At 41.4% G+C, this 57671-nt stretch carries 50 protein-coding genes and 2 tRNA genes (1 of these 52 running past the window's edge); 9 read left to right on the top strand and 43 right to left on the bottom strand.

The features are described 5' to 3' along the window. The 3 genes from BN3456_RS12605 to BN3456_RS12595 form a co-directional block, all read right to left on the bottom strand. Nucleotides 1-1613: the 5' portion of a S8 family peptidase gene (locus BN3456_RS12605; RefSeq protein WP_089984588.1), read on the bottom strand. 172 nt of this gene lie to the left of the window's left edge; only the first 1613 of its 1785 coding nucleotides appear in the window; its start codon is at nt 1611-1613; its stop codon lies off the left edge, out of view. A gap of 8 nt (nt 1614-1621) precedes the next feature. Then, the gene (locus BN3456_RS12600) at nt 1622-2584 is read right to left on the bottom strand and encodes an AAA family ATPase (protein ID WP_089984586.1); all 963 of its coding nucleotides are present in this window, start codon (nt 2582-2584) and stop codon (nt 1622-1624) included. A gap of 393 nt (nt 2585-2977) precedes the next feature. Then, on the bottom strand, nt 2978-4393 hold the full coding sequence (locus tag BN3456_RS12595; protein ID WP_089984894.1) for an aspartate ammonia-lyase: 1416 nt from the start codon (nt 4391-4393) through the stop codon (nt 2978-2980). Between the two features lie 153 nt (nt 4394-4546). Between BN3456_RS12595 and BN3456_RS12590 the strand changes: the two genes are divergently transcribed. Further along, complete coding sequence (locus BN3456_RS12590; RefSeq protein ID WP_089984585.1) at nt 4547-5488, top strand: LysR family transcriptional regulator; 942 nt, start codon at nt 4547-4549, stop codon at nt 5486-5488. Here the strand turns inward: BN3456_RS12590 and BN3456_RS12585 are convergent. After that, complete coding sequence (locus tag BN3456_RS12585; RefSeq protein ID WP_347458059.1) at nt 5462-7486, bottom strand: thioredoxin domain-containing protein; 2025 nt, start codon at nt 7484-7486, stop codon at nt 5462-5464. The genes BN3456_RS12590 and BN3456_RS12585 overlap by 27 nt on opposite strands. Nucleotides 7487-7662: 176 nt before the next feature. Between BN3456_RS12585 and BN3456_RS12580 the strand changes: the two genes are divergently transcribed. After that, a complete protein-coding gene (locus tag BN3456_RS12580) occupies nt 7663-9033 on the top strand; it encodes an aldehyde dehydrogenase (protein WP_089984582.1) in 1371 nt (456 codons plus the stop codon). 60 nt (nt 9034-9093) lie between these two features. Here BN3456_RS12580 and BN3456_RS12575 read toward each other — a convergent pair whose 3' ends face one another. The 16 genes from BN3456_RS12575 to BN3456_RS12500 all read right to left on the bottom strand — a co-directional run bounded on the left by BN3456_RS12575 (nt 9094) and on the right by BN3456_RS12500 (nt 27060). Then, nucleotides 9094-10266 carry a MalY/PatB family protein gene (locus BN3456_RS12575; RefSeq protein ID WP_089984580.1) on the bottom strand — a complete coding sequence of 391 codons (1173 nt, stop codon included), beginning with the start codon at nt 10264-10266 and terminating at the stop codon, nt 9094-9096. Between the two features lie 12 nt (nt 10267-10278). Then, a complete protein-coding gene (locus BN3456_RS12570; protein WP_089984579.1) occupies nt 10279-11424 on the bottom strand; it encodes a trans-sulfuration enzyme family protein in 1146 nt (381 codons plus the stop codon). 188 nt (nt 11425-11612) lie between these two features. After that, entirely contained in the window at nt 11613-12059 is a 447-nt protein-coding gene (locus tag BN3456_RS12565; protein WP_089984577.1) for an RrF2 family transcriptional regulator, read from the bottom strand. Between the two features lie 24 nt (nt 12060-12083). Then, nucleotides 12084-13391: an O-acetylhomoserine aminocarboxypropyltransferase/cysteine synthase family protein gene (locus BN3456_RS12560; RefSeq protein WP_089984575.1), complete on the bottom strand. Its 1308-nt coding sequence runs from the start codon at nt 13389-13391 to the stop codon at nt 12084-12086. Between the two features lie 23 nt (nt 13392-13414). Further along, a complete protein-coding gene (gene cysK, locus BN3456_RS12555; RefSeq protein WP_089984573.1) occupies nt 13415-14347 on the bottom strand; it encodes a cysteine synthase A in 933 nt (310 codons plus the stop codon). A gap of 185 nt (nt 14348-14532) precedes the next feature. Further along, nucleotides 14533-15414: a nitroreductase family protein gene (locus BN3456_RS12550; RefSeq protein WP_089984571.1), complete on the bottom strand. Its 882-nt coding sequence runs from the start codon at nt 15412-15414 to the stop codon at nt 14533-14535. Between the two features lie 14 nt (nt 15415-15428). Beyond that, a complete protein-coding gene (locus tag BN3456_RS12545; protein WP_089984569.1) occupies nt 15429-16211 on the bottom strand; it encodes an ABC transporter ATP-binding protein in 783 nt (260 codons plus the stop codon). A gap of 19 nt (nt 16212-16230) precedes the next feature. Then, nucleotides 16231-17298, bottom strand: coding sequence for an ABC transporter substrate-binding protein (locus BN3456_RS12540; protein ID WP_176699194.1), 1068 nt, complete (start codon nt 17296-17298; stop codon nt 16231-16233). Further along, nucleotides 17295-18077 carry an ABC transporter permease gene (locus BN3456_RS12535; protein ID WP_089984565.1) on the bottom strand — a complete coding sequence of 261 codons (783 nt, stop codon included), beginning with the start codon at nt 18075-18077 and terminating at the stop codon, nt 17295-17297. The genes BN3456_RS12540 and BN3456_RS12535 overlap by 4 nt, the downstream gene beginning before the upstream one ends. Then, nucleotides 18058-18600 carry an L-2-amino-thiazoline-4-carboxylic acid hydrolase gene (locus BN3456_RS12530; RefSeq protein WP_089984564.1) on the bottom strand — a complete coding sequence of 181 codons (543 nt, stop codon included), beginning with the start codon at nt 18598-18600 and terminating at the stop codon, nt 18058-18060. Before BN3456_RS12530 ends, BN3456_RS12535 begins: the two co-directional genes overlap by 20 nt. Beyond that, entirely contained in the window at nt 18576-19919 is a 1344-nt protein-coding gene (locus tag BN3456_RS12525; RefSeq protein WP_089984562.1) for an amidohydrolase, read from the bottom strand. The genes BN3456_RS12530 and BN3456_RS12525 overlap by 25 nt, the downstream gene beginning before the upstream one ends. 314 nt (nt 19920-20233) lie before the next feature. Further along, entirely contained in the window at nt 20234-20860 is a 627-nt protein-coding gene (locus BN3456_RS12520) for a flavin reductase (RefSeq protein WP_089984561.1), read from the bottom strand. A 61-nt stretch (nt 20861-20921) separates the two neighbouring features. Next, nucleotides 20922-23984 (bottom strand): glycoside hydrolase family 2 TIM barrel-domain containing protein, encoded by a 3063-nt coding sequence (locus BN3456_RS12515; protein ID WP_089984559.1) that lies wholly within the window; start codon nt 23982-23984, stop codon nt 20922-20924. A 33-nt stretch (nt 23985-24017) separates the two neighbouring features. Beyond that, nucleotides 24018-24845, bottom strand: coding sequence for a carbohydrate ABC transporter permease (locus BN3456_RS12510; RefSeq protein WP_089984558.1), 828 nt, complete (start codon nt 24843-24845; stop codon nt 24018-24020). Beyond that, entirely contained in the window at nt 24838-25728 is an 891-nt protein-coding gene (locus BN3456_RS12505) for a carbohydrate ABC transporter permease (RefSeq protein ID WP_089984556.1), read from the bottom strand. Before BN3456_RS12505 ends, BN3456_RS12510 begins: the two co-directional genes overlap by 8 nt. Nucleotides 25729-25758: 30 nt before the next feature. Next, nucleotides 25759-27060 carry an ABC transporter substrate-binding protein gene (locus tag BN3456_RS12500; RefSeq protein WP_089984554.1) on the bottom strand — a complete coding sequence of 434 codons (1302 nt, stop codon included), beginning with the start codon at nt 27058-27060 and terminating at the stop codon, nt 25759-25761. A 314-nt stretch (nt 27061-27374) separates the two neighbouring features. On the opposite strand from BN3456_RS12500, the gene BN3456_RS12495 reads away from it, so the two are divergent. From BN3456_RS12495 to BN3456_RS12480, 3 genes are all read left to right on the top strand, one after another. After that, nucleotides 27375-28898 carry a response regulator gene (locus tag BN3456_RS12495; protein WP_089984553.1) on the top strand — a complete coding sequence of 508 codons (1524 nt, stop codon included), beginning with the start codon at nt 27375-27377 and terminating at the stop codon, nt 28896-28898. Beyond that, entirely contained in the window at nt 28898-30655 is a 1758-nt protein-coding gene (locus BN3456_RS12490; RefSeq protein ID WP_089984551.1) for a sensor histidine kinase, read from the top strand. The genes BN3456_RS12495 and BN3456_RS12490 overlap by 1 nt, the downstream gene beginning before the upstream one ends. A 179-nt stretch (nt 30656-30834) precedes the next feature. Next, on the top strand, nt 30835-31395 hold the full coding sequence (locus tag BN3456_RS12480; RefSeq protein WP_089984548.1) for a biotin transporter BioY: 561 nt from the start codon (nt 30835-30837) through the stop codon (nt 31393-31395). 4 nt (nt 31396-31399) lie between these two features. Here BN3456_RS12480 and BN3456_RS12475 read toward each other — a convergent pair whose 3' ends face one another. From BN3456_RS12475 to BN3456_RS12450, 6 genes are all read right to left on the bottom strand, one after another. Next, on the bottom strand, nt 31400-33550 hold the full coding sequence (locus BN3456_RS12475) for a Tex family protein (protein ID WP_089984546.1): 2151 nt from the start codon (nt 33548-33550) through the stop codon (nt 31400-31402). A gap of 168 nt (nt 33551-33718) precedes the next feature. Beyond that, nucleotides 33719-34228 carry a ferritin gene (locus BN3456_RS12470; RefSeq protein WP_089984545.1) on the bottom strand — a complete coding sequence of 170 codons (510 nt, stop codon included), beginning with the start codon at nt 34226-34228 and terminating at the stop codon, nt 33719-33721. Between the two features lie 67 nt (nt 34229-34295). Continuing rightward, the gene (locus BN3456_RS12465; RefSeq protein ID WP_089984543.1) at nt 34296-34853 is read right to left on the bottom strand and encodes an NADPH-dependent FMN reductase; all 558 of its coding nucleotides are present in this window, start codon (nt 34851-34853) and stop codon (nt 34296-34298) included. A gap of 360 nt (nt 34854-35213) precedes the next feature. Then, nucleotides 35214-35969 (bottom strand): amino acid ABC transporter ATP-binding protein, encoded by a 756-nt coding sequence (locus tag BN3456_RS12460; RefSeq protein WP_089984541.1) that lies wholly within the window; start codon nt 35967-35969, stop codon nt 35214-35216. Nucleotides 35970-36011: 42 nt separating this feature from the next. Beyond that, nucleotides 36012-36830 carry a transporter substrate-binding domain-containing protein gene (locus tag BN3456_RS12455; RefSeq protein ID WP_089984539.1) on the bottom strand — a complete coding sequence of 273 codons (819 nt, stop codon included), beginning with the start codon at nt 36828-36830 and terminating at the stop codon, nt 36012-36014. Between the two features lie 62 nt (nt 36831-36892). Further along, on the bottom strand, nt 36893-37555 hold the full coding sequence (locus BN3456_RS12450; protein ID WP_089984538.1) for an amino acid ABC transporter permease: 663 nt from the start codon (nt 37553-37555) through the stop codon (nt 36893-36895). 333 nt (nt 37556-37888) lie between these two features. Here BN3456_RS12450 and BN3456_RS12445 point away from each other — a divergent pair, with 333 nt between their 5' ends. Next, nucleotides 37889-39232: a serine hydrolase domain-containing protein gene (locus BN3456_RS12445; protein WP_242862878.1), complete on the top strand. Its 1344-nt coding sequence runs from the start codon at nt 37889-37891 to the stop codon at nt 39230-39232. On the opposite strand, the gene BN3456_RS12440 is transcribed toward BN3456_RS12445, so the two are convergent. The 12 genes from BN3456_RS12440 to BN3456_RS12395 form a co-directional block, all read right to left on the bottom strand. Next, the gene (locus tag BN3456_RS12440; RefSeq protein ID WP_089984536.1) at nt 39227-40108 is read right to left on the bottom strand and encodes a YitT family protein; all 882 of its coding nucleotides are present in this window, start codon (nt 40106-40108) and stop codon (nt 39227-39229) included. The genes BN3456_RS12445 and BN3456_RS12440 overlap by 6 nt on opposite strands. Before the next feature lie 177 nt (nt 40109-40285). Next, on the bottom strand, nt 40286-41023 hold the full coding sequence (locus BN3456_RS12435) for a hypothetical protein (protein ID WP_242862877.1): 738 nt from the start codon (nt 41021-41023) through the stop codon (nt 40286-40288). 265 nt (nt 41024-41288) lie between these two features. Further along, complete coding sequence (locus BN3456_RS12430; protein ID WP_089984534.1) at nt 41289-41507, bottom strand: YccF domain-containing protein; 219 nt, start codon at nt 41505-41507, stop codon at nt 41289-41291. Nucleotides 41508-41530: 23 nt separating this feature from the next. Then, entirely contained in the window at nt 41531-42205 is a 675-nt protein-coding gene (locus BN3456_RS12425; RefSeq protein ID WP_089984533.1) for a DUF554 domain-containing protein, read from the bottom strand. A 161-nt stretch (nt 42206-42366) separates the two neighbouring features. Beyond that, nucleotides 42367-42870, bottom strand: coding sequence for a C40 family peptidase (locus BN3456_RS12420; RefSeq protein WP_089984531.1), 504 nt, complete (start codon nt 42868-42870; stop codon nt 42367-42369). A gap of 170 nt (nt 42871-43040) precedes the next feature. Further along, nucleotides 43041-43640 carry a hypothetical protein gene (locus BN3456_RS12415; RefSeq protein WP_089984529.1) on the bottom strand — a complete coding sequence of 200 codons (600 nt, stop codon included), beginning with the start codon at nt 43638-43640 and terminating at the stop codon, nt 43041-43043. An 18-nt stretch (nt 43641-43658) separates the two neighbouring features. Next, nucleotides 43659-46058 carry a glycoside hydrolase family 3 C-terminal domain-containing protein gene (locus tag BN3456_RS12410; protein WP_176699193.1) on the bottom strand — a complete coding sequence of 800 codons (2400 nt, stop codon included), beginning with the start codon at nt 46056-46058 and terminating at the stop codon, nt 43659-43661. Nucleotides 46059-46142: 84 nt separating this feature from the next. Then, nucleotides 46143-46352: a hypothetical protein gene (locus tag BN3456_RS16630; RefSeq protein ID WP_347458058.1), complete on the bottom strand. Its 210-nt coding sequence runs from the start codon at nt 46350-46352 to the stop codon at nt 46143-46145. Beyond that, nucleotides 46349-47779 (bottom strand): glycoside hydrolase family 3 N-terminal domain-containing protein, encoded by a 1431-nt coding sequence (locus tag BN3456_RS16625; protein ID WP_347458057.1) that lies wholly within the window; start codon nt 47777-47779, stop codon nt 46349-46351. The genes BN3456_RS16630 and BN3456_RS16625 overlap by 4 nt, the downstream gene beginning before the upstream one ends. Beyond that, the gene (locus tag BN3456_RS16620) at nt 47695-48951 is read right to left on the bottom strand and encodes a glycoside hydrolase family 3 protein (protein ID WP_347458056.1); all 1257 of its coding nucleotides are present in this window, start codon (nt 48949-48951) and stop codon (nt 47695-47697) included. The genes BN3456_RS16625 and BN3456_RS16620 overlap by 85 nt, the downstream gene beginning before the upstream one ends. Nucleotides 48952-49124: 173 nt before the next feature. Continuing rightward, nucleotides 49125-50438, bottom strand: coding sequence for an ATP-binding protein (locus BN3456_RS12400; RefSeq protein ID WP_089984528.1), 1314 nt, complete (start codon nt 50436-50438; stop codon nt 49125-49127). Next, on the bottom strand, nt 50439-51146 hold the full coding sequence (locus BN3456_RS12395) for a LytR/AlgR family response regulator transcription factor (protein ID WP_089984526.1): 708 nt from the start codon (nt 51144-51146) through the stop codon (nt 50439-50441). A gap of 387 nt (nt 51147-51533) precedes the next feature. Between BN3456_RS12395 and BN3456_RS12390 the strand changes: the two genes are divergently transcribed. After that, nucleotides 51534-51604: transfer RNA gene (locus BN3456_RS12390), tRNA-Trp, on the top strand. Between the two features lie 47 nt (nt 51605-51651). Here the strand turns inward: BN3456_RS12390 and BN3456_RS12385 are convergent. Both BN3456_RS12385 and BN3456_RS12380 read right to left on the bottom strand, forming a co-directional pair. Continuing rightward, nucleotides 51652-52704, bottom strand: a complete 1053-nt coding sequence (locus tag BN3456_RS12385; protein WP_089984525.1) for a hypothetical protein — start codon at nt 52702-52704, stop codon at nt 51652-51654. Nucleotides 52705-52834: 130 nt separating this feature from the next. Then, nucleotides 52835-53614 (bottom strand): hypothetical protein, encoded by a 780-nt coding sequence (locus tag BN3456_RS12380; RefSeq protein WP_242862876.1) that lies wholly within the window; start codon nt 53612-53614, stop codon nt 52835-52837. 367 nt (nt 53615-53981) lie between these two features. Between BN3456_RS12380 and BN3456_RS12375 the strand changes: the two genes are divergently transcribed. Beyond that, on the top strand, nt 53982-54779 hold the full coding sequence (locus tag BN3456_RS12375; RefSeq protein WP_089984522.1) for an SseB family protein: 798 nt from the start codon (nt 53982-53984) through the stop codon (nt 54777-54779). Nucleotides 54780-54908: 129 nt separating this feature from the next. Here the strand turns inward: BN3456_RS12375 and BN3456_RS12370 are convergent, their stop codons facing one another. Continuing rightward, nucleotides 54909-55445, bottom strand: a complete 537-nt coding sequence (locus tag BN3456_RS12370; protein WP_089984520.1) for a flavin reductase family protein — start codon at nt 55443-55445, stop codon at nt 54909-54911. Nucleotides 55446-55719: 274 nt separating this feature from the next. Between BN3456_RS12370 and BN3456_RS12365 the strand changes: the two genes are divergently transcribed. After that, entirely contained in the window at nt 55720-56190 is a 471-nt protein-coding gene (locus BN3456_RS12365; RefSeq protein ID WP_089984518.1) for a helix-turn-helix transcriptional regulator, read from the top strand. Between the two features lie 160 nt (nt 56191-56350). Here BN3456_RS12365 and BN3456_RS12360 read toward each other — a convergent pair. Together BN3456_RS12360 and BN3456_RS12355 are read right to left on the bottom strand one after the other, a co-directional pair. Next, nucleotides 56351-56439, bottom strand: a tRNA-Ser gene (locus tag BN3456_RS12360). Nucleotides 56440-56637: 198 nt separating this feature from the next. Beyond that, nucleotides 56638-57300, bottom strand: a complete 663-nt coding sequence (locus tag BN3456_RS12355) for a hypothetical protein (protein WP_089984517.1) — start codon at nt 57298-57300, stop codon at nt 56638-56640. Nucleotides 57301-57671: the final 371 nt, after the last annotated feature.

Raw genomic sequence — 57671 nt, 5'->3', positions numbered from 1 at the left:
CTTGTCGTAAGCAGGGAAAGATCCTCGGCCTCAGTATAAAAATCATCGCTTTTATTATATGCAACATTGCCACCTTCAAAAAGGATTTCCGGCTTAATCGGCCATTTATTATGGTTCCAGGTTAAAGAAGACGAAGTATACGGGGAAAAATCACCGCATTCCGCTAACGGTTCGAATCCCTTATATAATGGATTATCTATCTGGTCTAATTCCGTATAAGCCCCTACTGTAATAGCATTCCAAGCTTGTCCAGGATCTTCAACAGAATGATTTACTACAGCATCCTTATAATTCCCCGTATCTTTTAGCTCCTCTAGAGTTGTATTTCCAGCCGAAACAAGCATCAACTTCTTAGCCTTTTTCACCGCTTCCTCTTCCGCTTCTGAAATAATAGCATCTAATGCTCCTGACCAAGAGGAAGGTCTGCCATCCTTATCAATATTTGTATTTGCTGTTATCGCCATGCATATTACACGATTTGTATCGGGGTTTTCTATTTCTGCTAAGCTAATTGCCTCTGCTGTCAATTCACCATATAATTCTTCTGGATTATCGTCTGGTCTATCCATCATTTTAACGGATTCTAAAAAATGATAAGCCTCAAATACATTCATTGATTCCAGTTTGTCTTCTAACGTAAAAAATGCGGCTATACCAGCCATATTCGTGCCATGTCCATCTTTATCTTCAGGACCTTTTGACAAATCTATTGTCTGTCTATCAGTATCTTTTAATAATTTTTCTAATAAAGGATGCCCATTGTTAACGCCTGTATCTAACAGACATACAGAGGTATCCGTCATATTTTTTGTGCTAATTCTTTTTGCTAAATCATCACTCCACGCTCTTTGATCTGCGCCCTTCATCTCAATAAAAAAGGATGTAAGTACAGACATTTTTCTATATTCTGCAATTCTTGAACTATATCCCAATAACTCGGTCAATTGTATTCCATTCGCATTAACTCCTACTACGATTCTTTCTGGAAACAATATATGCTGTGTTTTCGTCTTTATATCCAGACTTTTACAAAGGCTAAAAAACTCGTTCTTAACTATAGATACATCCTCTTTTAATTCATAACGCAGCCAGACCTCACACCATATATTTTTATCCTCTTCCGGAATGGCTTCTTTATTACCAATCCAGAACGCTTCTAACATAGCTGCTTGTATGCTCTCCACTGTACCTATAACATCTGTGCCTGACTCATTTCCAACATATTTTTCAATTTTCTTTATAAAAAAATCGTGCCTTTTATTAGGAATAAAGATAGTTGCCGATATAACATTATCACTATCAGTTTGTATGTTTGCCAACCTAATTCCTTGACTTGTATTTTCTAAACTTTTAGTCAATAAATCATAGCCAGCTTTACCCGTAACCTGCATGTAAACGCCTTCTCTTGCAGATGCAGAAACAGCCAATTTGTCCTTGCATGACTTCTCTGCTTCTTTCCATGCAAGTTCAAATTGGCCTTCTATCCATTTTCCATGCTGGATTCTACTGCTTCTTGGAGGATAATTCGTTTTTCCACTACCTCCTGTGACAGGTTTATATTTTAAACCTTCCCCCGCCTCATTAATATAAATATTCTTTAAATTTCTACCCATTTAGTATACTATGCCTCCTTGAATCTATAAAGGCCTTTCCTATCCTGTGTATATGATAAAATCATTGCCCTGCTTATATTTTCATCATTGATTAGTGAATATTTAATTGCCTCTTCACAGACCTTTACGATATCTGCATGGTTCAATCCTTTTGCACTTTCATAAACCTGATCATCAAAAACCTCATTTAGTGCCAAGCCATCCAGATGGTTTTCCAATATACATTGTATTTGGCCTAAATCCGGCAGCTTGTATTCCAGTACATCATCAAACCTTCTAAACAATGCTTTATCTAATAATTTGGGATTGTTGGTTGCAGCAAGAATAATACTATATGAATCATCATTTTCCAGATACTGCAAAAATGAGTTTAAAATTCTTCGCATCTCCCCAACATCATTATCCAAGGAACGGTCAGAACCTATAGCATCAAATTCATCAAAAAGGTATATCCCTTGTATTTCCTGTATGCAATCAAATACCTGCCTTAGTTTAACGCTGGTTTCACCCATATATTTTGTTACCAGCTTATCAATTCGGATAACATATAGCGGCAAACCTAATTCGTCAGCTAATACTGAGGCCGTCATGGTTTTCCCGGTTCCCGGTTCACCTACTATTAAAATCTTACTACGATTCTTCAAGCCATTCTTCCTTAGAAGATCTCTTTTACGATATTCTGTAATGATTCGCTGCACCTTGCTCTCTAATTCCTCTGACAAAACCAAATCATGAAAGCTATATTCAGCGATTTTCTGTTCTAACATGTCGTATTTTGTATTGAATTTAACAAGTTTTTTCTGAGCTTTATATTTGGGATTCTGAACGATTTCTTTAATTTCACGCGCACTTGCAGTATGGCCTATTTTCGCCTCATGAGCCGCTATCTGAAGCGCTATAGACTTAAACTTTTCATGGTTATCTTCAAAATGCATTCTCATTAATGCTTTTACTTGCTCAATGGTAGCCATACTTTCACCTTCTTTCTACTAGCTTTATATTATCATAGTTTATTCAATCCTGCACGAAATATTGTAATAATTAACACTTAATCAACCATTATGTTTGTGTCATAACCCTTCTTAAATTATTGCTATGTATTCATAACACCACCTTGCGTGCGTGCATTAAAAACTAAAATGCAGATACCAAAAAAGCTACGGCGTAACCGTAGCTTCTCATAACAAAGCTTTTAAATAATATTTGTCGTAAATCTGTCGGAAATCCCCTTTTCAAATCGCGGAACCCCTTGTGTTTACTGGCTTCCCAGACTTTGGATTTCCTTTTAACCCCGAAAAATTTCTTCTGTTTACAATATATAGTATAATTTGTTAAAAGAATAATTTCAAGTATTTTCTGAACTGTTACAAGGTATCGCTGCAAGCAATCCCCGGTTCTGTCATGTTCATTGTATCCAGAACCTTATCCAGCTCTTTTTCGTTTAATAGTTTTTCCCGCAGAATCAAGGCCCTTACAGATTGGCCTGTTCTCACTGCCTCCTTAGCAATGTCTGCTGCCTTTTGGTAGCCCACATGGGGGGAGATTGCCGTGATTATGCCTACGCTGTTCTCCACCAGATAGCGGCACCTTTTTTCATTTGCAGTAATCCCTGTTATGCAATTATCCACAAAAGTCTGTACTGCATAGGCCAGGGTATCTATAGACTGGAACATACAGTAGAAAATGATCGGTTCAAATGCATTTAACTCCAACTGTCCGGCCTCCGCCGCCATGGTAATAGTGACATCATTTCCTATGATATTAAATGCCACCTGATTCACTACTTCGGGGATGACTGGGTTTACTTTCCCCGGCATGATGGAAGAGCCATTTTGCTTGGCCGGGAGATTGATTTCACCAAAACCGGTTCTCGGACCGGAGGACATCAGACGCAGATCATTGGCAATTTTGGATAAAGTAACTGCACAGGCTTTAATAGCACCTGAGACGGCGACAAAAGGATCTAAATTCTGGGTAGCATCAATTAAATCAGAGGCCTGCTCAAAGTCCATATCAGAAACTCTGGCTAAATTTGGAACAATCCGGTGCAGATAATTTTGATCGGCATTGATGCCGGTGCCTATGGCTGTACCGCCCATATTCAGAACGCGCATCTCCCCCATGGCCTTGTCCATACGGCGGATGTCCCGCATAATTGCAGATGCATATGCTTTAAATTCCTGCCCCAGCCGAATGGGAACTGCATCCTGCATCTGCGTACGTCCCATTTTTATCACATGGTCAAACTCCTGCGATTTATCAGAAAATGCTTTATGAAGGCGCAGAAGCTCTGCTTTCAACCTTTTTAACAGTCTGAGAGAAGTCATTTTGCCGGCTGTCGGAATGACATCGTTGGTAGATTGCCCACAGTTTACATGGTCATTGGGATTTACCAGAGCATAATTTCCCTTCTGACCTCCCAATATTTCAATGGCGCGATTGGCAATCACCTCATTGGCATTCATGTTCAGTGAAGTGCCTGCACCTCCCTGAATAGGATCCACAATGAAATCATCACGAAATTTTCCTTTTAATAATTCATCGCAGGCCACAACAATTGCATCTGCCCGCTTTTTATCAAGAGTACCGATTTCACAGTTTGTTATGGCCGCTGCCTTTTTTATATATGCAAGACTGTTAATAATTTCGGGATGCATATTCAGGCCTGTAATGTGAAAATTCTCGGCCGCCCGCAGTGACTGTACACCATAATACACCCCCTCCGGCACATCCTTAACTCCAATAGAATCTTTCTCTACACGGAAATCCCCGGCTTTCATTTTATCCATGAGATAGGCCCCTCCTTTATCTACAGCATTATCTGCTTTGTATCACCTTTTGTTGAATTTATTATACAAGAGTTCTATAATATAAACAAATATATATATTATTATACTTAATATAAATCATAATCTATACTTAGGAGGATATTTATGTTTCAGGGAATGGAATATGTCTATATGGTTTACAAAGAAAAGAGTTTCTCTAAAGCAGCTCAAAAACTTTTTATCTCCCAGCCCTCTTTAAGTGCCACAATTAAAAGGGTAGAAAGTAAGATCGGCTACCCGATTTTTGACAGGAGTACAAAACCTATAACCCTTACCGAATGTGGTAAAGAATACATAAAAGCAGTGGAGCGGGTATTGTCATCAGAAAAAGAATTTATAAATTATATAAATGACTGGGGCGAGCTTAAAGTCGGAAGCCTGGTTTTAGGCGGAAGCAGTCTCTTTTCTTCCTGGGTGCTGCCGCCTTTAATGGGTGAATTCAATAAACATTTTCCCCATGTGAAGGTTGAATTAGTTGAAGAAAGTACCGCCGAGCTTGCAGCACTTTTGCAAAAGGGGAAAATTGATTTTATGATTGACAATTGTGTCATGAGTAACTCTGTTTTCGACAGTCGTATCTATCAGGATGAACATCTTCTCCTGGCTGTGCCGAAACATTTTCCGTCCACGCAGGCTGCCGTCAATTATCAAATTTCCCCGAAAATGATTTCTGACAGAACATTTTTGGAAAAACATATATCAGCAGTGCCCTTACATTTATTCAAGGATGAACCCTTTATTATGCTAAAACCCGAAAACGACACAGGCAAGCGTGCAGCAGAATTGCTGCAAAAATATAATATGACCCCGACCATGTTGTTTCAATTAGATCAGCAGCTTACTGCTTACAATATTACTTGTTCAGGCATGGGAATCTCCTTTGTCAGCGATACCCTTATCACCCGCGTGCCTCCACACCCAGATGTACTTTACTATAAACTGGAGGAGGATATCAGCTGCAGAAAAATCTTTTTCTACTGGAAAGACGGACGGTACTTTACCAGAGCAATGGAAGAATTTCTAAAATGCGCGCAATGCAGTAAATAATGTATCGAGATTATCCGCGGGCGCAGAGCAAGCCCCGTTATGGCATAAATAATACACAGTCCCGTTTTGTGGAATCGGATAGTCTGCCGTAAAGGGCGCCGCTTCTCTGAGTTCTGGCTCATTTTCCCGGGTTTTGATAAGCACGCTCAGATTAGGAACAGGATTCTTTGCCAGGTAAGCATTGATCTCCTCTGCAATATCTTTTTGTGCGGTTACACAAATAAGCTCGAAGGAAGAATACACTGCCTGAGAGACAGCGAGCAGAGCCATGCTGTACCCTGCAGGATAATTTTGTATTTCACCGGCAAGAAAACAAAGCTGACGGTAACTTATTTTCTGCCACTGTAATTCACCTGTGAGCCTGGAAAGGTTTTCGAACACCACCCCCGCCACAGAGTTGCCGGAGGGAAGGGCTCCGTCATAAGTCTCTTTCGGACGGCTGATAAGTTGTTCGCCGGTTTTAGAATAAAGAAACAGACCGCCCCGTTCCTGATCGCCAAAATAATCCAGTATACGCTTTGAAGTTTTGACAGCCTGCTGCAAATATTTGACTTCATACGTCGCCTTATACAATTCCAGCAGAGCAAAGGCATAGAATGCATAATCGTCAAGCTGTCCGGTATGTGCACTCTCTCCTTCACGCCAGCGGATTTTCATTTCACCGTTTTCGCCGATCAGGAACCCTTGTATAAAGCACTGGGCCTTCTTTGCAGTTTCTACATATACACGCTTGTCCAGCAGCCGCCCCGCTCTTGCCAGGGCTGCAATCATAAGGGCATTCCATGAAGTGAGCACTTTATCGTCTTTATGCAGACGGGTACGCTTCAAACGGTATTCGTACAGTTTATGGCAAAGCTCTTTTATGTGGAGATCCGTCTTGGCATACTGAGAATTACCCAGCAAATTTAAAATGCTTTTTCCATCAAAATTTCCTTGCTCAGTTACCCCAAACCACTGACAGAAAATAGTTCCGTTTTTTTGACCCAATACATCATAAATCTCTTTTTGGGTAAACACATAATACTTTCCTTCAATTCCTTCACTGTCCGCATCTTGTCCACAGTAAAATCCGCCATTCTTATCACGCAGCTCTTGTATGGCATAATCCAGAGTATGCTCTGCAACCCTCCGGTAAAATCCATCCTTTGTAATACAGTATGTCTCCAGGTATGCAAGAGTGAGCAGTGCATTATCATAAAGCATTTTTTCAAAATGGGGAATCAGCCATTTCTCATCCGTAGAATAGCGGGAAAAACCACCTCCCAGATGGTCAAATATGCCGCCGCGAAACATTTGGGTAAGCGTATGAGTCACCATTTGCAGTGCGTCAGTATCCTTTTCCAGCATGAAATATTGTAACAGAAATAACAGATTGTGTGGTGTCGGAAACTTAGGCGCAGTTCCAAATCCGCCCCATCGGGGATCATATGTTGTCTTAAATTGTTCGACAGCCTTACCCAACAGACTTTTGTCTGGTTCATCCGTTTTACTATAAGATTCCTGCTGTTTCTTTAATAATGCTGCTGTCTCCTCTCCCTGAGAAAGGAGCATGTTCCGGTCTGTTTCCCACAACTGTTGGATTGTTGTAAGAAGCTCCATTAGCCCCATTCTGCCATAGACAGCTGTTTTTGGCAGATAGGTTCCCGCCCAGAACGGCTTTTGCTCCGGAGTCATAATGATGGTTAAAGGCCAGCCTCCGGAGCCGGTGAACATCTGACATACAGCCATATACACAGCATCAATATCAGGGCGCTCCTCCCTGTCCACCTTGATACAGATGTAATTTTGATTCAGTATAGCTGCCACATCCTTATCCTCGAAGGACTCATGGGCCATAACATGACACCAGTGACAGGTGCTGTATCCAATGCTCAAAAAAATTGGCTTGTCTTCTTCCCCTGCCTGCTCAAAAGCATCCTCTCCCCAGGGAAACCAATTCACGGGATTCGTGGCGTGCTGAAGCAGATAAGGTGACTTTTCAGTACTAAGCTTATTCAAAATACTTCCTCCGTTATTATATTTCATTTATATTTTATATCTTGTACCAAAATATGTTTTTAATGCAACAGTGGTTTTAAAATTAATTTATCAATTTTCCCTTTTTCTTGTTACTATTTATAAAACAGGTTAAAATGTAAATAAATAACCGATTTGTATTTTCAGGAGGGATGTTCATGAATGACATAAAAAAGACACTCCAGTCGCAGCGCAGTTTTTTTGCGACTGGAAAGACCAAAGACCTTGCTTTTCGAATCAGGCAGCTTCACCGTTTGAGAGATTCTGTTTTAAAGCATGAGGATGAAATTCTCCATGCTCTGAAGTCTGATCTCAACAAGTCTGCCTTTGAGGCCTACCAAACTGAAGTCGGAATTGTCCTTGAGGAAATTAAATGTGCATTGAAACACCTTGCCGGATGGACCCGTCCGAAACGAAAGCCGACTCCAATCATGCATTTTCCTTCCACCAGTTATCTTTACAGTGAACCTTATGGCTGTGTTCTCATTATGGCTCCCTGGAATTATCCCCTCCAGCTTACCATGACACCTTTAATTGGTGCTATTGCAGCAGGAAACTGTGTCATGATTAAACCTTCAGAATACTCTCGTCACACTTCTGAAATCATGGAAAAAATAGTGAAAGAAATCTTTCCCTTCTCTTTTGTTTCCGTGATTAAAGGCGACCGTGATGTGAATCAGACCTTGTTGGAGGAACATTTTGATTATATCTTTTTTACCGGAAGCGTCACTGTGGGAAAGGTTGTTATGGAAGCTGCCGCAAAGCACCTGACCCCGGTAACCTTAGAACTTGGCGGGAAAAGTCCGTGTATCGTGGATGAGACTGCTGACATTAACCTTGCCGCCAAAAGAATTGTATGGGGAAAACTTTTAAATTCCGGTCAGACCTGCGTAGCCCCGGACTATTTGCTTGTACACAGCAGCATAAAAGAGCGCCTTGTCTGTGCTATAAAAAAATGTATCAAAGTCTTTTACGGCGACGCCCCGGAAATGAATCCTGACTATCCCAAAATCATTAATCAAAAGCATTTTGACAGACTCTTAAATTTACTTCACAGCGGGCATCTCACCACAGGCGGACAGTATAATGAAGACACCTTGCAGATTGCCCCTGCTTTGCTGGAGCATGTAAGTTGGAACAGTGCCATTATGCAGGAGGAAATATTTGGTCCCCTGCTCCCAATAATGGAATTCGATCGGCTGGAGGATGCTTATTCTATGATAAATGCCCATGCAAAACCGCTGGCCCTTTACATGTTCACCACAAAAAGAGAAAATGCAGACACCGCCTTGAAAACCGTCTCATTCGGGGGCGGCTGTATCAACGACACTATCATTCACCTGTCGAACCCCAATCTCCCTTTCGGGGGTGTAGGTGACAGTGGTATGGGACAATATCACGGAATCAATAGCTTCCTTACCTTTTCCCATCAAAAAAGTATCATCAGAAAATCAAATATAGTGGATATTCCATTTCGGTATCCACCATATAAAGACCATATACAATTGCTTAAAAAGCTTCTGGGATAATATCGGACCGGATTACTTTTCTGCAGCCAGTTTAAACATCGTTCCAAAGGAAGCTTTGCCTTATGCCGGCAGTGCCTGCTCCAGCTGGATAAGTGCCCTCTCCAAAGTCTTCCTTGGGCAGGCAATATTGATGCGCTCGAACCCTTCTCCTGCAGCCCCAAATATAGCGCCGCTGTCCAGCCATAGATTTGCCTTGTTCACAATCAAATCTTCCAGCTCTTCCTCCGACAGATTTAATCTGCAGAAATCCAGCCATACAAGATATGTGCCTTCCGGTTCTATCAGAGTAATTTCCGGAACGCGTTCATTCAAAAATTCTTTTACGAAGGCAAGGTTTCCGTATAAATATTCCTTCAGCTGTTTTAACCATTCCCCGCCGTTCTCGTAAGCTGCCTGGCATGCTGCAAGTCCGATCAAGTTCACCTGGCTGTATCCCTGTGCTGTAATCTCCTTTTTGAACTTTCTGCGCAAGTCTGTATTAGAGATGAAGATATTCGAAATCTGAAATCCAGCAAGATTAAAAGTTTTGCTGGGGGCTGTACAGGTAATCGTTATATCCGCATATGCAGGAGACAGGGATGCAAATACCCGATGCTGATGCCCGGGATAGGTAAAGTCACTGTGAATTTCATCGCTGACCACAATTGTACCATATTTTGTACAAATGTCACCAAGTTTTCTAAGTTCCTGTTCCGTCCATACTCGGCCTACAGGGTTGTGAGGACTGCAGAGCAAAAATAGTTTTACGTTGTTTTCTTTCATTTGCTTTTCGAAATCTTCGAAATCAATCTCATAATGGCTATTCTTCAGCTTCAAAGGGTTATTCACCAGTACTCTGCCATTGTCACGGATAACCTCGCTAAAAGGGTAATATACCGGCTGTTGGATCAGAACTCCCTCGCCTTCTTTTGTAAAAGCGCGGATGGCTGCTGCAATTGCAAAGACCACCCCGGGTGTTTTTACAAGCCAGTTTGCCTTTACATTCCAGTCAAACCCATCTTTATACCACTTGGATACAGCCCGGAAATAATCTTCTTTTCCCTCACTATATCCGAATATCCCGTGTTTTACCACCTGCTCCAGCTTTTCAAGAATGGCCGGTGCTGTCTGAAAGTCCATATCTGCCACCCACAGGGGCAGAATATCCTCACGCTTTCCTCTTTCCCGTGCAAAGTCATATTTCAGACAATTTGTCCCACGGCGGTCGACTACTGTATCAAAATTAAATGTCATAGCTACCCCCCTTCACGCCAGTGCCTGTGCCAGATCGGCGATCAGGTCATCCACATTTTCAATCCCTGCAGAAAACCTCAGGAAATCGCTGGTGATTCCGAGTCTCTCACGGACTTCGACGGGTACATCTCCATGAGTCTGCAGCATAGGATAAGTGATCAGAGACTCGGCCCCGCCAAGGCTCTCTGCATAGGTAATCAGTTTCACTCTCTCCAGAATGGTCCTCGCAGTTTCTTCACTGTCTGTTCTAAAAGAAATCATGCTGCCGGCTCCTCTTGCCTGTCTGCGGTTTATTTCATATCCCGGATGCTCGGGAAGCCCTACATAATATACTTGTGTCACTTTTTTCTGCTGCTTCAGCCACCTGGCAATCTTTTCGGCATTACTTTGCTGCTTCTCCATACGCACAGACAATGTTTTAATTCCTCTTATTAAAAGGAAACTGTCAAAGGGCGCCAGACAACACCCGATTGTTTTAAATAAATACCGGATTCTTTCTGCCAGTGCAGTATTGTTTGTACTTAAAAAACCGGCCAGGGTATCATTGTGGCCTTCCAAAAACTTAGTACCGCTGTGGAGAACCAAATCAGCCCCCAGCTCAAGAGGGTTCTGAAAGTACGGTGATAAAAATGTATTGTCCACAATAAGCAGAAGATGAAATTCATCTGCCAGCCGCCTCATCTGGGTCAAATCTGTAATCTGCATTGTAGGGTTGCTGGGGGTTTCAATATACAGGGCTTTCGTATTTTCCTGCATATGATTTTCCACAAGTTTCACATTTGCTGTATCAACATAAGAGAATTCAATTCCTCTCTGGGCGCCTATGGTGTCAAACATTCGGACAGAGCCTCCATACAAATCCTCGGAGCAAAGGATATGATCCTCTGCTCCAAACAACTCCAGACACAGCTCAATCGCTGCCATTCCTGTGGTACACGCTACCGTATCCATCGCACCCTCCAGGGAAGACATAATCTCCTCAAGTTCTGCCCTTGTGGGATTGCTCTCCCTAGTATAATCATATCCGGAAGAATACCCGATTCCCGGATGCGAAAAAGTCGCTGTCTGGAAAATCGGCACAGAAACCGCACCAAAAGGATGCTTCTCCTGATTTCCCCCTCTTCCATGAATACATCGTGTCTCTATATCATAACCCATATTTCTCCTCCTAAGGGGGTCAGACCCTTTTGCTGTCCGTTTTCAGAATTTTCAGACTATTTAGTAAAAACGGGAAGGCATCGTCTTCCCGTTCTAAAACGTTAGTCTGCATAACAATTGTACCGAGGGCAAGCTTGATTCCTTATACGGAAGGGCAAGCCCGATTCTGCTACGCTCCTAAATAGTTACTAAATGTAGTACATGTTCTGTTCATACCCGCTGAATGTCAAATATTCTTTTTCCAAGTCTGCCAACGTTATGTTTTTTAATATTTCATCCAGTTGTTCATTAACATTGTCAATGACTACTGTCTGAATTGTCTTTATGATTGCCTGCTGTTTGTCATCCTCAGAACTTTCTTCTGCTTCAATCTGATAGCTTCCATCCAGTGCTTCTAATATAGAAGCTACCGTGATATTTTCTGCATTGTCGTTCAACAAATATCCGCCCTGGGGCCCCTTTATGCTTTTTACAATTTCTGCTCTTCTGAGACTGGCAAACACTTGTTCCAGATATTGCAGAGAAATGCTGTTCCTCTCGGCAATACTGCTCAGCGCTACATGGTCTGTTTTAGAATTTACGGACAAATCTATCAGTGCCCTGAGACCATATCTGCTTTTTTTTGAAAATTTCATGGTAACCTCCAAAATATTTGTATTCTATATGGCATTAAATGCTTCCCGCAGATCTTCTATGATGTCATCGATATGTTCTGTTCCGATGGAAAGGCGAATGGTATTTGGCTTGATGCCCTGATCGAGCAGTTCCTCCTCTGTGCACTGGCTGTGTGTTGTTGTTGCCGGATGGATAACCAGTGATTTCACATCGGCCACATTGGCCAAAAGTGAAAAGAGTTCCAGATGATCGATAAATTCCTGCGCCTTCTTTGCATCTCCCTTGATTTCAAAAGTAAAGATAGATCCGCCCCCATTTGGGAAATACTTTGCATACAGCGCTTTTTGTTCAGCATCTTCCGTCACGGACGGATGATGCACCTCCTCAACCTGAGGATGATTTTTCAGATACTCCACTACTTTCAGAGCATTTTCCACATGGCGTTCTACCCTGAGAGACAAGGTTTCAAGTCCCTGTAAGAACAAGAATGCATGGAATGGAGATATGGTCGCTCCCGTATCTCTTAGCAGGATTGCACGGATTTTTGTCACGAAAGCTGCTGGTCCTGCTGCCTGTGTAAAGCTGATACCGTGATAGCTTGGATTAGGTTCTGTCAGTGAAGCAAACTTTCCTGAAGCTTCCCAGTCAAACTTTCCACCGTCTACAATCACTCCGCCGATAGTCGTTCCGTGACCGCCAATAAACTTTGTCGCGGAATGTACCACAATATCTGCGCCGTACTCTATAGGACGTACCAGGTATGGTGTCGCAAATGTATTGTCAACAACCAGAGGAATCTTATGGGCGTGTGCAATCTTTGCAATCTTTTCGATGTCCACTACATCCGAATTCGGATTGCCCAATGTTTCTATAAGAATTGCCTTTGTATTTTCTTTTATGGCAGCTTTCACTGCGCTCTCATCAAAAATATCTACAAAAGTTGTTGTAATGCCATATGCCGGCAGTGTGTGAGCCAGCAAATTAAAAGTACCGCCATAAATATTTTTTGCAGATACAATATGGTCACCGTTCTGTGCAAGGTTTTCAATGGTGTATGTGATGGCCGCAGCACCGGAGGCAACAGCTAATGCCGCTGAGCCTCCTTCGAGTGCTGCAATACGCTGTTCAAATACATCTTCTGTCGGATTTGTCAAACGTCCGTAAATGTTCCCTGCATCGGAAAGTCCGAAACGTGCAGCCGCATGTTCACAGTTGCGGAACACATAGGACGATGTCTGATAAATAGGAACTGCTCTTGCATCTGTTACCGGATCGGGCTGTTCCTGCCCAACGTGCAGCTGCAGTGTCTCAAATTTCAGTTTTCTATTTTCTCTTGTGATTTTTTCGCTCAATTTGTTTTTACCTCGTTTTTCTTTTATTCACTAAACAGTGGCGTAGAATAGTATCTGTCCCCTGTATCCGGCAGTAAAGCCACAATTGTCTTTCCTTTGTTCTCCGGGCGCTTTGCAAGTTCAATTGCCGCATACAGCGCAGCCCCGGAAGAAATTCCCACCAGAACACCTTCCTGCTTTGCAAATGATTTTGCTGTTGCAAATGCATCATCATTCTCTATTTTCACAATCTCGTCGTAAATCTTTGTGTTCAGCACCTCCGGAACGAAACCTGCCCCGATTCCCTGAATCTTGTGAGGGCCGCCCTTACCTTCTGAAAGTACTGGTGAAGACGCGGGTTCTACTGCTACGATTTGAATTTCAGGATTCTGGGATTTCAAGTATTCGCCTACCCCTGTGAGAGTACCGCCTGTACCGACTCCTGCGATGAAAATGTCCACATTTCCGTCTGTGTCGTTCCAGATTTCAGGCCCTGTCGTTGCCTTATGAACAGCCGGATTTGCAGGGTTTACAAACTGACCTGGAATAAAGCTGCCTGGAATTTCCTTTGCCAGTTCATCTGCCTTGGCAATGGCACCCTTCATACCTTTGGCACCCTCTGTCAGCACTAGTTCAGCGCCATAAGCTTTTAATATATTCCTTCTTTCAACACTCATTGTCTCCGGCATAGTTAAAATAATACGGTATCCCTTCGCTGCTGCTATAGAAGCAAGACCGATTCCTGTATTTCCTGATGTAGGTTCAATGATGACAGAACCCTCTTTTAAAATACCCTTTGCTTCTGCATCCTCGATCATTGATTTCGCAATCCTGTCCTTAACACTTCCTGCAGGATTAAAGTATTCCAGCTTTGCCAATATTGTAGCTTCCAGTTCCAAACTCTTTTCTACATTTACCACTTCCATCAAGGGGGTATTCCCTATCAGTCCCAATGTTCCTTTAAAAATATTTGCCACTTTCTTTCCCCTACCTTTCATATATGTTTAGTATGTTTTATGCTATTATTATATCTATGTTATTCAGATATGTCAACTATATTTTCTGATTTCAGTATACAAATTTTTAATAGCACATGCAAGGGAAAAATTCTCTTCCCTGCATGTATCATTTATGAATAGCATTTGCCGTTCCAAAAACCATTTTAATACCTTGCCAGTACTGCCGCTTCCACACCGGAACGCAGCGGCGGATGAGGTGTCTGGTCTCCATATCCTACATCAACATAGGTTACCATTCTAATGTAATCAGGCAGCTCAAACTTTTTTCTCAGTCTGTCAGAGAACTCATGATTTGGGAATGTAAGCCATACACCTTCCAAACCAACAGCATGTGCGGCAAGTACGATATTCTGCCCTGCGGCACCGGCATCCAGAAGCTGATTTCTTACAGGTGTAAAGGAATTTGCCTTATAGCATCTCATATCTTGAAGTATCACCAGATGAATCGGACCTCCCGGAACATCACTTCCCCTGAATAATCCAGGCTCGTTTTTCTCTCTTACTACAATATATTTAATGGACTGAACATTACAGCCATGTGCGGCCCACAGTCCGGCCTCCAGTATTTTGTCAATGATTTCATCCGGCACTTCCTGATCTGTAAACTCTCTGACTGAGCGTCTCTCCTTCAGTATTGTAAAGAAATCCTCTTCCATTTCTTTTGTAACCTTCTTAGGCTCATATGGCGATAAATCCACCGGCTCCCCATTAGAAAGTTTATCCGCAGACTGCACTAAAAAGCTGGCGTACTTATATTCCGGAAGTTCTTTGCTTAATCCCCGCTTCACCCATAAGCTCAGAAGATGTTTTGTGTAATCCGCCTGTGTTTCCTTAAGCCTAAGATTACGGTATGCCGCATGATACATTTGGATTTCCAGTGTATGATGGCACCGTTCCCTTACCCTGGCCCTAAATTCAGTTTCATCCATATGTAGGAATTCCTCATCGGTAATCTGCATATTCTTGTTCCATATTGCCCTGGACTCTTCCTTAGTGATGTAATCCATACTTGTGTCTCTAAACATATTTTTTGGCCTCCTTAGATAAAGAACTCTATGCTTTCTTGTTTTTCTGCTCCTCTGCTGATTGCCGCCACAATTTCTGCGGCCTTTTGCACCAGATAGTCATCGCTTCTTGTTCGCGGGTGAGGGATTGAAATTTTATATTCCTCCTGCACCGTACTTGGCCGCGGGCTTAACAGAATCACCCGGTCAGCGAGATATACTGCTTCGTTAATATCGTGTGTTACAAATAAAACGGTCTTTTTTTCTTCCTGTCTGATTCGGATTAATTCCTCCTGCAGCGCGCATCTGGTCAGGTGATCTACGGCACTGAAGGGTTCATCCATAAGAATTACTTTCGGATTCATCACCAGCGCTCTAGCAATCCCCGCCCTTTGTTTCATTCCGCCGGAAAGCTGGGAAGGATATTTGTTTTCAAACCCGCTCAGATTCATCAACTTTACATATTTTGCTGCCCGCTCTTCCCGCTCATCTTTGGGAACTTTTGCAATATCCATCCCGAAGCCGATATTCTTTTTAATTGTTCTCCACGGGTAAAGAGAGGCATCCTGAAATACAACGCCGATATCCCGGCTGGTTCCGTTCACAGGAACATCATCCAGCAGAACCTCACCTGAAGTATGTTCAAGAAGACCTGCGACAATTTCGAGCAGTGTACTTTTCCCACATCCTGAGGGACCTACAATGCAGACAAATTCCCCGTCCCGGATTTCTATATTGATATTTGTCAGAGCATGGGTCTCCTCACCGTTCTCGCCGGAATAATATTTCTCCAGATTTTTAATTTTAATGGTCGGCATCCTTTTATTCCCTTCCTTACTATTTGCTTTCCGGGTCTGTAAGGCCCAGCTCATCGGCAGCTTTCTGTGCAAATTCATTTGTATAGGTTCCGTCTGCCTCTACTTTTTTGTCAAGCCATCCGTAATCTTTCAGATATTCGACAGTCCTGTTGATCCTGTCTTCCGGTATTACAGGATAGTCAAACCATACATCCTTTTCTGATTCTACAGCCTTTTTCATCACATCCTCGGGAGTGTTCATCTGTTTAGACGCCCAGGAAATAAACTCATCGAAATATTCATTTTTTACTTCTTCATGTACTTTATAGTAAGCAGTCAGAAAGCGCTGTAATTTCCCAGGTTCCTTCTCAATCATCTTATCTGACGCTATAATAGTTCCTGTATAGTAATCCGGAATATAATCCCACGCCCGGCCCAGGATATGCCCTGTTCCTTCAGCTTCTGCCAGTGCGGCATAGGGGTTGTGAATGATGGTTGCATCCACCTCTTCCGATGTCAGTGTGGCATAGGCTGACTGGTAGGTACCGTTCGCCACCAGCGTCACATCGTTTTCACTCAGTCCGTTCTCCTCCAGCATCTTCAGTACGGAAAGCCTCATACCGCCTGCTGCGGCCGCAGTTCCGATTGTTTTTCCCTTCAGATCGCTGATTTTCTTAATATTGTCGTCCTTGGCTACCAGCCAATAGCTGCCGGAATATCTCCACATATTTCCTACCAGTTTTGCCGGCACACCATTATAGATGCCTGGGATATAAGCGCTTGGGTCACCGTCAGCAAGATCAATCTCTCCCCGGGTTATCAGAGAAAGTACCTCGTCATTGCTGCTCCACTGGACATTATCAAATTCAATACCAAGCTCTTTATACAGCCCTTTTTCAATAGCAAAGTTGTTGACAGCTCCGGTCATACCTGTGGCAAAGCAAGTGCGCAGGGTAATTATGTCCTCCTCTTCCAAGCCGGAACCGGAGGTTTTTGTTGTTTCGGTCTTTTTTGACGCCTCAGAGTCTTCCGCAGATGTGCATCCGGTCACAACCGAAACTACCAGTGCCGCTGCTGCCAATACGGATATAATTCTTTTTTTCATCATACAATTCCTTTCCATCTGTGACACACTAAATATTCAATTACTGCAATCAGTTTAACAAAACATACTGAAATCACGGTTACCAGTATGATGATAAAAAACATCCTGGGTGTGTTCAGCAAGGTCTGGGATTCTGAAAGCAAATATCCAAGTCCTGCTTTTGCAGACTGCATCTCCGAGAATACAACTCCTGTCAGTGCTGTAGCTGCAGCCAGCCTCAGACCATTGAACATGGAGGGGAGGGCAGCGGGAAGCATAACTTTGAACACAGTCTGCATCTTTGTTGCATTGAATACCCTCGCCACTTTCAAATACTCTATCTTGCATTCTTTCGCCCCTGTAACGGTATTGTATAAAATCTGAAATACGGAAAACAGGAATATCAGTACTACTTTAGATTTAAAACCAATGCCAAACCAAAGGATTAGCAGGGGCAGTATCGCTGTCTTGGGAATTGCCATAACGGAGGAAAAAAACACATTGCTGTAAGCTTCCACTTTCGGAAACATAGTCCAAATCAAACCTACCGCAATACCGAACGCTGCAGCCAGTGCATATCCCACTGCCACCTCCTGAAGAGTAAGAAACAAATGTGGCCATAAAGTTCCGTCTGTTATAATACGAGCTGCCTCCTTCAAAATACTGTATGGAGATGCCATAAATACCTTGTTGACCGCTCCGGAATCCACCGCATATTCCATATATCCAAGCAGTGCCGCCAGGGTCAGAATCTGCAGCACATTGATAAAGGTGATTTTCTGCTTACTGCTCTTTGCTGCCATAAGTGTAATTTCCTCTCTTCACTTCTTCACTTTCAAAATATTCTCTCTCACAGCTTTCTCCTTCAAGAAGCACATTCTGTGTAAGCCTATGGGAAAGATGTTTTGTAAAGTTTTCAATTGTTGTGGTATCTATCACGTCGCAGTAGTAAGGTGCCAGCTCCCTGAACCACGGATATTCGTCAAAATACGTTCTCCAGGTTTCAGCATAGGGACAGTGGTCTGCTCCCCACTGCGGAATCCATCCACACATAGGAAGATCTATCACATCCATGAAATCCTCCCTTGTCTCTGTGGATTTACCCTGTCTATAGGCTTTTTCCCTTAATTGATCGGAACGATCTACCGCAAGTTCAAATACGGTCTGTCTGACAATTTCCTTTGTCTTTTCCAGTCCGTAAGTCTTCTGCAGCACATCACAGAAATGAAAATACAGCATTGCAAACTGTCTCGCTGCCTTTCTGATTTGATCCACCATCTGCTCCCTTTGAACAGTGCCTGTTATTTCGTAACTTTCCTTTCCCATATTTCCTCTTCCTCCACCGAATAAAACTTATTCAGAAATTCCACATATTCTTCTTTTGACTGAAATACCGGTTGATACTCTTCTTTTACCTTTCTGGCAACTGCAGCTCCATCTTTTAACATCCGGTATGCACTAAGTGCAAAAATTTTTGCAGTCAGTATATAAGCTTCTTCTTCGTCATAAACTGCAAACTCAGACTGATGTAATCCGCCGGAAGCCCCGCCGGTATTAAACGTCAGTACCGGCATCAGATGCTGAACATCACCCACATCGGTAGATCCGCCCCCGTGCTTTTTGACAACATCTGTATCCACCTTTTTGGGAGCAGATACCTCTTTGATTACTTCCACGACCTCCTCAGGTACTGCCTGTGGAAGTGACGGAAGATATCCGGGCATTGTCTCAATCCGGTATCCCGCGCCCATCGCTATGGCCCCTGCTTTAAAGGATCTGTCTGTCTTCAGGGAAGCGTCCATAAAAGCTTCTCTTGTCTTTCCTCTGACCAGCGTCTCCATGACGGCCTCGTCCGGTACCACATTTACTAGATTGCCGCCTTTCGTCATAATAGGATGTACTCTGACACAGTCCTCGTCACGGAATGTCTCACGGTTAAAAGACAGCCCCTGAAGCCCCAGCGCAGCCGCCGACAATGCGTTTACTCCCTGTTCTTTTGCTGCCGCCGCGTGTGCGGCTTTCCCTTTTATAGTAATAACTTTAGACACAAAGCCGTTGCTGCTTCCGGTTCCGGCGGATATTCCATCCATGGAAATGTGATGAACAATACATGCGTCAATATCATCAAATGCCCCTATACGAATCAGCTCACATTTCCCGCCGCCATAATCGATTTTCCCCTGCTTCAAAAGTGTTTTCTTAAATTCCACTTCTCCGTATTCTTCTGCCGGCGCCGCCATGAAAACAATCTGTCCGTCCAGCTTCTTAGAAATGTCTTTTTTTGTAAGCGCAAGTGCTGCCCCTATGACTCCAGCAAGCTGTGCATGGTGTCCACAGCAGTGTGCTGCCTGTGTTTCAGGATTTGCATATGTATGGCTGGGAATCCTCAGGGCATCCAGTTCTCCGATCAGCGCAAGAGAAAAATTCCCCTTCTTTTCCGAATTCAGATATGCCTTCACACCGGTAATTGCCAGGTTATCTTCAACCCGCTCTGTCCGGTTCTCCATAAACTTTCGAAACTTCTCACTGGTTCTGAATTCCTTGTACCCCAATTCGCCATGACAATAAACATCATTCGCAAACTCCAAAATTACACTTCTGTTGTCATCAATTATTTGTGCAATCTGTTCTTCTATTTTGTCCATACACACCCTTCTCTCCACTTATTCGCTCACACTTTCCCGCGTTAATGCTCCAAAACATATATTGCATGTAGGATTAGTAGGTATATTATCACTATTTCCCCTCGCTGTCAATTACTTTTTCATACTTCTCATATATAAATAATATGTATAGATATTGAAAGTAGTTCCTACAAATAAGACTGCATATTTTTCTTCACACAGAGGACTATCTTATGGTATTTTGTACACAAAGATGCCCTTCTATGATTGTTATCCAACCATAAAAGGGCACGCACAAAGTTACATTCTTCCCCAAAAGTGAAACTGTTCGTTAATTACAACTTCACAAAATATTCTCTGCCATTCCCGCACACAGGGCAGACATAATCATCCGGTATCGTATCTGCTTCCAATATATAGCCGCAGACCTGGCAGCGGTATCCTGTCTTCTGCTCCTCAGGAATGTAGCTGGATGCCTTGGGCGGTGTAACCCCTTTTTTTACTGAATGATAGTAAGCATATGTCAAAGGTGGTTCATCTTTGTCCAAGACTTCCGCGTCATCTATCTCGGCAAGAAAGACTTTGTGTGTTCCTACATCCATAGAAGATTTCACTTTACAGGTATATCTTGCGACTACCTGCTCACATACATATGGTATATCGTGACAATCTATCTCTGTCTCAAATCCTTCAAATTTATTCTTATCCTTACTGCTCTGGAAACCAAATGCCCGGATTAGCTCCATCGAAGCATCCTGCGAAAGCGCGACTCCTTCAAAATACCCGGATTTTTCTATTACACTGGTTGTGTAATTATCCTTGTTAATTGTAAGGGTAACCTGCAACGGCTTTGATGTCACCTGCATCAGTGTATTTACAACACAGCCGCCTGTCTTCCCGTCACATTTGGACGAAATCAGATAAAGTCCATAACTCATTTTTCGAAATGCTTTTGTATTCATTTAAATCCTCCTCCAAAACAATAGTTATTGTTACTATCATTTTGACACAAATGGAATTATTTTACAAGCCTATACAAGGTTTTACTGTAAACGAAAAGGCAAGCTTTTCTTTCCCATAGATTCTGTAAGGTTCGTGAACCTCTGCTCCCCAGCTGTTGTCCCCTCCTATTCCTTTTTGGCGCGCATTAAGCCGGAGAACTGTTGCATAGGGGCGGGGAAGTTCGTGTAAATGCCTTGCTTCTTCCAGTTCATGGCATGTATATGGAAGTGTGGAAAATTCAAACGGTAAATCTGAAGATATATGTATCCCCAATCCCTTTTCATCGGTTATTTCCACCCAGCGTGTCTGCACGTGATTCCCGCATTCCTGGGGAACCACATATTTCGCCATGCTATCCTCAGGTTTTGTCTTATGAATACCAATTTTACTTCCTTCGCATCTATCAATGTAAGTCTCCCACGGCCCTTTCCCATACCATGTTACATTCTGCAGGGACAACGGTAATTTCCAACTCACTCCAAAACAGGGGAGTTCCGGAATGTCTTCACTATCTTTCGCATTTGGGGTATTTCTCGTCCACACTTCCTCAACAGACAAACCACCATCTTCCGAAATAAGGTGTGTTACATTGCACAAAGCCCCACCAAATATCTCATATGTAACATCTACTTTAGCAGAGCAATCGTCTTTTTGAAAACTGACTTCTTTGACATTTTGATAGAGAGAGGCTGTTTTCCACCCCGCACATCTCAATTTCATCTTGTTACCTTCATCGTTATCAATCGGAGCTCTCCAGAAATTAGGCAATAGCGTGTGCAGAGAATCGTAAACCAACTCCTTGCCGCCCACTTTGTAGGAAACCAGCTTTCCCGTCTGTTTTTGGTACATCACTGACCACCCATCGCAAATCACAGAAAATACCGTATCTCCATCTATAATTTTTATCTTTGTTTTGTTTTTTTCATTGCATTTTGTTTTCTCGGGCGGTATAACACACTGTCCAAAAGCACATTCATGGCCTGCTTTCGCATATGCTTTATCTTCCTTTAAAATCAGAGACGCAGTAATCACATACTCTTCAGTGTCAGAAAGGGAAGCCTTTATATTTCCCCCTGTTGCTCTAGTCACCGTGTAGTATTTATTTCCTGAGGGCATAACACTAATGTTCCACTCATTGCGTTCCATTATTACCCCCTTCTGTTCCACCGTCCACAAAAGCCTGAGGTCACTGCCGTCTGTGAACAGATTCCGATTTTCCACATATACTCCGTTTTCGTCCGGAACAAGCTTAAAAGGCTGGTAGCAATATTTCACTTCCGGTACTTTAGGAGAAACCTTCCGGTCTGAATACAGCAATCCGTTGGTACAAAAATTATAATCTGCAGGTCTGTCTCCAAAATCTCCGCCATATGCCATGGTTTCCCGGCCGAACATGTCTTTTACAAGAAGTGACTGGTCAATATAATCCCATAGAAAGCCCCCACAGTACTGTGGATATTTCTCTGCCAGTCTTGTATATTCCGAAAGATTCCCGCAGGAATTCCCCATTGCATGAGAATACTCGCAGAGAATGTACGGCTTCTTTGGATGATTGGAAAGATACTCCTCTGCCATCTCCGGCGATGCATACATCCTGCTCTCAAAATCTGTTGTTTTCTCCCATTTCCGGTCATGGCAGACATTTTCATAGTGCACCGGTCTTGATGGGTCCCTTTCTCGGAAATACATACTCATGTCAAACAGATTCTTCCCGCTCCAGGACTCATTTCCTACACTCCATGAAAAAATGCAAGGATGATTTTTGTCTCTCTCCAGCATAGCCTGTGCTCTTGCCATACAGGCTTCCTTCCACTCGGGGAAATCTCCGGGCAGAGTGTACTCGTTATGTCCCATATGCCATGTGCCATGTGTTTCCAGATTTGCTTCATCCATCACATATAAACCATATTCATCACAAAGCTCATACCAGTAGGACTGATTTGGATAATGGCTGGTGCGCACTGCATTAAAATTGTTCTGCTTAAGGAAGCGGATATCCCACTCCATATCTTCTTTTCCGATTGCACGCCCTTTGTACCCGGAAAACTCATGCCGATTTACGCCATTTAGCACAAGCCTTTTTCCATTTATGTAAAGTATGGAATCATGTATCTCCACTTTTCTGAATCCAATTTTCTGTGTCACACATTCAGCCACATTTCCACCGCTGTCCGTTACACTTAATAAAATCTCATAAAGGTTGGGAACCTCCGCACTCCAAGGCAGCACATTGTCAACTTCCACGACAATGGTATCTTTTTTTGTCTTCCCTTCTCCACACCTTTCACCCGTGGGACTGAACAATTTCCATTCTGTCGAAATGTCTTTGCAGTTAGGGTCTCTGGTATCGACCGAAAAAGATATCTCTGCCCTTCCTCTTTTGTAGTCATCCACAAGGTCTGCCTTTACGTCGATGTCCCGGATATGAATTTCAGGTACAGCGGTTATTGAGACTTCCCGCATGATTCCTCCCATTCTCCAAAAGTCCTGATCCTCCAGCCACGCTCCTGAAGAAAAACGGCTTACTTGCACAGCAAGTGTATTTCCCCCCTCTTCCAGTGCATTTGTAATATCAAACACAGCCGGCGTATAGCTGTCTTCGCTGTATCCGATATATACTCCGTTTAGCCAGAAGAAAAATCCTGTTTCTACACCTTCAAAGTGAATCCGGCAGCGTTTGTCCTTGAACTGGTCCGGCAAAATAAAACTCTTCACGTAAAGTCCCGTAGGGTTAATTTCCTTTGGGATTTTATGTGGTTCTACATTCTCCCTTCCCGTCCACGGATAACTTGTGTCGGTATACTGGGGCTGTCCGTACCCCTGCAGTTCCATATGCCCGGGCACCTTTATATCCTGCCAGCCCGACACATTAAAATCCTTTTTCTCAAATCCATCCGGTACTGCATCCGGATTAGGACACCACATGAACCTCCATATACCGTTTAGAGATTTCTTGAGTGACATTTCCCCACGTGCTGCCTCCTCCCGATTTTTGTACCATTTATGATCAGAGCTGGGTGGAATCCTATTGTCCTGAAAAATCTCCGGATTCTCCAGAATCTCAATTCTTTTCTGCTTATCCATTTTCTCCTCCTACACACCTTTTCTATATCTTCCTTATGCCTTCACAGCTCCCATCATACTATTTACAAAATTCTTTTGCATTACAAAGAAAATAAACGCAGAGGGAAGTGTCGTGATGATGATTCCTACCATAATCATACCATAATCCGGGGTATATGCGGTACCTAGTGAACTAATTAATAGAGGAAGGGTTCTTTGATCTTTTGTCTGTAGGGAAATCAATGGCCACATATAATTATTCCAGCTTGACATAAATGTAATAATCGCTGCCGCCGCATAGGTAGATTTCATCATTGGCATATATATTCTCAAAAAAATACCAAATTCACTAAGTCCGTCAATTCTTGCTGACTGTATTGTTTCCATCGGGAAGTTTTTTGTGTTCTGGCGAAAAAAGAATACCAGAAAAGCAGTACTCAATGCAGGAAGAACTACACCGACTTTTGTATTCAAAATCCCCATTTTACTGAACATTTTGAACATAGGAATAACAAGGGATGATGTAGGCACCATCATGGACAGCAAAATGAATGAAAAGAAGAATTCCTTTCTTTTACTCTGGAATACAACAAACCCATATCCCGCAAGAGAGCACACAAACATACTTAAAGTTGTAATAAATAAGCTGAGAATGGCTGAGTTGCGAAGACACAACAGCAAATCTCCGGCACTCAATAAATTTCTGATGTTTATCATAAGCTGGTTTCCAAATGTTAATTTTCCCATTGTAATATCCATACTTTTATTTGTTGCCCCAATCAGCATCCAGACAAATGGAAATAGCGATATAAACGAGATAACCAATAAAAATAAATATTGCCCCACTTTACTTATTCCTTTTTTCATCCTGCTCTTAGTCATTTTTATCACCACTCACTTTCGTCTGAATCAGAGACAATACTGCCACCATAAAAAAGATTGCATAAGACACGGTCGCGGCATAGCCAAAATCCGGTGCATATTTAAAAGATAGATTATATATATATTGTGATATGGATATTGTGCTATTGGCCGGTCCCCCATTTGTAATATTCACTACCTCATCAAAAATCTGTAAGGTGCCTGTCGTAGACATTATTGCAGTCAAAAGGATCACTGGCTTCAGAAGTGGAACTGTAACATATCTGAACTTTTGAAATGCCCCTGCTCCGTCAATTTCCGCCGCCTCATAGATTCCTCGGTCAATGTTCTGCATGCTGGAAAGATAGAAAATCATATTATATCCTGTCCATCTCCATGTGATAGCCGCAATAATGACCACTTTAGCCCATACCGGATCCAAAAGCCAGGGTATTGCCCGATCAATTATTCCTGTCCCGAGCAGTGCTTTATTGATAATACCGTCTACGGCGAACATGCTCTTGAATAGAAGCGAATAAGCTACCAGGCTCGTGACACAGGGAACAAAGATAGCTGTCCTGAAAAAGCCTCGCCCCTTTAGCTTTGGGTTATTCAACATAGACGAAATCACTAGAGCCAGCAAAAGCATAATCGGCACCTGTATGACAAAATAAAGGATTGTATTTTTAGTTGAACTGATAAACATAGGATCCGCAAATAATCGTTTATAATTGTCCATCCCTGCAAAAGTAACTACGCTTCCTTTACCCTTCTGAAGCGACATAATAAATGCATTTATCATTGGCCAGAGTGTCAGCCACAGGAACAGTACAATGGATGGGACTACAAAAGCCCATCCATTGAGTTGAAAGCGGATTTTCGATGCACTGTCTTTTTTCTGCATATTTTTACTCCATTTTCTAAAACGTTTTTATTACTGGTCAATCTGCTGTTTAAGAAGCTTTTCTGAATCTTTCAGCATATCCGGAATATCTTTCATCCCACTCACAACTTCACTCATGCCTGAAACCAGCACTGTATCCGCCTCATCTGAATATACGCCAACTCGGATCGGAGGTACACTCTGTGCCCATTCAGCAAAGTTCTTCCAGATTTTTTCTCCCCCAAAATACTCAACTTCCTGATTATATGCTTCGGAGTCCTGCGCCGGTTTATAGGCCCCTATTGCCCCTATATCCATCAGGATTGTTTCGTAAAATTCTACATCATTAGCGAAAATTTCATTTAGGAAATCTGTTGCAATATCTGCATTTTCAGAATTCTTCAAAACAAGCCAATTAGAACCTCCTCTATTTCCATAGTTTGTTCCGCCGTCCACATCTAGTCTGGGCATCCGTGTAACTCTCCACTGACCTGACTGGTCATCCTGTGCAGTAATGGTAGGTACAATCCAGCATCCGCTTACAATAGAAGCCACGTCTCCATTATTCAGTGCGGAGGCCATTTCTCCCCATCCTGTTGTAAGCTTAATGATTTCATTGTCCATCATAGATTTATATATTTTCGCTCCTTCCGCTATAACTGGGTTATTGGCAATATTTACAGTGCCGTCTTCTTTAAAATACCATGTTCCGGAGGACTGCATGAAATCTCTCATAATCGTCATAGAGTTTGGATCGAGAGTCATCATATCTTTTCCGGTTGCCTCTTTAACCTTTTTCCCGATTTCAATATATTGATCCCATGTAATATCTGTCAATTGATCTTCTGTAATACCGGCCTTATCCATATAATCTTTTCTATAGAAAAGACCCTCTGTACCGATGTCAAAGGGAACACCATAGACGCCTCCGTCCAGAGTCAGAACCTGTACCTTATAATCTGCAAAATTATTAAAATCAACCTTGTCCTTCATATCCAGGAACTCTCCCGGGTAAGACTGCAGATATTTTTGTACATTGGCATCCTCACTCAGAACAATCTCCGGAAGCCCGTCTGCTATTCCTGAACTTAAGTTTGTATTAATTTTCTGAGTAATATCGTCATAGGCATATTCCATAACTTCAATGTCTACATCATTGTGTTTTGCCTCATAACGTTTTGCTGCTTCCTCCATAACCGGAATATTATACTCTACATCCCATGCCCACACTGTTACTTTCTTTTTCCCGTTGGATTGCTTTTCCTTTTCGGTATCAGATGATTTTCCACACCCCGCCAAAAGCCCCGCCGTCATTGTCATCACTACTATTGCCGAAATCAGTTTCCTTTTCATAAATTCCTCCTCATTTCTATGATTTTTATAACCTTACACATTTACATACTACACAAAATTTGTTTCAATTTATAGTATATTTTCGGTGTATTTTTATTACTTTTTTCCGATACATCTTCTTCTGTTTTTAATTATCTGACTCTTTTTGGTTTTTCTTATTTATTTTGTTTTGCAAGGCTTCTTCTCGATTCTTTTTTTCTGCTATGCTATAATATTCTTACTTGGCAAAGTATTTTTGAGCTTAGTATTTACGGTATAATTGTGAAAATCTTCTGTAATTTGATCAAGGATGAAGGGAGGCTTCTGCAGAACATATGAAAAAGTTACTGATTATTGATGATGAATTTATCTTCCGGCAAGGACTGCGGTATCTTTTAGACTGGGAATCCTGCGGCTACACAATCATCAGCGAGGCGTCTAACGGCAAGGAAGGATTGGATGCCCTAGGAAAATATAAGCCGGATTTAATTCTCTGTGACGTTGTTATGCCCGTTATGAATGGAGTGGAGTTTGTCAGGCGGGTACATGAAGCAGGTGGCCCTCCGGTTATTATGCTCAGTAACTTTGATGAGTTTGACAAAGTCAGACGTGCGTTTCAGTATGGGGCTTCAGACTATCTTCTAAAGAACAAAATTTCAAGCGAGGCTCTTTTAAAGTGTCTGGAGCGTTTTTCCTTCTCGCTGGAATCCGCCTCACCCAAAAGAAGTGAAAAATCCTTTTCCCTGCTGGCACGACAAGTACTGGACGGGTATGTCGCCCCGCCATATGAAGAATTTCAAAATTATATTCACAGTCGTTTTCTTCCTGTTCAGACATTTCGACTGCTCTACATACACAACCCGCTTCCCGATTTCAAGGATGAATATCATTTTCATGAGAATCTGGAAACTCTGCTGCCCGACAACAAATTTTGCTGCGCCTTTACTACACAAAACCATGGCGTTTGTTTGATTGGCTGTCCGTCCGGGCTGGAACTTGAAGAAACGGGAGGTTTTCTTTATCGACTTAATGAAATCGCACCACATACAAGCTGCGTACTTAGCCTTCCTTTTCTTGATATTTCACTCTTTCCGGCAAAAGCGGAGCTACTTTATGATTTATCAAGTTACTCCATTTTGTTTGAAGATAGACTGTGTTTTTATGAATCGGAACTGTCTGCCGCTTCTGAGTCCGCTCCTGCCTTTGCCACAGATATCTATATGCAGTATGTTCATTCCTGCCGCTTTAAGGAGGCTTATTCCTTTCTGTCAGAATATCTTGATACATTAAAGAACACACCCCGCATGAAGCCTCTCAATTTTAAAAAATTTCTGGAGTATACCTTTTATATATCTATCCAGAGTGCACGCAAATCTGCTCCAAATTGTACAGACTTAAATTATATTGAAATTCATTTTTTTAAGTCCCTGGATTCAGCTCTTTCATTCCGGGATGTAAATGCATTATTAGAGAAAGCTTATCGTGGATTGGCTCTTTGCATAGCTGAAACTAACTGCATGGATTCGGAATCTCATATTTCCATCATGCATAAATTTCTGGAGGAGAATTATGCAAATCAGATTACTCTCTACGATCTGGCGAATTATTTGCATATGAATTATTCCTATTTGTCTACATATATCAGTACAAATACAGGACGGCATTTCAGTGAATATCTAAACGATATCAGAATTCGTCATGCAAAGGAATTTCTCATACAGACCGAAGAAAGTATCAGTTCTATCAGCACTACAGTGGGATATACCGATCAGAGTTATTTCGGTAAAATTTTCAAGAAACTAGTCGGCATTCCTCCCCTGCAGTACCGAAATATTAAACGGAAGGGAGATACTACCTGATGCATAAACAAAAATCTATTCTTTTTATGCTGCTGCTTCCAATATGTATAAGCACCCTGATTCTTCTTTCCTTATGCGCAGGAACCATGACTGCTCTTTATCTAAAACAGGTTAAAAATACAGCAATTGATTCTAACCTGGAAATTCTAAACCAGACATCTGCCAGCCTGGGACTTTTACATAATCACCTTGCAAAGGTAGCGTACAATATCCGCCAAAAACCATACCTGGAAAATTTGTTAAAAAAACCTATTTCCACTTCTGCTGATGAATATTCCATAAGATTACAACTTGGTAAACTGTTCACTGATAACCCTGCTGCCATGGTGGATTACGATATAGTTGTCTTCGGTATAAATGGTATCGCAGTCAGCTCCGGAAATGGTGGAGTTACTATGACTTCTGAAAAATTGATGAATCTGCCTGTTTTTTTGCGGTCAGCCTCCTCCTCTACAATCGCCTATGATTCTCAATCGACAGGTGTTTCCTATTCTACAAGAAATTATTCTGTTATTATTGGCTGTCAGTCATTACTAACTTCAGATAATACACCCTATGGCGGCGTTATGATTGTAATTAAGGAGAGCAGTCTTCGGCAATTCTACCAAAGCTTTCTTAACAAAAGTACCAACATTGTGCTTCTGTCGAATACAGGTACCGTACTGTCCAGTAATATTACATCTGAAATTGGTCAAAAAAATCAGCGGCTCCTAAAACTGGCCCATGAAAATGAAAAGAATGGCTCTCCTTACGTTCAGACCTCCCAGGATGAGATAATACTTTCAGATTATCTGATGTATTATAACTCCTATATCATCAGCCATATTACGCCTTCACTTTTATTTCAGTCCTATCCGCCCCCGATAGCAATGATTTTATTGATTCCAATTACCCTGGGACTGCTAATTGTAACAATAATGCTTATTATCCGCCAGAACCTGAAACCACTAAAACATCTGGCAAACCACATGGCATCGTCATGCGACATCCCCTCCCCCATTTCCATGCATGGTTCCACAGAAATGGATATGATTTCAGATGCCTATAACAATATGGTCGAAAAGCTGAAAGTTTATCTCATCCAACTTGAACAGGCTTATGAAAAACAACGCCGTGATGAATTGGATTTACTTCAGATGCAGATTAACCCTCATTTTCTATACAATACGTTGGACAGTATTAAACACATGGTAAGCATACACAATCAAAAGGATGCATACAAAACAATTGATTCCCTGATTTCACTGTTAAGAAGTACGCTTGGAAAGACAAATATGATGGTGAGCCTGCAGGAGGAAATTGCAAATGCAGAAAATTACATTTCGATTATTGAACCTCGTTATGGCGGAGAAATACATGCTGAAATTACCGCTGATAATTCTTGTCTGAACTACCAAATACCAAACCTGCTTCTTCAGCCATTAATCGAAAATGCATTTTTTCATGCTTTTCAAGTGTCAAAAAGAGGGTCAATTCGTGTTTTCTTTTATCTCTCTTCTGATACACTTTCCTGTGATGTAATAGATAATGGCGATGGTATCCCTGCCGAACAGCTGCAGACCCTTTTTTCTCAAGATACTAATCATCTTTCTGTCACTAAAATCGGAATTATAAATGTCAAAAAAAGGCTGGAAATTCTTTTTCCCGGGAGGAGTGAATTTACCATTACAAGTGACGCAGGATTTGGAACCTGTATCAACTTTTCTTTTCCGGCAAAAGAATATACGAGGAACAACAAAAAGGATGATCCCCGTTAAAAATGGACAGCCCCTTATTCAAAAGAGCCTCACTTATAAGTCATATTATAATTATACTTTTTCATTGTTAACCAGAATTTATTATTGGTTGACAATCTTTTTAATTTCTTTTATACTGATAAACTATAATAGAACAAAAGGGAGTCCGGTTTCCCAGACCCCCAATAAAGGAGATTTATATGAATAATCTATCCCAAAATAGGCCCTCTATGTCCGCACAAAATCTTGCACTTGTTGGCGTTATGACAGCCGTGACTTGTATTTTAGGTCCGATTGCAATTCCTCTGCCTGTCAGTCCTGTTCCCATAACTTTTACGACTCTTGCCATTTATCTGGCTGTCTATGTGCTGGGAACAAAATACGGCACTATAAGCTGTATTCTCTATCTGCTCCTGGGAACAGTAGGACTTCCTATATTTTCCGGCTTTTCCGGAGGACCTGCAAAGCTTGCCGGCCCCACAGGGGGGTACCTGGCAGGATTTATTTTCATAGCGCTGATCGCCGGCTTTTTCATCGAATCTTTTTCCGGAAAAATTTTTCCTGCCGTCGCAGGCATGGCAACAGCGACCGCTGTCTGTTATTTGTTCGGAACATTCTGGCTGGCCCGGCAGATGAATCTGACTTTCACCGCTGCTCTTACAATCGGTGTCATACCTTACCTTATCGGAGATACTGTCAAAATCGTTATTGCCGCACTGCTGGGGCCTAAACTTAAGAAAGCCATTGCACGGCTTTCTTAAGGTATCATATTCCCCGCATTGTAAGCTGGATTCTCTTCTTTTTCAAGTCCACGCTCATTACCTTGACATCAACGATGTCTCCTACGCTGACAGCCTCCAAAGGATGTTTTATATATCTATCTGTGATCTGTGATATGTGCACCAGACCGTCCTGGTGCACTCCGATGTCTACGAACACACCAAAGTCAATCACATTACGGACAGTTCCTTTTAGAACCATTCCATCTTTTAAATCCTTCATATCAAGTACATCTGTGCGCAAAATAGGCCGTGGCATTTCATCCCGGGGATCCCGTGCGGGTTTTTCCAGTTCTTTTACAATGTCCCCCAAGGTTATTTCGCCAACTTCCAGTTCTTCCGCTATTTTTTTGTAATCCCTGATTGTCAGTGACAACCCTATCAGATTGCCTCCCGTGATATCCTCCGGTTTGAATCCCTGCTTTTTTAGAAGCTTCTCTGCGGCTTCATAAGACTCAGGATGTACCCCCGTTGCATCCAGGGGATTTTTGCCTCCTGTAATACGCATAAATCCCGCACACTGTTCAAAGGCCTTGGGACCCAGCTTTGGAACCTTCAGCAAGCCTTTTCTATTTAGAAACCGTCCGTTTTCTTCCCTGTAAGCTACTATGTTTTTCGCAATAGCACTTGTGATTCCGGAAACATAGGAGAGCAGCGGGGCAGATGCCGTGTTCAAATCCACGCCTACTTTATTTACACAATCCTCGACTACACCACCCAGGGATTCATCCAGCTTCTTTTGATTCATATCATGCTGATACTGGCCCACACCTATGGATTTGGGATCAATCTTTACGAGCTCCGCAAGCGGATCCTGGAGACGCCTTGCAATAGAAGCAGCGCTCCGCTGTCCTACATCAAACTCAGGGAATTCCTCTGTTGCCAGTTTGCTCGCAGAATATACTGAGGCCCCTGCTTCATTTACAATCACATATTGGACTTTCTCCGGTATTTCTTTCAGAAGCTCCACAATAATCTGTTCCGACTCTCTGGATGCCGTACCATTTCCAACGGAGATCAGGGTAACATGGTATTTTGATATAAGCTTTTTCAAAATATCCTTAGATGCTTTGATTTTTTGCGGTGTTGTAGGAGCCGTGGGGTAGATTACTGTTGTCGCCAGCACCTTTCCCGTGGCATCTACGACAGCCAGCTTACAGCCTGTACGAAAAGCAGGATCCCAGCCCAGAACAACCTGTCCGGCAATGGGGGGCTGCATCAGCAGCTGGTGAAGGTTCTTGCCAAACACCTCTATGGCACCGTCCTCTGCCTTCTCTGTAAGCTCATTTCGGATTTCCCGCTCAATAGCCGGGGCAATTAAACGCTTGTAGCTGTCCTCAACCACAGCTTTCAATATTGGAGTCGTATATGGGTTTTCCTGAAGGATTGTCTTTTTCTCCAGATAGCGAAGGATATCTTCTTCCGGTGCCTCAAGTTTCACAGTCAGTACTTTCTCTTTCTCTCCCCGGTTCAGTGCAAGTATCCTATGTCCGGCCAGCTTTGCAACTGGTTCCTCAAACTCATAATACATTTCATAGACAGACTCAGCCTCCGAGTCCTTTGCCTTAGATGTCAGTTTTCCTTTTCGGGTGGTCATGTCCCTGATCCAGCTTCTGTACTTTGCTTCGTCCGAAATAGCCTCTGCTATAATATCCTTTGCCCCTGCAATAGCTTCCTCTGCAGAAGCAACTCCTTTTTCTTCCGACAGATACTTTTGGGCTTCCAGCTCCAGCGGTTCCTTAATCTGCTGTAACGTAATTAGATTGGCCAGGGGTTCCAGTCCCTTTTCTTTGGCTATCGTTGCACGGGTCCTGCGTTTCGGACGGTAGGGCCGGTATAAATCTTCTACGACAACAAGAGTTTCAGCTGCCAGAATCTGCGCTTTTAACTCCGCGGTCAATTTTCCCTGTTCCTCAATGGAGGATAATACATGTTCCTTCTTTTCCTCCAGATTGCGGAGATAAACCAGTCTCTCATGCAGCCTGCGCAGCTGTTCGTCATTAAGAGAGCCTGTTGCCTCCTTTCTGTATCGTGAAATAAAGGGAATCGTATTCCCTTCATCAATCAACTTCACCGCAGCATCTACCTGCCAGGCTTTAACTTCAAGTTCTTCTGTAATCTTCTGATTAATATTCATACTCCTGTGTACCTTTCTTTTCCAAATATAGAACACAAACATTTTAACACAACGAAATTAAAAAAGAAACCAAAAAGGGGGTCTGACCCTTTTGAGCTCTGTTTTTCGAATTGTCTTAGACAATTCGAAATTCGGCGTCCAAAAGGGTCAGACCCCCTTTTCTTTTTTTTATAAAACGAGTGAAGGTGCTGCGTAAACCCTTGCCTTCAGCTCTGCATCCAGCATATAAAGTCCCTTTGCTTCGCTTCCAAATAAATCCATCTTCTGAATGAGATCGGTGACATTCTTTTCTTCTTCCCCCTGTTCCTTCACGAACCAGTCTAGAAACTGTGTTGTACGGAAATCATTGAGAGATTGTGCTGCACCATAGATATTGTGTATGCTTCCTGTAATATACTTCTCATGATCCAGCGCAGCCTGCAGCGGCTCTGCCATCTCCTTATAGCTCTTATCCGGCTTTCCGACAGCCTCCAGAACTACATTCTCATCATTGTTGTGTAAGTACTGATACATCAACATCGCATGGTCCACTTCTTCTTTCGTCTGAACCTCGAACCAGTTAGCGAAACCATCTAATCCTTTTCCCGAATAGAAATTAGCCATATCCAAATACAAATATGCAGAGTAAAGTTCTTTATTAATCTGTTCATTCAGTAAATCCAATATCTTCTTGTCCATAAAAATACCTCCTCATACCAACGGCAGTGTAATTAAGTCGCAATCCTTCAATAGTTCCTCTGCTATATTATCCTTTAAACTTAGAAACCCAGTCTGTATACGCCTCTGTAGCAGATTTCAAGAAACCTCTGGTTCCCTCGATTATGTTTCCATTTTCATCCAGCAGATCTCCTATGTTGGACAAATATACTTCCGGCTGCTGCATGGTATAAATATTTAAAAATGACAGAACCTGACGCAGATGATGGTTTGCGCCAAAAGCTCCGGTTGCCCCCGGAGAAACACTGACTACGGCTCCGGGTTTACCTGACCAGTTGTTCTGTCCATAGGGTCTTGATGCTATATCAAGAGCATTTTTCAATACAGGTGGAATAGATCGGTTATATTCCGGCGTAACGAAAATATACGCATCCATTCCCTTCACTTCTTCTCTGAATGTTTTCCATGAATTTGGAGTTGTTCCATCATCATCATAATCCTGGTTAAACAGCTCCAACTGATCAATCTTCAGAAAATGCACCTGATAGGATTCGGGAAGATATGAAACAAGTTCTTCCGCTACCTTTTTACTGAACGAATCCCTTCTCGCACTACCTACAACGACACCAATGTTAAGTTGACTCATACTATTTACCTCCGTTTTCTACATTTTTATAATAAACCTTTAAATCTTTCCTACTGCACCATTTGGATCCGCAAGCATGGGAAAATGAAACTCCTGTTCTTTGATTAGTTCTCTTTAACTACCTGAAATTATAGCAGAATTTGCATAATATGTCAATATATAATAATAATAATAATAACTTTTATTACTTCATCCATTTATTTCAAATACAATACCGGCAAAAGCTTCTGAAGTTTTTTCAACTTGAACTCATCTAATATAAATTTGGGACCGTAAAGGGTAAACGGCTCACCCCGCTTATAATGCTCTTTTTTTGTTACTATAATAATAGGAAGGACTCTGCAGCGAGTCCTTCCGGTTTTATGATTCTCTATTTACATAATTCAAAAATTGCTGTAGTCTTGGGTACTCCGGATGATTTATAATCTCCTCCGGTGTCCCGTCGGCCGCAATGCTTCCCTCATCCATAAACAGCACCCTTGTTGCCACATCTCTTGCAAATGCCACTTCATGGGTGACCAGGATCATTGTTGTCCCCTCTGTTGCCAGTCTTTTAATGGTATTCAAAACCTCTACCACAAGTTCTGGATCTAATGCTGATGTAGGTTCATCAAACAACAATATATTTGGATTCACCGCCAGAGCTCTGGCTATTCCGACTCTCTGCTGCTGTCCGCCTGACAACTTAGAAGGGTAAAAATCCTTTCGCTCAAGCATTCCAACCTTTTCAAGTAATTTTAAAGCTGCCTTTTCTGCTTCCTTTTTATTCTTTTTCTGAACCCTGATCGGGGCTTCCATGACATTTTCAAGGGCCGTCATGTTTTTAAAAAGATTATACCCTTGAAAGACCATGGATGAGTGTCTTCGCAATTCAAGTACTTCCCTTTTTGTGTGCGTTTCTGCATCAATACTGACATCGCCGATAGTAATGTTTCCTTTTGTCGGTATCGTTAAATAATTAAGACATCTGAGTAATGTGGACTTTCCTGTGCCGGATGGCCCCAGGATTGCAATAACCTCATTCTTATCAATGGACAAATTAATATCTTTTAATACCTTAGTATCTTTATCGAATTCCTTATATAAATGCTCAATCTTCACAAGCGGTTTATCCATATCAGTAACATTCCCTTTCCCGGTCCGTATTATGCATAGCTGCTATTTCGTAATCAACTTTGTCATATCGGCAAACAGCCACTTTTCTGTAATTTTTGCAATCGTACCATCATCCAGCATATCCTGAAGTTCTTTGTCCACTGCATCGCATAAGGCTTTTCCTTCATCTGTCTTGGGAAAATAATACGTAACATTGTTAGCCAGTAACTTTTCATCAAGCATACGGACTTTTGCATCATTCGCTTCCATATAGTTATTGAACACCGTGACTGCACTTGCCATGGCATCAATTCTTCCCAGAGTAAGATCCTGGCACCCGATGTTTGCCTGTTCATACGTGATAACATCGAATCCAATCTCCTTTGACATTTCATCGAGGATTGTCTGGCTTGCCTGTCCGGATATAATACCCACCTTTTTGTTTTTTAAATCATCAAAGGTCTGGATATCTTTATTATCATCTGCCACTGCAATTGTCTGTGCATCCCCATAGTACGGAATAGAAGGCTGATATTTCTCATTTCGTTCTTCCTTGGCCGCAAAACAGTTTGCCGCAACATCGGCACGTCCCGCATCCAGTTCTCCAAAAACCGAATCAAATGTTGTTTTCTCCACCTCGGCCTTCCAACCGGTGCGTTTTTCAATTTCTGCCCAGATCTCAGCATCAATACCTGTCCATTTTCCATCATTATCAATAAGACTGAATGGCTCTCCATCCCCGCCAGTGACAATTTTAATTGTCTTTGTTTTGCCTGCTGATGTATCTGTATCTTCTACTTCCTTTTTACTGTTTCCACAAGCTGCTGCCAGTAATGACACTGCGCATACTAATGATAATACCATTGCAATTCTCTTCTTCATGATTCATTTGTCTCCTTCATTTTTAATATGTAAAATTTTAAACAACATATGAGTTAAGCTGCTTAATAGGCACTGGCACATTTCTTTTCCAAATATTTATGAGCAAACCCGAGAATACTGATTACAGCCCAATACACAACCATAACTGCTGCATACACTTCAAAGAAACGGAAGGATTTCGCTCCTTCTATCTTCGCAGCTCCCATTATATCTGCAACCCCCACCATAAACGCGAGTGATGACAGTTTAAGCAGATTGATGATATCGTTGAATAATGGCGGCAGCGCTACCCTGACTGCCTGAGGAATGACGATTCTTCGTACCAGTTGAAAATTTGACATCCCCAGTGAATAAGCAGCTTCTTTCTGTCCCTCATCTACGGAAAGCAATGCCCCACGGATACTTTCTGACATGAAAGCACCTTCATTTAAACTCAGCACAATGGTAACTGCCACAAGAGGTGTCATATCCCGAACCATGGTACTGTATACCGCAACACCAAAATAGAAAAAGTAAAGCTGTGCCACAATCGGTGTCCCCCGCATAAGGGAAACATACACTCTTGTAACCGGATATAAAATCTTAACTTTGTAATATGCAATGACCGCAATAATTACGCCCAGAATCAATGCTAAAACAGTCGCACTCAGTGCCAGCTGCAGTGTGACACTTAACTTTGAAGCTATAATCGGCAGAACTTCTAAAAAATAGCTGACATCAAACACCGTATTTTCTCCCCTCCGTAATAATCAATATAATTTATAAAATAAACACTTCTTAGAAGTATACGCGAGTTAGTTATGCTTGTCTAATAGGTTTTTATAATATACGTTCTTTGCTTATTTGCTTTTTGAATAAATACTAACCTACTTTATTTTTTACTGCAAATTCTGTATAATTAAGAAATCATAACTTAAAGTTTTATATTTGCAACTATTGGTTATTTATGTTATTCACTCGTGTTTTAAGGAGAAATTTATGAAAAGGACTATTGCTTTTGTGTTAACAGTACTCTTTTATTCTCAGGATGTACAGCACAAAGTTATGCGCTGACAGATGTGCAGTCTGCAGCAATACAGGGGCTGCTGAAGGATGCCTGCCGTAAATCAGGTGTTCCGGGAATATCAGTCTCAGTCCTTGCGGATGATGAAGTCCTGTACTTTTCATCCGGATATGCAGATCGTGAGAAAAAGCTGCCTGCAAGTGAAAATACATTATATGAGCTTGCTTCAGTCAGTAAAGCTTTTACCGGCATAGGGATTCTGCTGTTAGAAGAGAAAGGACTGCTGTCAATGACTGACCCTATACAGAAATATTTACCCTGGTTTACATTAAAGTACCATGAGAAAACTATGGATATGCAAAACCTTACACTCAATAATTTTCTTCACCATACCAGCGGCCTGACAAATGGCAGGCATACTAAAAATATTCCACGTGGCAATACACCGGATTTACTGCAAAAGACTGTGGAAGTGCTGACAGATGCTGAACTGGCATTTCCACCCGGTGAAAAATATAGCTACGGAACCATTAACTATGATGTATTGGGTTTAGTTATTGCGGTTGTTTCGGGACAAAGTTATGAAGGCTTTATGAAGGAACAGGTATTTAAGCCGTTAGGCCTTCAACAGACTTATGTTTATAAAGAAGAAGCCCGGGCTGCCGGATGGCTGGCCCAAGGCTACCGTTCTACTTTTTTTAAGACAATTCCATATAACGCGCCGGAATACGCCGGTAATAAACCTGCAGGCTACATCATTTCCTGTACAAAAGATATGGCCCGCTGGATGGGCATACAGATGGGCATCGTGCAGGATATACCTAAAGAATTTCACACAGTCATGGAAAAATCCCATCAGGGTGACATGTCTGTAGTGCCTGTCAACGAACTGTATTATGGGGCAGGCTGGTCGGTAAACGCCACCCAGACAATCATAGAACACCCCGGGGGAAACCCCAGCTTCAGCAGCAAAGTAGTCATAATGCCAAAGGACCGTACAGCTGTCTGTCTGCTGACTAACGGCGCAAATACCAATACCAGCCTGGCATTAAAGATTGTAGATATATTAGAAGGCAATCTGGCACAGTCCTATAAAATAAGCAGTACTCAGCTTTTGGACATCATTATGTCATCCATCACAATTATTGCCTTTTTATTGGCCGTTCTCTTATTTTTCTTAAGGTTACGCAAGAGAATAACAAATGAGCGACACCCAATGACAAAAAAAAGAGCAATCGCGATAGGGATTTTACTTCTCATTACGATTGCCCTGTGTATAACATCCTGCGCTCTGGATTGGGAAACGATACTGGTCTGGCAAACATATAGTGTTCTTACAGCTTTGATTTCTTTGACACTATTAACAGCAGGCAGTGCATTCTATATAATAAAATTATAAACTTGTTATATCATTGCGTTTAATACGCTCCATAGTAAATCCGCGGCCGCTTACCTCATTAATTTGCGAAATGGTTATAAAAGCTTTGGGATCAATCGTCAGTATGTGCTCCTTTATGGAATATAATTTGCGGTGCGGGATGACGCAGAGTACACTTTTCTGTTCTTCTTTATCATAACCGGTTTCAACATGTACCATCGTTACCCCTGCATCCAGTTCCTTTAACAACTTTTCGCGGATTTCCTGATAACAGCTGGATATAATAAAGAGCTGAATCTGGGACTGTCCCATCAGCATTACCCTGTTCAATATGATCGTATCCAGAATAAGTGCCAGAATGCCATACATAATCTGCTCAGAATCGGAAAAAAACATCTGCATTCCCAGTACAATAAAATCAACGATATACAATAATATAGCTACGGGAAGGTGGGACCACTTGTTAATTACAAGCGCCAGGATATCGGTTCCGCCTGTAGAAGACCCCACCCGGACAATCAGACCAATTCCTAAGCCCAAGAGAACTCCCCCGTAAATAGTTGCAAGCATAATATTATCGGTCAGACTATCTATTCCGGGAATAGACTGAATGGCCGACAAAAACGCCGGGTAAATAAATGTGCTTGCAATTGTTGCAAAAACGAACTTTTTCCCAAGCGCTAAAGCTCCCAGAACAAATAGGCAGCCATTGATAATTAAAATGATCGTTGACAGCTTTATAGGTGCATAGTGGCTGATCGTAAGACCAATACCTGTTGCTCCTCCCATGATAATACCATGTGGCACAAAAAAAGCCGCAACGGCAAACGCAACTATTAAGTTGCCTAACAATACCCCTAGAATCGTTCCCGCAACTTTTTTCCAATCATTGCTCATCTTTGTTTCCTCCAGATTATACAATTTCGTTTTCATCCATATTATGAGTGAAGCGACAAATGAGATGATATTTTTATCCATAAACCATATGTCCCTTGAAAATTTAATACATTGTCATCAATTTGGGGCTTTCTCCCATATCGTAGCCTCTTTCTGGTGCTTACAACTACTTCTTATTCAGATCATGCATGATATTTGCGGTTTTGGGGTGCATGTATTCAGGCTACTCATATATTTGACAAGCTTACGTACATTCATGGCGGCTGCTTTAAATCCGAAATACAAGCCACATTTTATTTTCCCTCTTACTGGCATTTTATCAGTCTGTTCGCCCATTACACGGATAAGCAATTGATACTCGCTCGTTTGATCATACGGATCGTTGCAAGCGTTTTTTAAGATTGTTGCATCAGCAAGAACCTGATCGGTTTTGCTAGCTGTATCCTCACTACGGTTATGATAAAGTACTGTATTATGATCACCATCTTCCAAATAATGCTGTAAGCTTTTTGGCAAGTTTGAATTTTCTCGTTTTGCCATAAGTTTGCATAAATTAGCTACGCAGGTATAGAGAAGTTCCAATCGACTCATCTTCTTGATATTAGAAGCCACCATCAGCGAATCCATGCGGCGCATACTGGAATTCAGGTGCATCATTTTAGCTACTTCTGCAGAAAGACTTGTAACACAATGATAAATAAGATCGATTCCGGTGCTTTCCTTATAAACATTGCACCGGGCACGAAAGTGGCCTAAAGTTCTATCATTTAAAGGCTGTTCATCAATGGCTGGAAAAATGTTTTCAGCAAAGTATTTAGCCCATGATTTATCTAACATTTTCTTTTCCCGGTTGGTTAAATTAGATGTAGCATCAAAGAGACTAACCTGCTGGGATGAGTTTTTGGCAAAAGACATAATATACCACTCCTTTATTGGATGATGTCTCTATTATACTACGTATTGATGACGATGTATTAAATTTTCAAGGTTCAAAGGTTCCATTTGTCGGGCTACTCATATTATATCATTCACATGGACTTATACAATATACATTTTTCATTGTAATAAACAAAGACAGCTGCTCTCCTATTTTTTTTCTTTACCCATCGGCGGTCTTCTTCGTTTGGAATCTTTTTAACGCTCATTCTGAGACGGTGTCCCCTTTTTTAACGCCTTCATCTCAAAACACCTCTGTACCAAAGGGCATCAATGCCAGTTTCGCCAACTTGAATTGCTGCAGGCCAAAGGGAATCCCGATGACTGTAATACACAGCACTGCTCCCAATGCCAGATGCTCCAGTGCCAAAGGCAGACCTGATACAATGAGCCATATGACATTCAGCAGGAAGGAACCTGCTCCGCCAAATACAAACCATAACATATTTCCTAAACATCCCATATCCTGTGCCTCCTATTCGTTCATTAATTTCCTTTTATCAAAAACCATATCACAGGAACCAGTAAGGATGGCAGCAGATTTAAAGTCTTGCAGTTCTTGATACCCAGTATGGTCAGGCCTGAACCGAAAATAAGAATCCCTCCGACGATGGATACCTCGCACATCAGTTCCGGGGAGATAAAGGCGGAAAGGGCACCTGCACACAGGTAGATTCCTCCCTGCCACAGGAAGAGTACAACAGCAGCCAGAGCCATGCCAATACCGTAAGTTGAGGCAAGTACCATAGAGGTTACGAAATCCAAAGTGGCATTGGTAAACAAATAGGTATTGTCTTGATTCAGAGCACTTTGTATCGGTCCCAGTATGGAAAGACTTCCGATACAATATAACAAAATGCCTGTGGATAACCCCTGTCCAAGATTGGATCTTGAAAATCTTCCCACCAGATTCTGAAAGCGTTCTTCCAAATTTAAAATTGTTCCCAAAAGCCCCCCCACTGCCAGGCTTAATATAAAAAGAACGGGATACTTACTGTCCGATATATTACTGACTGCAGCGTTAATACCAAGCACAGTTGCGGCAAGTCCCATAGCTGTATACAGTACTCCCTGATATTCTTCCTTAATTCCTTTCCTCACTACACTGCCTATGACACTTCCGGTTAGTATTGCAGCAGTATTGACAATCGTCCCAGTCATATTTTTTTTGCTCCTTTACGATTGTTCTCGCCTTATAAGAATTACAAGTGCGATCTAAAAATAGTATACCATACACTGTCTAGCCAATAAAACAATATCTGCCCGAATAATCTATTTATTGATGTACATTCGAATTAAGCCCAGCAGTGGTTCCATAACTATTAATTGTCTATTTGCAAGTGAAACCTTTCATTTAGGATTCTAGATGCCCAGACTGCGTTCACAGTGTCAACATTTCCCTGTACGATGCCCATGTCAGGATTCATTGCTTCAATGGTTTTGCCTTCTCCGGCATAAATGACGACATGGTACACGTACCCCTCTTTTGCATAAAAGATTAAATCCCCTGGTTGTGCATCTTCTACCGGAACCTGTACACCGCATTTCGCCTGGTCCTCTGCCAATCTTGGCAGGTCATAGCCATATTGTCGGTAAACGCTCTGGACAAAACCGGAACAGTCTGCACCTTTCGTCAAACTAGTTCCGCCCCATACATAAGGATTCCCGATAAATTGGGAAGCAAATTTCAGAAGCGAACTGCGGTCTGCTTTATTATCATTGGTTTCCATTTTCGCCATGTCCACAACAAGTAGATTTCTGATAACCAATAGAACCAGCATCAAACTGAGCAGACTTCCTATCTTTTTTTTATTGTGTTTCTTCATGATAGTTCTACCCTCTCGTGCTTTTCACTTCAATTACCTCGGGGTTTTTGTATAACTGAGTCATATATTCTATTCATATACCAACGTGTTTTACAACTAAAGCAATAATTCTTTCCATAACTATTTGGACGGAATTATTGCTTTTATTATTTAACTATAAAACTAGGAGACTATGCTTTTTTCTGTTTAAAAATAATCTTCATAATCGGGAAGAATACCCAGAAGGATATGACAGAGTTTATAAGCATTGTTATAATATCTGCCGCAGTCATGCCGGCTCCTTTTCCCATTACATCCATACAGAAGTTATAAATCGGGGTTTTATAAATTCCCTGGAGAGCCGCAGCGCCCACGGAAATAATTACCCATGCCACGAAATACCAGAACGCTGCCTTTCCTACACTGGAATTGGACTGAAAGGTCACATTCCTCTGTAAGAAAAAGTTAATAATCTGAGCCAGCAGCAAGGTGATTTCTACTGCCAGAAAATAGGCCAGGCCGCCTCCTCCTCCGTTTGCAATAGATCCTGCTGCATAATCAAACACATAATAAATACTTCCATCCAGGTTTTGTCCCACAGGTAATATCTGAAAACTAGTACCAACCAGTGTGGTATAACTGAATGCCCATTTAATTGCAGGCATCAGAACCATCTGAAGCACAGTCACTCCATTGCTGATAACAAAAAATATAAAAAACTGTGCAATCACAGGATGCTTTTCTTTAAATTTTCCCCAAAAGCCCCGGCCATTTTTTGCTTTTTCTGCCATATTTATTCTCCCTTCCCATTACTTTCGATTCGCAAAAAAACCTTGTATTAAATGTCCCATTCCTTTAAAGAAATGTCCATTCACGACTTCTGCCATGGCTCTTACCATATCCATACTTATCATACCGCCGGTCATTTTCGCGATTCCACGGAATGGAATATTATAAATGAACAGAATATTTAAATTTGGTTCACCATTTGCCATACTCTTGTTTTTCAAGTGCTCCAGTATCCGTAAAATTAGTCTGGCAAGGCCGCTTTTTGCATAGTGCATCTGGCAGAGAGCGTCATTGATATCCAAACCTTCACTTCTATCCCACCTGCCGTCAGGTATGGGTCTGCCCAGAAGTTCTTCAAATTCTTTATCCTCTACTTCTGCAGCCTGCCCTGTATAATAAGAGGGCAGTTCTTTTTTCCTATATGGAGACCTTGCTTCTGTACCTTCTATGTTCACTTCTGTACTTAGAGAAACCTCTGCCACATTTGGACCTACCATAATCCGGTACGAGCCGCCCTCTGTTTCCCATTTATTTGTTATTACATTATAATAACGGAATGCCTTATCATCCAGAGGGATTGTGACCGTCTTGCTTTCCCCTGTCTTCAGCCAGACCTTTTGAAAACCTTTCAGCTCTTTTACAGGGCGAAAAATCTTACTGTCCGGCTTTGATACATAAAGCTGAACTACTTCAGCACCATCTACACTTCCGATATTCTGAATTGTAACATGGACTTTGTCTTCATCTGCCCGGATATCAGAATAAGCAAATGAGGTGTAGCTAAGCCCATATCCAAAAGGGAACAATACAGGTACGTCCGCGGTTTCATAATAGCGGTATCCTACAAACAGACTTTCACGGTATTCAGAAGTCTTCTCTTTCCCCGGCCAGCAATGGTAAATCGGAGTATCTTCATAGCTAACAGGATAAGTTTCACTTAACCTTCCTGACGGGCACACCTTTCCTGTTAAAACATTTGCCACAGCTCCGGCCCCGGCCTGCCCTGCCAGATATCCATGTACCATGCCCTTTACCAGATTCAGCCACGGCATCTCCACAGGTGCACCTGCGGACATAACAACAACTATATTGGAATTGGCTTTCTGCACTGCTGCCAAAAGATCAATCTGATTATAGGCAATTTTCATATGTTCCCTGTCCATCCCTTCGGTTTCGGCCAGTTCATCCAGCCCCAGGTAAAGCAATACTACATCTGCGTGTTTTGCCAGCTCCACCGCTTTTCTCTCTAGTTCCTCACTCATTTTTCCATTACGGATAAAACCTTGCTCATAACCTACAAACTCTACCGATTCCTCGGCCTTCCATACATCCAAAGGACTGTCCAGCTTTGTGGAATTTACAATACTGGAGCCTGCCCCCTGGTACCGGGGTTTATCTGCAAAATCTCCGATAACTGCTACCTTTGTGCCTTGCTTCAGCGGGAGAATATTATCCTCATTTTTAAGCAGAACCACACATTCCTCAGCTGCTCTTTCTGCCATCGCATGATGTTTCTCAATGTCAAATTCTTTTCCGGTTTTTCCTCCCATCGCATTTTGTGTATCAAAAATGACACTGAGAAGTTCATCCACTCTTCTATCCAGCAGCTCTTCGCTTAATGTCCCTTCCTTCACAGCCGCCATCAGTTCCCGCATGCCGTCCTTTCCGGTTGTAGGCATTTCCAGATGACTTCCGGCTTTTACTCCGTCAGTATGGCTGTTGCTGCCGCCCCAGTCAGATACTACAAAACCGTCAAATCCCCATTCATCTACAAGTATCTCCTGCAGCAAATGCTCATTTTCATTGGCATAGACACCATTAATCCGATTGTAGGAAGTCATAATGGATTTTGATTTTCCCTCTTTTACCGCAATTTCGAATCCGGTTGTATAAATCTCGCGAAAGGTCCGCTCATCCAGTACAGAGTCGTTAGACATACGTCTAAGCTCCTGGCTGTTGGCTGCAAAATGCTTGGGGCATGCAGCTACTCCCTGACTCTGGATTCCTTTTATATATCCTGCTGCCATCTTGCCTGCCAGATATGGATCTTCACTGAAATATTCAAAATTTCTTCCACACAAAGGACTTCTCTTAATATTTAGTCCCGGCCCCAGAAGTACATTTACCCCCTGAGACACTGCTTCTTCTCCCAGATAGCTTCCTAATTCTTCTCCCAGCCCGGGATTCCAGCTATTGGCCACGGTGGCTGCTGTAGGAAAACAAGTTGCGGGAACACTGGCATTTAATCCCAGGTGATCCGATTCCCCGGCCTGCCTGCGGATGCCGTGAGGCCCGTCGGACAACGTCATCGATGGGATTCCCAAACGCTTTATATCTACAGTCTGCCAGAAATCTTTCCCTGACAGTAAGGATACCTTTTCCTCCAATGTCATTTTACCAATTATTTCCTGGTGTCTCAAAATGTTACCTCCTATTTTCACATCTGTATGGAAAAGGGAATCGGATGTGTTATCCGATTCCGAATTTCCTATGGATGACTTGTTTTATTCCAATCTTGCAGCTTTTAATTCTACTGCTCTTTTCCGGAATCTTTTAATTAATACAACCTCAAGTGCAACAACAACTGCTGCAAGAATTACATCAATTACAATTGCTGCAATCTGCCAGGACATTAATCCTGTCTGCATATTGTTTGCATCATAAGCGCGGCTGTTTACTACAGTATACAGAATATTATGCACTGCATTTCTCATCGCCTGAACACCTGTTGCACTCTTCTGGTCCACGACATGGTTTGTTGCTGTGTCATAAGCCACCAGCATTGCATCTGTACCATTTCTGATTGCTTGATCGGCAGCCATATAACCATATACACCGAAATAATCTGTAAGCACAAATCCCCTGAATCCCCACTCATCACGAAGTACGGTATTACAAAGCTCTGTACTGCCGCAGCCCAGCGTGCTCCGATATAGTTGAAAGAAGACATGACAGCCTTTGCGCCTCCGTCTTTTACCGCTATTTCAAAAGGTTTCAGGTATATCTCACGGATAGCCTGCTCATTTGTCCATGTACAGAGCATATTATTACGGTTTGTTTCTTGGTCATTTAATGCAAAATGCTTAAGATAAGCATACACACCTTCTTTTTCAGCACCAATTACTGATTGTGCCGCTATATGCCCTGCAAGAACTCCGTCCTCTGAATAATACTCGAAGTTACGTCCTGCAAATGCGCTTCTGTGTGTGTTCATAGCTGGTGCATACCAGCCGGATACTCCCATTTCATCCGCCATTTTTCCGATACTTTCTCCGAAACGCTCTGCAATAGCTTTGTTCCATGTATTGGAAATTATCACTGCTGACGGAAAGCCGATAGAACCTGTTCCGGTAAAGTTATTATTGATAGACGCAGGTCCGTCACAGTCGATAGTTTGCACCTTAGAAATACTGCTTGCTGCCGGCGTCTGATATCCTGACAGGGCAATAACTGTATCCATCTCACTGAGTGTCATTTGATCCAGCAAAGTATCCCACTTAGGATCATCATAGTCAGTGCCACGCAATGTCTGCAGCTCAAGACCATTGTCAGCCCCTGTAACAGGCATTTCATCTGATTCATTATTGTAATCCTCTGGATTATAATTACTGTTGTTAATGAACTCTGCTTTTTTCTCATCTGAAATGGACAGGCTTGCAGGAGCAGCAGTTGCCTTCTCATAATTTGCAAATCCATCTGCACGCGACAGGTATGTAATATCTCCTACCGCATAATCAAACTGGTTCGTTGCAACTGTATCATCTGTGGAACGCTTATTATTTTCATCATAAACAACTCTTTGATTTACAGTGTAGGTATCCTCTTCAATCACATGGTGAGAATCAGAGCGGATAGAAATTCCATACTCTCCATCGTCCAATACATAAGTCTTTGTGCCCTTATCATCATAAGAAGCCATGTCCTCTGCCTTGAAGGAAATCGTAATTGTCTGGGATGCTCCGGCTTCCAGCATATCTGTCTTTTCAAACGCAATCAGGTTTGCTACAGCTTTTTCAATTCCCCCGTTTGTATAAGGTGGGGTATAATATACTTCCACTACGTCCTTACCGGCAGTATCACCAGTATTTGTAACTGTGACATCAAAAGAAAGGACTCCATCTGCCTCTGTGATTTGTCCCATTTCCTGCTCAAACGTTGTATAAGAGAGCCCACGTAAATACCTTCTACATAATTAACAAAGGAGGGGAGTGTAGTCACCTCTTCATCAGAACCGAAGGTCTTTGCGGTATATGCAAATTCATCCATATTGTCATAATTGAAGACTCCAAAGTTATTGGATGTAGGTGTGTTATCTAAATCATAGACAAAGGTATCACTTGTCTTTGCAGACGGATTTACATTACCGCTCAGCACTTCTCCCAATGCCGTAAAGCCAGACTGGCCTGTACCCGGGCACCATACAGCACTTTTAATCTGCTCATAATCATTGATAAACCCAAGCTCCATGGCATTTGCACCATTATATACTACAATAACATCATCAAAATTAGAACATACCAAATCCAGCATATCTTTCTCTGTCTGGCTTAACTGAAGATAATGTTCTCCATCCCCGAAATCTTTATAATCTGAAGAATTATCTGTATATGTAACCTGACTTACATCTACAGGAAGGTCTGCACCTTCACCGCCTACACGTGTAATCACAACCATTGCTGTATCAGAAAAATCTTTTGCAGATTTCAGTAGCTCATCACTGTAGGAATCCGCAGTCGGCTCCGGCAACGTCCAGTCCTGAGCCCACATTCCTACTTCCGGACGGTCTGAACGGAAGGTTGTATAGAAATCAGAAAGCTCATCATTCAGTTCAAATCCCGCATCTGTCAGTCCCTGCAGCAAAGTCTTTGTCTCATAAGCATCGGACAAAGAACCCGATCCTGTTCCCCCGTAGCATGGGTTTGTGGAAGCCCATCCAAATACGTTCAGATTCTTATTTTCTGTTACTGGGAGAAGGTTATTTTCATTCTTTAATAAAACGATTCCCTCCTCGGCAATTTCAGTACACAATTCTGTCGCTGCATCTGAAGTTTCTTCTGTAATTGTTCCATTTCCTGTTGCCAGCGAAATCATGCTGTACATAGGCCCGAAGCAAATCATGTTTACGACGATTACCAGAGCAAGCAAAATTGCAATCCCTGCTTCTCCTCTGATGAACTTCTTCTTTGCCTTTTCCAGCTTCATACATGCGACAATTACAATAATTGCAAGTACAAGTACAACTCCAAAACCGATAAGATACGGTTTACACGAGTTCAAGACGTTTATGACGTCATCCATGTTAATTTTTAACATCTCATTTCCTCCCTTGTCATCTTTTATCTTTATTCATTATATTGCTTTACACGTATTTTTCACATTTTTAACACAAACTGTACTTTTTATGAATAAACTGTTAATACCTTGTATGTTTCCAACAAATTAGAACGCTGAATTTTGTACATTGTGCACTATCCAGCGTTCCAAATTTATAATGGTATCAATATTTTTAAGCAAAACCAATCATCTTCTGCAGTGATATCAACTTCTCCTTTATACTTATGCACTGTATACTGCAGGCTCTTCAGCCCATATCCGTGAAACTCTCTTTTCTTTTTTGTAGTAACCGGAAAATCCTTTTCAAATTGCAGCGTACCTTCATAGTAATTTTCAAATCTTATTATTAAGAAACTTCTTTTAGAAAATGCGCTTACGTGTATCAGCCGTTTTTCCTTATCCACAATTTTCTTCTCACATTCAATGGCATTATCCAGTGCATTTCCAAAGATAGAGCAGATGTCCATAACATCCATAAAGTCAAACAGTGTACCGTCAACAACGCAGGTAAAAGATATCTCCTGCTGCTGGCAGTACAGGCCTTTGCTCATAAGAAGTGTATCCAGCACCTTGTTTCCTGTTTTATACTGGACTTCATAATTGATAATCTCCTGCTCCATCCTGTCCAGGTACTCATTCCGCTTTTCCCTGTCCTCCTCAGCTCTGAGCGCAATAATATGATGCTTTAAGTCATGATATTTATAATGAATCAAATCCAATGTCTTTTGGGACTGCCGGTATTGCATGTACTGGCTCTCAAGGATTTTCTGAATACTTTCTAATTCTCCCCGCACCTTCTGATTCCGCCACTGTACATGGAAGGCATATAAAATTGACAGACCTGCCACATCCGCAAAGGTACGGATATTAAAAATCTCCCGGCTGTACATGCCGCTAAATGGTGTGTTAATGGCCACAAACCCCAGATTACTTATAAAGAAGATGCCGCCTGTTATAATAACGACCTCCCAGAGCTCCCGTACATCTATATCCAGCCTCTCACCCCGGGGCAAAAGAAGCCGGTTCATTCTCCAAAATACAGCGTAAATGATTCCATAAACAATGATCAGTATCATACACCTGCCTAAAAGTCCTTTATCATCATATACATTTCCCCAATAAAGAGAAAGCTGCCATTCCATAGAAGCCGCCGTCTCTGCCATAATAAATGCAAAGGCTCCGCAATATACCGCATCTTTCCAGTTTACTTCACAGGTCAGGTAAAGAAAGAGAATCATCAGAAAGATGGCTGACATCATACAAAGAATCCACCAGACTCCATCCAGTCCTCCGGTAAAGCCAAGAAAAAGCCCCTGAACAAGAAGGCCTGTTACGCAGAGTACTCCCAGCTTCACACCATGGAGCTTCCTTTTCATATAAAAAATGAAAACTATACAGGACAGCCACTCCGCCAGCGCCGTATAGAGCCGCGGAATATCCGGCAAGGTTATTCCAATATCATTCATTTACTTCACCTCTCCCCAATATTTCGTCAGATCCTGCATAAAACTTTTCAAACCGGAACGGCTCAGCAAAAGCTCTTTCCCTTTTACTATGGCACACTTATCCTTTATCCCCTCTACATGCTCCAGATTAATTAAATAACATTTGTTCCCTCTGGAAAAATTCAGCTTTTTTAATTCTTCCTCCATAGATTTCATAGTGCCGCTAGAAACAACCTGTTCATCTTTCATATGGAAAATCAAGCTATGTCCCTGGCTTTCTATATAATAAATGTCAGAACTCTCCACACGGCGGATTCCACCCTTGACCGGCACTATAATATGTCTGGCATGGCGTTTTTTCATTCGTTCAATTGCCCTGCCCAGCTTCTGCGCAAAGGCAAAATAATGAACCGGTTTCAGGAAATAATCAAGAGCATCCACTTCATATCCCCGGATGGCATACTGTGTCATATTCGTAATGAAGATGATAATCACCTCGGAATCCTTTTTACGGATTTCCTCGGCAGCCGTCATTCCATCCACAAACTTCATCTGAATGTCCATAAAAATAATATCAAATTGCGCTCTATATTCCGCAGTGATACCATCCCCATCCCAATAGACAGTGATCTGCAGTTCCTCTTTCTTTTCTTTCTCATAACGCTTCAGGTATTTTACTAACTGATGTGCATACACTTCTTCATCTTCTACAACTGCAATTCTAATCATATACAGACTTCCTCATTCCACAAACTCTGTGCCGTTTTTTGCGCACCACTAAAATGCTGTCCTATGCCGCCCCATGCAGGATTCTTTCAGCCCCGGCAACAGACTGCACTCTTTTCTTCTATTATATATATATCACAGATATATTCAATGGGGAAGTTTACGGAAGATTTGCAGAACTAAAACAGATATTCACCGGAATGACAATGATATAGGTGAATTGAGAAAGCAAATTCCACTTTGCGGGATAAAACTCCACATAGGGGTGCAATTTAGTTTTGCATTTAGTTTTGCAAGTGAGTATTTAAAGAAATTTGCGTGCTTTTTCTTGACAAAAATTGTTTCGCTTAGTATACTAAACAAGTGGCTGACAATTATGCCACAGCATACAGGGGATTGGTCAAATGGTATGATAGGGGTCTCCAAAACCTTTGGTGGGAGTTCGATTCTCTCATCCCCTGTTTTTAAGCGCTCATCTTAAGATGAACGCTTATTTTTATTGACAAATTTAGTTTGTTTCTTGTAACGAAGTTGCAATAGAGCTTTCTACAGTCAGCTTCATATTTTTCCATTTATCGCTCAAGAGATTTGTTTCTTTCCAGCTTCCATTATCAAGTATATATTCATGGACAAGAATATCATACCCGTTACTAATTCTGACAAAATCAAACCGATAACTCTTTTCCTTTCCGGACGCATAAATATAAATCATATCGTTTTTTTGTTCAGTTTTGTCTATTCTATCAATTAATTTCAGATTATTTCCGTAAACAATTTGCACTATGGCGTCGGATAGATAAAACCAACTATGCATGGGTGCACAAAGAAAGTCTTCGGGAATATAGTAAATGTCCTTAATCTTCCATCCCTGATCAGGCATTTTCTCAGTTGTAATCAGCCCATAATAGTAGGCAAATTGGCTGCCATCATGTTGTCCTTCACCGTCATTAACTTTCGTCCCGGTTATCAGCTCTATTTCAACCATATAGTATTTAATGCCGGCAGGTGTATCGGAAGGAGCATATGCGGGAATCAGTTTCAAAAGAGTTGTATACCCTATTCCACAAAATGAATCGATAAATTGATTAAGTGACATTTCCTTTTGTGTTTCCTTTGTCAACAATTCGTATGCATAAGGATAAGGAACTTTCGACCAGCCAATCGAACCACACCCGCCCGAATAGCCAATCATATTAGATGCCTCTTGTAAGATTCCATAGTATGCAAGAATTAAGTCCTCAGGATTATCAAACCTTTTCCCTATCAACGGTGATTGTTCATCATTCTTTTGGAAGTCCTTGAATGAATATGGATTGGGATACGGAAGCGCTTTAGAAGGTCGCTGAAAGCGTTCACTGTTAACTTTGCTCTCCTGATTCATTACTGATACAGTTTCATTTGAACCTTGCAATATGTAGCGGACGCTTCCACCCACAATAACTCTATCTGGCGATTTTGCGGACTGCCTTATCAATTGAGACAATATAAAACAGCATAAGACTCCAAGTACAATCACACAAATTGTGGACAAAAGGTATCTCTTCCGGATCAGAATTATCACAAGCATTCCCTCCAGTTTTACAGAATTATATGAAATTGTGCTGCCGGTTATGCTGCATTGCATAACCACGACAAAGATTTCAGCGTATTTAACGGATCAGTTTGTGAATAGATAGACTTATAAGATAAGATTAATCTGTTGATTGCGGCAAGTGGTTTATGTCACAAAAATATTGATAGAACGCATGAATGGCCACCTGTTCTTCGGCGTTTTGTGATGTCTTCTCCATATCCAGTAGGATTCGCTGCATCGTACTGGTTGAAAAATATTTGAACACTGTGTTTCCCCAACGCGGGAGAGGATCGCTGCCATCGAAATAATCCCAATACAGCATCCTTTTGTTTGGATTCAAGCGTATTTGATACTGGTCGTGACATTCTACAATTCCGTTTTTGCATACATCTCCTAAAAAATTATCCTTTACCATAAATGCTCCCAGTATCCGGCGCTCTTTTTCCGGAGTATTAGGAGTGCGTCCGGTCAGCAAGCAGGCAGAATTAGGTCCTAGTTTACTCGGAACGCGTGGTTCTCCCTTAGAATGGCCGCTTAAATAACATCCGGTCGATACATTGCCTAATGAAAAGATTTCATTTAAATCATTCAAATCAACATTAAAGGCTGCTTGAGAATTTGGCGTGATTTTTAAAGCGAGGATTCTTTGACGGTGCTCCTGTTGTTCATGAAGCACTTTTTTTCGATTATTCTCCATCTCCAGCTTTTTGTTACATATAGTGCTTATTTCATTTTGAGCAGACTTATTTTTGAACGTTAAAAACTTGGCAAATGCATCAGGATATATAAATTTTTTTTCTTCCTTGGGAAAAGAGATAGTAACGATATTTCCAGAATGATTTGTTATTGTTCCCTGTCCAAAAACTTTGTGTTCGACTTTTTTTCCAACTACCTGCATTTTATGTCTTGTATGATATTTGCAGTGACAAATAATCATACTCTCCTTTCTTTTAACTTTTTGATTATAATACATTTAGATGCAGTGAATTTTGCAATATTATAATCGGTACTAAATACGTTTATAAGTTTATTATAACATAAGTTTTAGAAAAAGCAAACTTATTATTGACATGATTATATTAAATGGTGTAAAATAAAGGATTATTTTTAACTTGCATTTCCTGTATCTTGATTGCGTAACCCTAATAGAGTGCCCAGCGTTATTGCTAAACCAGTATATAGCGGGGATAGACTTATAAGTTTAGGTTTGCTATAAAATACAGCCTGTAGTATAATTTTAGAAAATAAATGAATCGAGGTCTGTCATGGAGAATAAATTTCTGATACAAGTAAGAAAAATGCAGAAAATGGAAACCACATACATCCCTTTCGGACGGGGTACGAAAATGCCTTTTGTCACATGTGACGAGAGGACGTTCAACGATCAGGTATGGGTATTTTCAACAGAAGAAAAAGCAAAAGAAATTACTCAGAAGTTTAAAGATGAGAATCAGGATTTTATGATGATTGTACGTATGGAAAATGCTCAGCTTTTGGGGTTTTACAGCAGCTTGTACTTTTTGGGAGTGAATGAAGTTGTATTTGTTGAAGAGGAACAAAACACCAAAATACCACTGGATAAGATAGTTGTACCGCTGGATTATTCCAAACTTCCAAAGGAAAAACAACCTGTTGTAAATCCACAGCTGCAATTGACCGGACTTTATTTTATGCAGGAGATATATCGGAATAAACCAAACAGCGAGAAACCTGAACTTCACAATTTAGAAGAAGAAATGGCTGTCAACTTGGTGCGTTCCAGGCTACTTATGGCTCTGGAAGTGCCGGGAGGTGAAAAAGTGCCCAGGGGTTCTAATTTTAAAATTCCCTGTGTAAAAAATAAGGACGGTAAAATGTTCCAGCCATTTTTTACAGACCATAATGAATTAAAAAAGTTTAATACAGAAAATAGTTTTCAGGTAAATATGTTTGATTTTGTAAATATTGAAAAGGTGCTTGGAGCCGATATAGACGGCATTGTGATTAACCCGCAAAGCATGAATATTGTGATTTCAAAAGAAAAGATCCCAGGACTCCTGCAGCGTTTTTCACAGACAGAATAGTAAGTAATATCATACCATTTAAGCTTCTTGCCCTTTCGGATTTACGTCCCTATCCTTTGATAGGGACGCTCCCAGTCTAATTCTGTTTTGAGAATTTGTTATTTACTTATCTTCTCGTTTTCCGATATGCTATTTTATAATATAAGCACTGACAATTTCGCCATAATAAGCAGTGTGTAAATCCTTATTGCTGCCATGGAAAAAGCTGTCAACATCCTGAGGGTAAAACGCCTTCTTATTCTCCTCAGAAATGGCAAGCATATCCTGTGTCTGTTTGTACGAAACCTTGCATTCAAGTGTCAGGGGAAGTTCTTTAATGGCAGGAACAGAAATAACCTCAGGTGTCTCAAGGGTTAAATTCAGTTCTTTGATTTTATCACAGTCACGTCCCGATTTTGTACCACAAACCCCTAATATCTTTTTGTCAAAGTCTCCATATGGGATATTTATTGTAAATTCAGGATTTCTTTCTAATTGATGCTTTGTAAACCGATTTTCTCTGACAAATGTGATAAACATTGGCTTTCCCCACACAATTCCAAGTGTACCCCAGCCAATAGTCATGGAATTTACCTTATCCTCTGCTTTTGTGGTCAGCAAAACACCGTTTCCAAGTACCTTCATAATATCATTAGCATAATCAAATATTTCGATTTTTTTCTTCATAGCGTGATTCCTCCTTGACATTTTGTTTTCTTTTAGAATAAATTGACTTGTAAAAAATGAATGAAGCAAATGGTGTTATTCTTCCTTTATATAATAAACTTTGTCAAACTATTTTTCAACCAGTGAATTTATATACTACAGCATGCTTTTTCCCTTTTATGGAAATTGCTAAAAAAGATGACATAAATGCCGTTTTTGTAAGCTAGTTTTTCTTTTACAAAAAGACTATACTTTTTAATATGTCTAAAAGAGCAATACACAGGAGGTATTCTAAATGGAATTAGGAAATAACTTGTTTAACGCAAGGAAGAAAAGCGGATTATCGCAGGAGGTGGTCGCTGAAAAATTAGGAGTCAGCAGACAGACAATCTCAAAATGGGAACTCGCTGAAACTCTCCCCGATATACGCCAATCAAAAAAGCTATCACTTTTGTATCACTTGACCTTGGATGAACTGATTGATTTTGATATGGATGTCCAAGAAATTCAAGATGCGATTGACAGGACAAGTGAGGAAGTCTCAAACAAAGTGGACTGGACAAAAGTCTGGGGAAAGAGATACCCCGTTCTTGTAACTTATCAGGAAAAAGTGGACAGCTGTTTCTACGCCAAGGAATTAGATGTTCTCTTAGACGACTTGCAGAAAAAATACGACTATGATGAAATGAACGCTTTTCTGGTGCTAAAGGACATTCTGGCAGTCGTCTGGAAAACAAGAAAGGAATCTAAGAGTAAAAAACGATAACAGAGCTAGAGACGAATATGTTACACTATCCTATTTACAATGTCATTTAGTTAAATATAATTGATCTGATAACAACATTTTAATTTGATTAATTAGATGTAAACACTGATTCTATCTGAAAAGAAGGGCCTGTTACGGACATCGACCGCAAACAGGCTCATGGCGGAGACGGTGAGATTCGAACTCACGTGCCCTTGCGGACAACCTGATTTCGAGTCAGGCTCGTTATGACCACTTCGATACGTCTCCATATAATAGGTATGCAAGTTTTTGCATACCTATGTATTATACCAAACTTTAATAGCAAAGACCAGCATTTTTTTGCAAAGGCACTCAACTTTTTATAAGACTTTTTATAAGAATTGTACCATATAGCTTACTATGCTATTTTCTCTACTATATCCAGCATTAAAAGCCATGTCCTGTAAAACGTCCATCTCCTCTACACTACTTAGTTGTATTCTGGGAAATCATTTTATCATGTAATGTCTTCACATCTTCCTTGGGAATCTCATAAACATTTCCATCTGATTTGTTTACATGTACTGTAACAGTTTCAGTATCGCCATAAGGAATTCCGGCTTCTATGGTGCTTTTCAAAATATTATAATAAATCTGATACACATTATTCTGCATTACCTCATCAGATGGCATTTCTGCACCATTGAGGACATCATTAGAAACCTCCTCAGCATAGGACTTTGCCTGTTTTTGGAACTCACCATACGTGTCGCCAAAAATCGTGATAGGCTTGATTGATACATCCACTGTAAAATTTCTTTCCTTATCTTCTACAGCCTCTCCTACCGTATATTTGACATTTTTTGATAAAACTTCAAATAACTTTCTGTACTTTTTTTCCATCTCTTCTGGAAAATTTAAGGCCTCGAAGGCTTTCATGGTCGTATCCATGTTTTTTTCAAAAATCTTCTGAGCTTCCTTCTCAGATGCACCTGTCAATTCTATATACTGATCCGTTTTATTCTTATAAGAAACATCCAGTATAGCTTTAGTATATCCACTTGCATTAAACTTTTTTATGCAGCCTCCCAGCAGTGTAAGTATTATTGCCATCAGAAGAACAACTGACAACTTTCTTTTTTTGCTCATAAAGCTTCCTCCTTATAAACTTGTCAGGCTCTTTAGGTGTGCCTGCTTTATTATGTTTAGACGCAACAACATTGTTATTGTATCATTCCGGCTTGGTGAAAAAGGTAAAAAAAAGACAGGCAGCACATAAAAATATTTTAAGAATATTCTGACAACGGAGAGCAAAAGGGTCAGACCCTTTTTTGCATACAAAAAAACGATACTCTGCCAGTATCGTCTCAATGCTCTCTATTTAATTAACTTCATACACCTTCAAAACTACATACAAAGAATCATCCTTATTATCTCCTATCACCTTGTCTGGTTATGCCCTCGACCTATTAGTAACAGTCAGCTCCATGCATTGCTGCACTTCCACCTCTGCCCTATCT

This window comes from Clostridium sp. C105KSO13, from assembly GCF_001517425.1.
GTDB lineage: Bacteria > Bacillota > Clostridia > Lachnospirales > Lachnospiraceae > Muricomes.
Note: the sequence above shows the minus strand (reverse complement) of the source record. Positions and strands in the feature narration are given on the sequence as shown.

What these genes read in the sequence shown, in the direction of transcription:
- BN3456_RS12455 (WP_089984539.1), bottom strand. Translation starts at nt 36,830, where the DNA reads ATGAAGAAGAGAATTGCAATGGTATTATCATTAGTATGCGCAGTGTCA.
- BN3456_RS12540 (WP_176699194.1), bottom strand. Translation starts at nt 17,298, where the DNA reads ATGATGAAAAAAAGAATTATATCCGTATTGGCAGCAGCGGCACTGGTA.
- BN3456_RS12520 (WP_089984561.1), bottom strand. Translation starts at nt 20,860, where the DNA reads ATGAATACAAAAGCATTTCGAAAAATGAGTTATGGACTTTATCTGATT.
- BN3456_RS16620 (WP_347458056.1), bottom strand. Translation starts at nt 48,951, where the DNA reads ATGTTAAAAATTAACATGGATGACGTCATAAACGTCTTGAACTCGTGT.
- BN3456_RS12365 (WP_089984518.1), top strand. Translation starts at nt 55,720, where the DNA reads ATGGAATTAGGAAATAACTTGTTTAACGCAAGGAAGAAAAGCGGATTA.
- BN3456_RS12595 (WP_089984894.1), bottom strand. Translation starts at nt 4,393, where the DNA reads ATGAAAGCCGGGGATTTCCGTGTAGAGAAAGATTCTATTGGAGTTAAG.
- BN3456_RS12600 (WP_089984586.1), bottom strand. Translation starts at nt 2,584, where the DNA reads ATGGCTACCATTGAGCAAGTAAAAGCATTAATGAGAATGCATTTTGAA.
- BN3456_RS12535 (WP_089984565.1), bottom strand. Translation starts at nt 18,077, where the DNA reads ATGGCAGCAAAGAGCAGTAAGCAGAAAATCACCTTTATCAATGTGCTG.
- BN3456_RS12550 (WP_089984571.1), bottom strand. Translation starts at nt 15,414, where the DNA reads ATGTTTAGAGACACAAGTATGGATTACATCACTAAGGAAGAGTCCAGG.
- BN3456_RS12475 (WP_089984546.1), bottom strand. Translation starts at nt 33,550, where the DNA reads ATGAATATTAATCAGAAGATTACAGAAGAACTTGAAGTTAAAGCCTGG.
- BN3456_RS12510 (WP_089984558.1), bottom strand. Translation starts at nt 24,845, where the DNA reads ATGACTAAGAGCAGGATGAAAAAAGGAATAAGTAAAGTGGGGCAATAT.
- BN3456_RS12525 (WP_089984562.1), bottom strand. Translation starts at nt 19,919, where the DNA reads ATGGACAAAATAGAAGAACAGATTGCACAAATAATTGATGACAACAGA.
- BN3456_RS12355 (WP_089984517.1), bottom strand. Translation starts at nt 57,300, where the DNA reads ATGAGCAAAAAAAGAAAGTTGTCAGTTGTTCTTCTGATGGCAATAATA.
- BN3456_RS12530 (WP_089984564.1), bottom strand. Translation starts at nt 18,600, where the DNA reads ATGGGAAAGGAAAGTTACGAAATAACAGGCACTGTTCAAAGGGAGCAG.
- BN3456_RS12470 (WP_089984545.1), bottom strand. Translation starts at nt 34,228, where the DNA reads ATGGACAAGAAGATATTGGATTTACTGAATGAACAGATTAATAAAGAA.
- BN3456_RS12440 (WP_089984536.1), bottom strand. Translation starts at nt 40,108, where the DNA reads ATGAGCAATGATTGGAAAAAAGTTGCGGGAACGATTCTAGGGGTATTG.
- BN3456_RS16630 (WP_347458058.1), bottom strand. Translation starts at nt 46,352, where the DNA reads ATGAGAAATGCAGTGCATAATATTCTGTATACTGTAGTAAACAGCCGC.
- BN3456_RS12575 (WP_089984580.1), bottom strand. Translation starts at nt 10,266, where the DNA reads ATGACATTTAATTTTGATACAGTAGTCGACCGCCGTGGGACAAATTGT.
- BN3456_RS12420 (WP_089984531.1), bottom strand. Translation starts at nt 42,870, where the DNA reads ATGAAGAAACACAATAAAAAAAAGATAGGAAGTCTGCTCAGTTTGATG.
- BN3456_RS12565 (WP_089984577.1), bottom strand. Translation starts at nt 12,059, where the DNA reads ATGAAATTTTCAAAAAAAAGCAGATATGGTCTCAGGGCACTGATAGAT.
- BN3456_RS12380 (WP_242862876.1), bottom strand. Translation starts at nt 53,614, where the DNA reads ATGCAGGTAGTTGGAAAAAAAGTCGAACACAAAGTTTTTGGACAGGGA.
- BN3456_RS12500 (WP_089984554.1), bottom strand. Translation starts at nt 27,060, where the DNA reads ATGAAAAGGAAACTGATTTCGGCAATAGTAGTGATGACAATGACGGCG.
- BN3456_RS12545 (WP_089984569.1), bottom strand. Translation starts at nt 16,211, where the DNA reads ATGCCGACCATTAAAATTAAAAATCTGGAGAAATATTATTCCGGCGAG.
- BN3456_RS12480 (WP_089984548.1), top strand. Translation starts at nt 30,835, where the DNA reads ATGAATAATCTATCCCAAAATAGGCCCTCTATGTCCGCACAAAATCTT.
- BN3456_RS12415 (WP_089984529.1), bottom strand. Translation starts at nt 43,640, where the DNA reads ATGGCAGAAAAAGCAAAAAATGGCCGGGGCTTTTGGGGAAAATTTAAA.
- BN3456_RS12400 (WP_089984528.1), bottom strand. Translation starts at nt 50,438, where the DNA reads ATGAATGATATTGGAATAACCTTGCCGGATATTCCGCGGCTCTATACG.
- BN3456_RS12465 (WP_089984543.1), bottom strand. Translation starts at nt 34,853, where the DNA reads ATGAGTCAACTTAACATTGGTGTCGTTGTAGGTAGTGCGAGAAGGGAT.
- BN3456_RS12430 (WP_089984534.1), bottom strand. Translation starts at nt 41,507, where the DNA reads ATGGGATGTTTAGGAAATATGTTATGGTTTGTATTTGGCGGAGCAGGT.
- BN3456_RS12395 (WP_089984526.1), bottom strand. Translation starts at nt 51,146, where the DNA reads ATGATTAGAATTGCAGTTGTAGAAGATGAAGAAGTGTATGCACATCAG.
- BN3456_RS12570 (WP_089984579.1), bottom strand. Translation starts at nt 11,424, where the DNA reads ATGGGTTATGATATAGAGACACGATGTATTCATGGAAGAGGGGGAAAT.
- BN3456_RS12425 (WP_089984533.1), bottom strand. Translation starts at nt 42,205, where the DNA reads ATGACTGGGACGATTGTCAATACTGCTGCAATACTAACCGGAAGTGTC.
- BN3456_RS12370 (WP_089984520.1), bottom strand. Translation starts at nt 55,445, where the DNA reads ATGAAGAAAAAAATCGAAATATTTGATTATGCTAATGATATTATGAAG.
- BN3456_RS12495 (WP_089984553.1), top strand. Translation starts at nt 27,375, where the DNA reads ATGAAAAAGTTACTGATTATTGATGATGAATTTATCTTCCGGCAAGGA.
- BN3456_RS12375 (WP_089984522.1), top strand. Translation starts at nt 53,982, where the DNA reads ATGGAGAATAAATTTCTGATACAAGTAAGAAAAATGCAGAAAATGGAA.
- BN3456_RS12590 (WP_089984585.1), top strand. Translation starts at nt 4,547, where the DNA reads ATGTTTCAGGGAATGGAATATGTCTATATGGTTTACAAAGAAAAGAGT.
- BN3456_RS16625 (WP_347458057.1), bottom strand. Translation starts at nt 47,779, where the DNA reads ATGGGACAAATCACAGAGGCAGATGGAGTCCTTTCTTTTGATGTCACA.
- BN3456_RS12505 (WP_089984556.1), bottom strand. Translation starts at nt 25,728, where the DNA reads ATGCAGAAAAAAGACAGTGCATCGAAAATCCGCTTTCAACTCAATGGA.
- BN3456_RS12490 (WP_089984551.1), top strand. Translation starts at nt 28,898, where the DNA reads ATGCATAAACAAAAATCTATTCTTTTTATGCTGCTGCTTCCAATATGT.
- BN3456_RS12580 (WP_089984582.1), top strand. Translation starts at nt 7,663, where the DNA reads ATGAATGACATAAAAAAGACACTCCAGTCGCAGCGCAGTTTTTTTGCG.
- BN3456_RS12460 (WP_089984541.1), bottom strand. Translation starts at nt 35,969, where the DNA reads ATGGATAAACCGCTTGTGAAGATTGAGCATTTATATAAGGAATTCGAT.
- BN3456_RS12515 (WP_089984559.1), bottom strand. Translation starts at nt 23,984, where the DNA reads ATGGATAAGCAGAAAAGAATTGAGATTCTGGAGAATCCGGAGATTTTT.
- BN3456_RS12435 (WP_242862877.1), bottom strand. Translation starts at nt 41,023, where the DNA reads ATGTCTTTTGCCAAAAACTCATCCCAGCAGGTTAGTCTCTTTGATGCT.